The sequence below is a fragment of the Acinetobacter vivianii genome (assembly GCF_014635885.1).
GTDB classification, from domain to species: Bacteria; Pseudomonadota; Gammaproteobacteria; order Pseudomonadales; family Moraxellaceae; genus Acinetobacter; species Acinetobacter vivianii.
Genome location: NZ_BMDR01000012.1, coordinates 1 through 57,671, shown reverse-complemented (window position 1 = coordinate 57,671; position 57,671 = coordinate 1). Strand labels below are relative to the sequence as shown.

54 protein-coding genes, 4 tRNA genes, 1 pseudogene and 1 riboswitch are annotated in these 57,671 nt (G+C 43.0%); of the genes and pseudogenes, 39 read left to right on the top strand and 20 right to left on the bottom strand.

Annotated elements, in window-relative coordinates; translation table 11 throughout:
• Positions 1–641 precede the first annotated feature (641 nt).
• Complete coding sequence (locus tag IEV36_RS17575) at positions 642–1,412, top strand: TorF family putative porin (protein ID WP_004773937.1); 771 nt, start codon at positions 642–644, stop codon at positions 1,410–1,412.
• A gap of 105 nt (positions 1,413–1,517) precedes the next feature.
• Here IEV36_RS17575 and IEV36_RS17570 read toward each other — a convergent pair whose 3' ends face one another.
• From IEV36_RS17570 to IEV36_RS17560, 3 genes are all read right to left on the bottom strand, one after another.
• Positions 1,518–2,282, bottom strand: coding sequence for a sulfite exporter TauE/SafE family protein (locus IEV36_RS17570; RefSeq protein WP_005255606.1), 765 nt, complete (start codon positions 2,280–2,282; stop codon positions 1,518–1,520).
• A 351-nt stretch (positions 2,283–2,633) separates the two neighbouring features.
• Positions 2,634–4,121 (bottom strand): YifB family Mg chelatase-like AAA ATPase, encoded by a 1,488-nt coding sequence (locus IEV36_RS17565; RefSeq protein WP_005255604.1) that lies wholly within the window; start codon positions 4,119–4,121, stop codon positions 2,634–2,636.
• Positions 4,122–4,190: 69 nt separating this feature from the next.
• On the bottom strand, positions 4,191–4,418 hold the full coding sequence (locus IEV36_RS17560) for an accessory factor UbiK family protein (protein WP_004773944.1): 228 nt from the start codon (positions 4,416–4,418) through the stop codon (positions 4,191–4,193).
• Positions 4,419–4,693: 275 nt separating this feature from the next.
• Between IEV36_RS17560 and glnK the strand changes: the two genes are divergently transcribed.
• From glnK to IEV36_RS17525, 7 genes are all read left to right on the top strand, one after another.
• The gene (gene glnK, locus IEV36_RS17555) at positions 4,694–5,032 is read left to right on the top strand and encodes a P-II family nitrogen regulator (RefSeq protein ID WP_004656379.1); all 339 of its coding nucleotides are present in this window, start codon (positions 4,694–4,696) and stop codon (positions 5,030–5,032) included.
• A gap of 67 nt (positions 5,033–5,099) precedes the next feature.
• Positions 5,100–6,509 carry an ammonium transporter gene (locus IEV36_RS17550; protein WP_005255601.1) on the top strand — a complete coding sequence of 470 codons (1,410 nt, stop codon included), beginning with the start codon at positions 5,100–5,102 and terminating at the stop codon, positions 6,507–6,509.
• 124 nt (positions 6,510–6,633) lie between these two features.
• Complete coding sequence (gene nrdR / locus IEV36_RS17545; protein WP_004773947.1) at positions 6,634–7,098, top strand: transcriptional regulator NrdR; 465 nt, start codon at positions 6,634–6,636, stop codon at positions 7,096–7,098.
• 12 nt (positions 7,099–7,110) lie between these two features.
• Complete coding sequence (ribD, locus tag IEV36_RS17540) at positions 7,111–8,211, top strand: bifunctional diaminohydroxyphosphoribosylaminopyrimidine deaminase/5-amino-6-(5-phosphoribosylamino)uracil reductase RibD (RefSeq protein ID WP_005255599.1); 1,101 nt, start codon at positions 7,111–7,113, stop codon at positions 8,209–8,211.
• Entirely contained in the window at positions 8,208–9,500 is a 1,293-nt protein-coding gene (locus tag IEV36_RS17535; protein WP_004773949.1) for a DNA adenine methylase, read from the top strand. Before ribD ends, IEV36_RS17535 begins: the two co-directional genes overlap by 4 nt.
• Before the next feature lie 390 nt (positions 9,501–9,890).
• On the top strand, positions 9,891–10,730 hold the full coding sequence (locus tag IEV36_RS17530; RefSeq protein WP_004773950.1) for an MIP/aquaporin family protein: 840 nt from the start codon (positions 9,891–9,893) through the stop codon (positions 10,728–10,730).
• A 149-nt stretch (positions 10,731–10,879) separates the two neighbouring features.
• Positions 10,880–11,539 (top strand): riboflavin synthase, encoded by a 660-nt coding sequence (locus IEV36_RS17525; RefSeq protein ID WP_004773951.1) that lies wholly within the window; start codon positions 10,880–10,882, stop codon positions 11,537–11,539.
• A 42-nt stretch (positions 11,540–11,581) separates the two neighbouring features.
• On the opposite strand, the gene blhA is transcribed toward IEV36_RS17525, so the two are convergent.
• From blhA to IEV36_RS17510, 3 genes are read right to left on the bottom strand one after another with little or no spacing between them, the layout of a single operon-like run.
• Positions 11,582–12,208 carry a cell division protein BlhA gene (blhA, locus tag IEV36_RS17520; protein WP_005255597.1) on the bottom strand — a complete coding sequence of 209 codons (627 nt, stop codon included), beginning with the start codon at positions 12,206–12,208 and terminating at the stop codon, positions 11,582–11,584.
• A gap of 35 nt (positions 12,209–12,243) precedes the next feature.
• Positions 12,244–12,651, bottom strand: coding sequence for a DNA polymerase III subunit chi (locus tag IEV36_RS17515; RefSeq protein WP_004773953.1), 408 nt, complete (start codon positions 12,649–12,651; stop codon positions 12,244–12,246).
• Positions 12,644–14,092, bottom strand: coding sequence for a leucyl aminopeptidase (locus tag IEV36_RS17510; protein ID WP_005255595.1), 1,449 nt, complete (start codon positions 14,090–14,092; stop codon positions 12,644–12,646). Before IEV36_RS17510 ends, IEV36_RS17515 begins: the two co-directional genes overlap by 8 nt.
• 153 nt (positions 14,093–14,245) lie before the next feature.
• Between IEV36_RS17510 and lptF the strand changes: the two genes are divergently transcribed.
• The 4 genes from lptF (at position 14,246) to IEV36_RS17490 (ending at position 19,266) form a co-directional block, all read left to right on the top strand.
• Entirely contained in the window at positions 14,246–15,346 is a 1,101-nt protein-coding gene (gene lptF, locus IEV36_RS17505) for an LPS export ABC transporter permease LptF (RefSeq protein WP_004773955.1), read from the top strand.
• Positions 15,346–16,416 carry an LPS export ABC transporter permease LptG gene (gene lptG, locus IEV36_RS17500; RefSeq protein WP_005255592.1) on the top strand — a complete coding sequence of 357 codons (1,071 nt, stop codon included), beginning with the start codon at positions 15,346–15,348 and terminating at the stop codon, positions 16,414–16,416. Before lptF ends, lptG begins: the two co-directional genes overlap by 1 nt.
• A gap of 123 nt (positions 16,417–16,539) precedes the next feature.
• Positions 16,540–18,084, top strand: a complete 1,545-nt coding sequence (gene gpmI / locus IEV36_RS17495; RefSeq protein WP_005255590.1) for a 2,3-bisphosphoglycerate-independent phosphoglycerate mutase — start codon at positions 16,540–16,542, stop codon at positions 18,082–18,084.
• A gap of 9 nt (positions 18,085–18,093) precedes the next feature.
• Positions 18,094–19,266 (top strand): S41 family peptidase, encoded by a 1,173-nt coding sequence (locus IEV36_RS17490; RefSeq protein WP_005255578.1) that lies wholly within the window; start codon positions 18,094–18,096, stop codon positions 19,264–19,266.
• A 40-nt stretch (positions 19,267–19,306) separates the two neighbouring features.
• Here IEV36_RS17490 and IEV36_RS17485 read toward each other — a convergent pair whose 3' ends face one another.
• The 3 genes from IEV36_RS17485 to gacA are packed head-to-tail and all read right to left on the bottom strand — an operon-like array spanning position 19,307 to position 22,992.
• The gene (locus tag IEV36_RS17485; protein ID WP_004773959.1) at positions 19,307–20,743 is read right to left on the bottom strand and encodes a sigma-54-dependent transcriptional regulator; all 1,437 of its coding nucleotides are present in this window, start codon (positions 20,741–20,743) and stop codon (positions 19,307–19,309) included.
• A gap of 18 nt (positions 20,744–20,761) precedes the next feature.
• Entirely contained in the window at positions 20,762–22,330 is a 1,569-nt protein-coding gene (locus IEV36_RS17480; RefSeq protein ID WP_005255576.1) for a sensor histidine kinase, read from the bottom strand.
• Between the two features lie 26 nt (positions 22,331–22,356).
• On the bottom strand, positions 22,357–22,992 hold the full coding sequence (gene gacA, locus IEV36_RS17475) for a response regulator transcription factor GacA (protein ID WP_004773961.1): 636 nt from the start codon (positions 22,990–22,992) through the stop codon (positions 22,357–22,359).
• Between the two features lie 210 nt (positions 22,993–23,202).
• On the opposite strand from gacA, the gene pbpG reads away from it, so the two are divergent.
• Positions 23,203–24,264: a D-alanyl-D-alanine endopeptidase PBP7/8 gene (pbpG, locus tag IEV36_RS17470; protein ID WP_123773889.1), complete on the top strand. Its 1,062-nt coding sequence runs from the start codon at positions 23,203–23,205 to the stop codon at positions 24,262–24,264.
• 124 nt (positions 24,265–24,388) lie between these two features.
• On the opposite strand, the gene thrC is transcribed toward pbpG, so the two are convergent.
• The 4 genes from thrC to xerD all read right to left on the bottom strand — a co-directional run bounded on the left by thrC (position 24,389) and on the right by xerD (position 28,928).
• Positions 24,389–25,528, bottom strand: coding sequence for a threonine synthase (gene thrC / locus IEV36_RS17465; protein ID WP_004656353.1), 1,140 nt, complete (start codon positions 25,526–25,528; stop codon positions 24,389–24,391).
• Between the two features lie 107 nt (positions 25,529–25,635).
• On the bottom strand, positions 25,636–26,937 hold the full coding sequence (locus IEV36_RS17460) for a homoserine dehydrogenase (RefSeq protein WP_004773963.1): 1,302 nt from the start codon (positions 26,935–26,937) through the stop codon (positions 25,636–25,638).
• Positions 26,938–27,066: 129 nt separating this feature from the next.
• Positions 27,067–27,882 carry a DsbC family protein gene (locus tag IEV36_RS17455; RefSeq protein WP_005255569.1) on the bottom strand — a complete coding sequence of 272 codons (816 nt, stop codon included), beginning with the start codon at positions 27,880–27,882 and terminating at the stop codon, positions 27,067–27,069.
• 125 nt (positions 27,883–28,007) lie between these two features.
• Positions 28,008–28,928 carry a site-specific tyrosine recombinase XerD gene (xerD, locus tag IEV36_RS17450; RefSeq protein ID WP_005255566.1) on the bottom strand — a complete coding sequence of 307 codons (921 nt, stop codon included), beginning with the start codon at positions 28,926–28,928 and terminating at the stop codon, positions 28,008–28,010.
• Positions 28,929–29,077: 149 nt separating this feature from the next.
• Between xerD and IEV36_RS17445 the strand changes: the two genes are divergently transcribed.
• From IEV36_RS17445 to ftsW, 6 genes and pseudogenes are all read left to right on the top strand, one after another.
• Positions 29,078–29,338, top strand: a complete 261-nt coding sequence (locus IEV36_RS17445; RefSeq protein WP_004773968.1) for a FeoA family protein — start codon at positions 29,078–29,080, stop codon at positions 29,336–29,338.
• Positions 29,335–31,188, top strand: coding sequence for a ferrous iron transporter B (gene feoB, locus IEV36_RS17440; RefSeq protein WP_005255564.1), 1,854 nt, complete (start codon positions 29,335–29,337; stop codon positions 31,186–31,188). Before IEV36_RS17445 ends, feoB begins: the two co-directional genes overlap by 4 nt.
• Before the next feature lie 54 nt (positions 31,189–31,242).
• Complete coding sequence (locus tag IEV36_RS17435; protein WP_004773971.1) at positions 31,243–31,494, top strand: DUF6587 family protein; 252 nt, start codon at positions 31,243–31,245, stop codon at positions 31,492–31,494.
• Positions 31,495–31,545: 51 nt separating this feature from the next.
• Positions 31,546–31,836 (top strand): annotated as a pseudogene (locus IEV36_RS18865) (hypothetical protein).
• A 114-nt stretch (positions 31,837–31,950) separates the two neighbouring features.
• A complete protein-coding gene (gene murD, locus IEV36_RS17430; protein ID WP_005255560.1) occupies positions 31,951–33,303 on the top strand; it encodes a UDP-N-acetylmuramoyl-L-alanine--D-glutamate ligase in 1,353 nt (450 codons plus the stop codon).
• Positions 33,304–33,320: 17 nt separating this feature from the next.
• Positions 33,321–34,514: a putative lipid II flippase FtsW gene (ftsW, locus tag IEV36_RS17425; protein ID WP_004773975.1), complete on the top strand. Its 1,194-nt coding sequence runs from the start codon at positions 33,321–33,323 to the stop codon at positions 34,512–34,514.
• A gap of 50 nt (positions 34,515–34,564) precedes the next feature.
• Here ftsW and gluQRS read toward each other — a convergent pair whose 3' ends face one another.
• From gluQRS to thiC, 5 genes are all read right to left on the bottom strand, one after another.
• The gene (gene gluQRS, locus IEV36_RS17420; RefSeq protein ID WP_005255558.1) at positions 34,565–35,497 is read right to left on the bottom strand and encodes a tRNA glutamyl-Q(34) synthetase GluQRS; all 933 of its coding nucleotides are present in this window, start codon (positions 35,495–35,497) and stop codon (positions 34,565–34,567) included.
• Positions 35,498–35,500: 3 nt separating this feature from the next.
• A complete protein-coding gene (gene dksA / locus IEV36_RS17415) occupies positions 35,501–36,031 on the bottom strand; it encodes an RNA polymerase-binding protein DksA (protein WP_004773977.1) in 531 nt (176 codons plus the stop codon).
• A gap of 290 nt (positions 36,032–36,321) precedes the next feature.
• Positions 36,322–37,137 carry a 3',5'-cyclic-AMP phosphodiesterase gene (gene cpdA, locus IEV36_RS17410; protein WP_005255556.1) on the bottom strand — a complete coding sequence of 272 codons (816 nt, stop codon included), beginning with the start codon at positions 37,135–37,137 and terminating at the stop codon, positions 36,322–36,324.
• Between the two features lie 22 nt (positions 37,138–37,159).
• On the bottom strand, positions 37,160–37,771 hold the full coding sequence (locus tag IEV36_RS17405; RefSeq protein WP_004773979.1) for an NUDIX domain-containing protein: 612 nt from the start codon (positions 37,769–37,771) through the stop codon (positions 37,160–37,162).
• Between the two features lie 75 nt (positions 37,772–37,846).
• On the bottom strand, positions 37,847–39,742 hold the full coding sequence (gene thiC, locus IEV36_RS17400; RefSeq protein ID WP_005255554.1) for a phosphomethylpyrimidine synthase ThiC: 1,896 nt from the start codon (positions 39,740–39,742) through the stop codon (positions 37,847–37,849).
• A gap of 84 nt (positions 39,743–39,826) precedes the next feature.
• Positions 39,827–39,947: riboswitch (TPP riboswitch) on the bottom strand.
• A gap of 147 nt (positions 39,948–40,094) precedes the next feature.
• Between thiC and phoU the strand changes: the two genes are divergently transcribed.
• On the top strand, positions 40,095–40,817 hold the full coding sequence (gene phoU / locus IEV36_RS17395; protein ID WP_004773981.1) for a phosphate signaling complex protein PhoU: 723 nt from the start codon (positions 40,095–40,097) through the stop codon (positions 40,815–40,817).
• 295 nt (positions 40,818–41,112) lie between these two features.
• Here phoU and IEV36_RS17390 read toward each other — a convergent pair whose 3' ends face one another.
• Positions 41,113–41,385: an oxidative damage protection protein gene (locus IEV36_RS17390; protein ID WP_004773983.1), complete on the bottom strand. Its 273-nt coding sequence runs from the start codon at positions 41,383–41,385 to the stop codon at positions 41,113–41,115.
• Between the two features lie 49 nt (positions 41,386–41,434).
• The gene (argH, locus tag IEV36_RS17385) at positions 41,435–42,865 is read right to left on the bottom strand and encodes an argininosuccinate lyase (protein ID WP_032863770.1); all 1,431 of its coding nucleotides are present in this window, start codon (positions 42,863–42,865) and stop codon (positions 41,435–41,437) included.
• On the opposite strand from argH, the gene IEV36_RS17380 reads away from it, so the two are divergent.
• The 19 genes from IEV36_RS17380 to IEV36_RS17290 all read left to right on the top strand — a co-directional run.
• Positions 42,856–44,001, top strand: coding sequence for a sensor histidine kinase (locus IEV36_RS17380; protein WP_005255549.1), 1,146 nt, complete (start codon positions 42,856–42,858; stop codon positions 43,999–44,001). The two genes, argH and IEV36_RS17380, sit on opposite strands and share 10 nt — an antisense overlap.
• 59 nt (positions 44,002–44,060) lie before the next feature.
• Positions 44,061–44,801 carry a LytR/AlgR family response regulator transcription factor gene (locus IEV36_RS17375; RefSeq protein ID WP_004773988.1) on the top strand — a complete coding sequence of 247 codons (741 nt, stop codon included), beginning with the start codon at positions 44,061–44,063 and terminating at the stop codon, positions 44,799–44,801.
• A 110-nt stretch (positions 44,802–44,911) separates the two neighbouring features.
• Complete coding sequence (hemC, locus tag IEV36_RS17370) at positions 44,912–45,829, top strand: hydroxymethylbilane synthase (RefSeq protein ID WP_032863816.1); 918 nt, start codon at positions 44,912–44,914, stop codon at positions 45,827–45,829.
• The gene (locus IEV36_RS17365; RefSeq protein ID WP_005255545.1) at positions 45,830–46,603 is read left to right on the top strand and encodes a uroporphyrinogen-III synthase; all 774 of its coding nucleotides are present in this window, start codon (positions 45,830–45,832) and stop codon (positions 46,601–46,603) included.
• Entirely contained in the window at positions 46,600–47,427 is an 828-nt protein-coding gene (locus tag IEV36_RS17360; RefSeq protein ID WP_005255543.1) for a hypothetical protein, read from the top strand. The genes IEV36_RS17365 and IEV36_RS17360 overlap by 4 nt, the downstream gene beginning before the upstream one ends.
• A 6-nt stretch (positions 47,428–47,433) precedes the next feature.
• Positions 47,434–48,627 (top strand): hypothetical protein, encoded by a 1,194-nt coding sequence (locus tag IEV36_RS17355; RefSeq protein WP_005255540.1) that lies wholly within the window; start codon positions 47,434–47,436, stop codon positions 48,625–48,627.
• A gap of 8 nt (positions 48,628–48,635) precedes the next feature.
• Positions 48,636–49,076: an acyl-CoA thioesterase gene (locus tag IEV36_RS17350; RefSeq protein WP_005255539.1), complete on the top strand. Its 441-nt coding sequence runs from the start codon at positions 48,636–48,638 to the stop codon at positions 49,074–49,076.
• A gap of 391 nt (positions 49,077–49,467) precedes the next feature.
• Complete coding sequence (locus IEV36_RS17345) at positions 49,468–49,794, top strand: H-NS histone family protein (RefSeq protein WP_004773997.1); 327 nt, start codon at positions 49,468–49,470, stop codon at positions 49,792–49,794.
• A gap of 177 nt (positions 49,795–49,971) precedes the next feature.
• On the top strand, positions 49,972–50,715 hold the full coding sequence (gspN, locus tag IEV36_RS17340; RefSeq protein WP_005255537.1) for a type II secretion system protein N: 744 nt from the start codon (positions 49,972–49,974) through the stop codon (positions 50,713–50,715).
• A complete protein-coding gene (locus tag IEV36_RS17335; protein ID WP_005255535.1) occupies positions 50,715–51,554 on the top strand; it encodes a type II secretion system protein N in 840 nt (279 codons plus the stop codon). The genes gspN and IEV36_RS17335 overlap by 1 nt, the downstream gene beginning before the upstream one ends.
• Positions 51,555–51,594: 40 nt before the next feature.
• Complete coding sequence (gene gspD / locus IEV36_RS17330; RefSeq protein WP_004774003.1) at positions 51,595–53,853, top strand: type II secretion system secretin GspD; 2,259 nt, start codon at positions 51,595–51,597, stop codon at positions 53,851–53,853.
• A 62-nt stretch (positions 53,854–53,915) separates the two neighbouring features.
• On the top strand, positions 53,916–54,530 hold the full coding sequence (locus IEV36_RS17325) for an FHA domain-containing protein (RefSeq protein WP_005255534.1): 615 nt from the start codon (positions 53,916–53,918) through the stop codon (positions 54,528–54,530).
• Between the two features lie 70 nt (positions 54,531–54,600).
• Positions 54,601–55,266 carry a phosphoglycolate phosphatase gene (locus IEV36_RS17320; RefSeq protein ID WP_005255532.1) on the top strand — a complete coding sequence of 222 codons (666 nt, stop codon included), beginning with the start codon at positions 54,601–54,603 and terminating at the stop codon, positions 55,264–55,266.
• Between the two features lie 112 nt (positions 55,267–55,378).
• A complete protein-coding gene (gene trpE, locus IEV36_RS17315; RefSeq protein WP_005255530.1) occupies positions 55,379–56,872 on the top strand; it encodes an anthranilate synthase component I in 1,494 nt (497 codons plus the stop codon).
• 99 nt (positions 56,873–56,971) lie between these two features.
• Positions 56,972–57,047: transfer RNA gene (locus IEV36_RS17310), tRNA-Thr, on the top strand.
• Positions 57,048–57,100: 53 nt separating this feature from the next.
• Positions 57,101–57,184 (top strand) — tRNA-Tyr (locus IEV36_RS17305).
• A gap of 29 nt (positions 57,185–57,213) precedes the next feature.
• Positions 57,214–57,289 (top strand) — tRNA-Gly (locus IEV36_RS17300).
• Between the two features lie 11 nt (positions 57,290–57,300).
• Positions 57,301–57,375, top strand: a tRNA-Thr gene (locus tag IEV36_RS17295).
• Between the two features lie 164 nt (positions 57,376–57,539).
• Positions 57,540–57,671 (top strand): GTP-binding protein (locus IEV36_RS17290; RefSeq protein ID WP_227591698.1); only part of this gene is annotated, 132 nt, incomplete at its 3' end.

Genomic DNA, 57,671 nt, shown 5'->3' with positions numbered 1-57,671 from the left:
TAATTATTTTTAAATAAAATACTTATAAAATTTTATGATTTGTTTCTCGTTTAAAAAGTATACACCTTAAGATCAAGTGTTTGATTATTAGTCATAATGTTGTTTATTTTGGATGTAAAGTAAACAGGTTGTTTTTTGTTTTGTTCGAATAAAACTATGTGATTTATTGAGGTATTTTTTCTTTTATTTTAAATATTTATTTTTTCCTTGTGTGAAAAGTGTTCAATTGTTTGCTGCAAAAAGAACATCCCGATGAATGACGAAAGGGATTGTCCTAAAAAGAATGTTTTTTAAGCGCATTTTAAGTTTTTTTGCTGTGCACTTTTATGGAACATTTCTGTTTTCTGCTGAATTAAGCTTATTTTGAAAGCATTTTGCACTTTCTTTACCTCGATGAAATGCCTCTTTTTTGTGCAAAAAATAATCTTGAATAGGTTGGTGCGTCTAAATCGCTCAAAAAAATATAAGGATGCTAGATTGGCTTTAATTAAGAACCATTAAAAATTTGAGTAAGACGAATTTACTCATTAAGACCACGATGAAATATGGTTTAGCTGAAGTTGGCACAGCAATTGCTAATTACTTTGCGATGCAATTTAAAAATTTAAATCAGTCGAATATCCATCATGGGGGAGATCAAGATGATGAAATTTGCATGTAAAGCAATAGCGTTGAGTATTTGTGCAGTGACTTCAACTTTTGCGATGGCAGAAGAAACAAATACATTATCTCAATACGGCCTGAGTTTTTCAGGAACGGCTGCGTTAACGACTGATTATCGTTATCGTGGTATCACACAAACTCAATCTGATCCTGCGGTACAAGGTGGTTTTGCATTAACACATTCATCAGGTCTTTATGCTGGGGTATGGGGTTCAAACGTTAACTTTGGTGGGGCTGATCCTCATCTTGAGCTAGATCCTTATGTGGGCTATGCGACTGAGCTACCATTTGCAGGTAAGCCGACTTTAGATGTCGGTTTATGGTACTACGGTTATCCAAGTGCATCTGACCTGAACTGGTTAGAACTTTACGCAAAACTAGGCTTTAAAAATGTATTAGCATCAGGTGATAGCCTATTAGGTAGTTTGAACTACACCAATGACTTTGCTGGTACAGATGAGAATGGCTGGTATGTGAACGCAACCTATAACATTCCGTTTGCAGATACGGGCTTTGGTGGCGTAGCAAGTGTCGGTTACACTAAAGTGGATAACTATGACTTTAGTGATACAGGTGGCGAAGACGATAATTATGTCGACTGGAAAGTCGGTGTGACATATAGTGTAAAATCAGTATCTGGTTTAACGGCTGAACTTGCTGCTGTAGGAACCAATATTGATGCAGATTTCCAACCGTATAAACGTGGCACAGAAACAGGCGCAGTATTTACCTTGACCAAAGCATTCTAGGCTTGGTTGGATAAACAAAAAGCCAGCTCTATTGCTGGCTTTTTTATATTGAAAGATATTCGCTTGAGGGGCGTCGTTCAAATCTAATCATGTCTTGCGATGGATTCAGAATATAGATAATCCCATTCTGATAATAAGAAAGACTAAAAGGAACAGAAAAAATATGCGGATAAACTGACTACCATATCGTAGTGCCAGAAATACGCCGACTAGAGCACCCATGACATTACAGACGGCGATCATTAAGCCAATTTCCCACAGCACATGACCTGTCGGGATAAAGAATAAAAGTGCAGAGCTAAAAGTACCAATATTCACAATTTTCGCTGATGCAGATGCGTTGAGAAAATCAAAGCCAAACACTTTCACAAATAAGAATAGCAGAAAGCTTCCACTACCCGGCCCAAACACACCGTCATAGAATCCAATCAAACCGCCAAAAAAGATCCCCAGAACAATTTCTTTATGCCCACATTTGACATAAGTGCTATGTGCGCCTAAATCCTTCTTGAGAAAGGTATAAATCGCCATCACGATGAGCAAAAAGAAAACAAGATAGGTCATGAATTGCTTGGGAATATGCGCAACTGTCATGGCACCAATAAAGGCAAATATGAATGCTGAAAGCATGGTCGGGATGAGCAACTTCCAGACAAATTTAATTTTATTTACATATCTAAAAATAGAGGAAACGGTACCTGCCCACACGGCTAGTTTATTGGTACCTAAAACAGTGGTAATACTGTGCTGTGGCAAAGCATGTAATAGCGCAGGTATTTGAACTAAACCGCCACCACCTACTGCGGCATCAATCAGGCCACCACAGAACGCAAAAAATCCTAACATGATTAGTGCGGTGTCATAGGTCATAATCGCCAACCTTTGGGAAAGTTGATTTGGCTGGAAGAGCTAGGTCATTTGTTTGGAATATTTATCCAGCTTATTCATGATGAATTCAGCTTACGTCATTTATTTTTTGCCCATAAAAATGAGCATTCTTCTATTTTTGAAATCAAAAACTGTATAAACACAAATGAACGGTGTCTGTTTTCAACATAACTTGTTGCCTTATGAAACTCAATTGAATTGTGCCGACCTTTAAATTGCATGTTCGAGAAATAAAGTTAAGACATTATTTTTATATACTTTTTTTCAAATTTTGGTTAATAAAAGAATCCGTACTACGACGGATTCTTTTGTTGAAAAATCTCGATAAAAATTTTAGGTTTGGTTGCCGCGATAGGATAGTGCTTCGGTTAAATGACTACTTGAGATCAGATCACTTTCTGCTAAATCGGCAATCGTGCGTGCAACACGCAATACACGATGGTAGGCACGTGCAGACAAGTTGAGACGTTGCAGGGCCATCTCAATAATTTTTGTCGAACTGTCATCTAGCAGAACATGCTGTTCTAGTAACTTCGGTGATAAAGCCTGATTTAAGCACTGCTGTCTTTGGATCTGTTTTTCGTAGGCATTGATCACACGTTGCCGCACGCTGGCAGAATTCTCGGTTGGCGTACGATCTTGTAGTTCCTGAGCCTGTAACGGTGGCACATCAATATGTAAATCAATACGATCCAGCAATGGGCCAGAGATACGATTTTGGTAGCGTTGAATACTCTCAGGGGAACATTGGCAACGGCTGTCCTGATTAAAGGCATAACCACATGGGCAAGGGTTCATTGCGGCAATAAACTGGAAATTTGCAGGAAAGGTCATTTGTCGTGCAGCACGAGAAATCACAATTTCTTTGGATTCCAAAGGTTGACGTAACACTTCCAGTACCTTGCGATCAAATTCTGGCAATTCATCCAGAAACAGGACGCCTAAATGAGCCAAAGTGATTTCACCAGGCTTGGGCTGAGAGCCCCCACCAACTAACGCAATTGCTGAAGCTGTATGGTGTGGTGCTCTGAAGGGACGCTGGCCAAAACTGTGCGGTGCATTGGCCACCGAATAAATACTGGCGACTTCTAGATTTTCCTGCGCATTGAGCGGCGGTAAAATCGATGGCAGGCGAGAAGCCAATAAGGTTTTACCTGTGCCGGGTGGGCCTTTAAATAATAAAGAATGTCCGCCCGCAGCGGCAATTTCTAGCGCTCGGCGTGGACGTAATTGACCTTTAACATCGGCAAGATCAAATTGATAGGCAGATGCGGCTGAGTTTGGTCGTTGTGGTGCAGCTGCCAGCTGGGCATTGCCCGAAAAATGTGCACAAACTTCTTGTAAGTGCTGCGCTGCATAGACTTCAAAATTGGGAAGTTGGCTTGCTTCATCCAGATTTTCAGTGGGCAGTAGAAGGCAATGTTTGGCTTGTTGGCAGGCCATTGCGATGGTTAATGCCCCTGAAACAGGACGTAAGTGTCCATCAAGCGCCAGTTCCCCTATAAATTCAAAGCCTTCTGTACTGTGTTCTGGTAATTGTCCAGAAGCAATCAGAATCCCCAAGGCAATCGGTAAGTCCAGTCGAGAACCATCTTTGGGTAAATCGGCTGGTGCTAAATTGATGGTTAAGCGTTTGGTTGGAAACTGAAAACCGCTATTGATGATGGCAGAACGCACACGATCTTTACTTTCACGTACAGCGGCTTCAGCTAAGCCAACAATTGTTAAAGAAGGAAGGCCTGAACTAATGTGGACTTCAACTTCAATCTGAGGAGCATGTAACCCCAATAGCCCTCTCGTATATATCTTGGCAAAAGACATCTTGTTATTGTTCCATTGTGGTGCTTTATTTTTAATCATTCTGAGGTGCGAAATGCACCAAGTTAGTGCTTATTTTTTGTTCTGAATCACTTCTTCAAGTGTTTTCATTTGTTGCTGAAGTTCAGTCAAACGTTGGTTGGCTAACTCAAGCGCTGTTCTTTGGCGGTCAAGTTCTTGTTTTGAAACTAAATCCAGTTTTTCGATACTCTCGTTTAATAAAGCACGCAGATTTTTTTCTAAATCTTTTTTCGGCTGGTCAACTTGCTGCAAAATCGCTTGTAAAAGAGTTTCAATCATAAAGTACTCAATAAGTTATGTATATTTGCTGCTCAGTGTATCACTGCTTGTGTCAATCCTCTAGCACAGTTAAGGCCAGAACGAGGAGTGACTTATAAATCCAGTGAAACAGGAGCAAATGATACTTATTTTCGATGGACTATCTACATCTTCAAGGCTAAATAGGTTATAAAGAAAGCTTATGTCCGATATTTAAAAACCCCCAACCTTTAAATATTGGCATGAAAATTGAACATAAAACCTTACTGGTGAAAATAAGCCGAAGGAAAACAAACATGAAGCTTGTAACTGCAATTGTAAAACCATTCAAATTGGATGATGTGCGTGAAGCACTTTCTGAGATTGGTGTTCAAGGGATTACCGTAACTGAAGTCAAAGGTTTCGGACGTCAAAAAGGTCACACAGAATTGTACCGTGGTGCAGAGTATGTGGTTGATTTCTTACCAAAAGTAAAGATTGAAATTGCAATTAGCGATGAAATGGTTGATGCCGTCATTGAGTCTATTACTCGTGTCGCAAGCACAGGCAAAATTGGTGATGGCAAAATTTTTGTGACCAATTTAGAGCAAGTGATCCGTATCCGTACGGGCGAGACTGGGCCAGATGCTGTCTAAGTTGGCACAAACTTTGCTGAGCTATTAAATATAGCAATAGCTCGCGAAATCAGGTTGGGGGACACGAATGAAAAAAATGCTTATGGCGCTCAGTCTATCTGGCGCACTCTTAGGTGGTTCAGCGGTGGTTTGGGCAGAAGATGCTGCTTCAACGCCTGTTACTGAACACGCTGTAGCAGTTGACACTACAACTGCCTCAACAGAAATTGTTGCAGCAGAAGCGCCAGCTCCTGTGGAAGCAACACCAGCACCTGCTGCGGAAGCAAAGGTCGATACAGGTGATACAGCATGGGTTCTTGTTTCAACTGCGTTGGTGCTGTTGATGACGATTCCAGGCTTAGCTTTATTCTACGGTGGTATGGTTCGTAAGAAAAACGTACTGAGTACCATGATGTTCAGCCTTTCAGCGGCAATTCTTGTAAGTTTGATCTGGGTAACAGTGGGTTATTCTCTGGCGTTCTCTGGTTCAGGTGCTTATGTTGGTGATCTCGCGAAAGCCATGCTGAATGGCGTTGCCTTCGATGCCTTGACAGGCACCATTCCTGAAAGTCTATTCGTTATTTTCCAAATGACCTTTGCCATCATTACGGTTGCAATTATCAGTGGTTCAATCGCTGACCGTATGAAGTATTCTGCATTTATGGCCTTTATCGCAGTTTGGGTGATTCTGGTTTATGCGCCGATTACACACTGGGTTTGGGCAGCAGATGGCTGGTTATTTAAAGCAGGTGCGTTAGATTTCGCGGGTGGTACCGTTGTCCATATCAATGCGGGTGTTGCGGGTCTGGTTGCAGCGTATATGTTAGGCAAACGTACTGGTCTAGGCCGTGAGTCTATGGCGCCACATAACCTGACCTTAACCGTCATTGGTGCAAGCTTGATCTGGGTTGGCTGGTTTGGCTTCAATGGTGGTAGTGCTTTAGGTGCTGGTGCACGTGCAGGTATGGCGATTCTAGTAACACAAGTTGCTGCCGCAGCTGCTGCATTCTCTTGGCTCATTGTTGAACGTGTGATTCGTGGTAAAGCTTCCGTACTGGGTGGCGCATCAGGTGCTGTTGCTGGTTTGGTTGTGATTACACCTGCTGCTGGTTTCGTTGGTGTAGGTGGCGCATTGATTATGGGTCTTATCGGTGGTGTAGTGTGTTTCTGGGGAATTACAGCATTGAAACGCCTGCTTAAAGCGGATGATGCCTTGGATGCATTCGGTCTACATGCGGTGGGTGGTATTGTTGGTGCGATTCTTACAGGCATCTTCTATAGCGATGAAATCATCAAAGCAGCGAACGTTGCACTCGCCCCAACTTTTGCAGGCCAATTGTGGGTGCAAATCGAGGGTGTATTGGCAACCATGGCTTACAGTGCAATCGTGACCTTCATTATTCTTAAAGTGATTGATTTGGTGATTGGGATCCGTGTTAGCGCTGATGATGAGCGTATGGGTCTTGACTTGAGTCAACATGGCGAACGTATTGAATAATACAGACAAGATGTGATTTAAAAACAGCCTCATGGGGCTGTTTTTTTATGCCTATAGGGTGCTGGTTCTGCAATTGAAGAAACTTTGCTACACTTAGGCAAAGAGATTAAATAATCGCGCAACTATGCATTGTCCATTTTGTAACGCTGCTGATAGTAAAGTTATCGACTCCCGTTTGGCCGCCGAAGGGTGCCAGATTCGTCGTCGTCGTGAGTGTGTCATTTGTGGTGAGCGTTTTACAACATTTGAAAGTTATGATGTGGTGATGCCACGTGTTATCAAATCGGATGGTAAAAATGAGCCATTTGATGAAGCAAAATTACGTCGCTCATTGATGCATGCTTTACAGAAACGTCCTGTAACCCAAGAACAGATTGAAACCGTACTCAGCGATATCCAGTCGCATATTCGCCGTTTGGGTGAACGGGATGTGAAGTCCAGAACGATTGGTGAAATCGTTATGCAGGCGCTTTTTGCGCTCGATCATGTAGCATATGTACGATTTGCTTCTGTGTATCAGGATTTTCAGGATGTCGATGCTTTTCGTCATCAAATTGAACAAATGCAACAACGCGAAAATGACAACTAAATTAGAGAAATCATGTCTGAGTTAACCCAAGATCATTTATCCGAACAGCAGTACTGGATGCAACGTGCCATTGAACTGGCGCGACTTGGACAATATTCGACGAAACCAAATCCAAATGTGGGTTGTGTCATTGTCAAAGATGGACAACTGATCGGGGAAGGCTATCATCCCAAAGCAGGTCAGCCCCATGCAGAGGTATTTGCCCTGCGTCAGGCAGGTGACCATGCCAAAGATGCAACCGCTTATGTGACATTGGAACCGTGTGCCCATTATGGTCGAACACCGCCCTGCGCCGAAGCTTTGGTGAAAGCACAGGTCAAGAAAGTTGTGGTGGCATGCTCGGATCCCAATCCGTTAGTGGCTGGCAAGGGCGTTCAGATCTTGCAGAATGCCGGTATTGAAGTTGAAACGGGGATTTGTGTTGATGAGGCAAAAACGCTTAATTTTGGCTTTTTAAAAGCCATGTCGACCGGTTTGCCTTATGTCCGTTTAAAAGTGGCCTCGAGTCTTGATGGGCGTACTGCTATGGCCTCGGGTGAGTCCAAGTGGATTACAGGGACTGAAGCGCGTCAAGATGTACAGCATTGGCGTGCAATATCAGGCGCCGTGATCACAGGTATTCAAACGGTGCTGGCAGATGATTGCGAGTTAAATGTTCGTGTTTTGACTGATGTTGATGTTTCAACGGTGGTACAGCCGAAACGAATCGTGTTAGATCGCCAAGGGCAACTGCCATTGTCAGCCAAGATGTTACAAAATCCTGAAACAGTGATGGTGATGACACCATTTCGTCAAGAACTTGCCGATTTAGGCGTGATACAATTGACGCCGCAACCTTTAAATCAATTATTGCAGACCTTATCTCAACAGTATCAAATTTATGATGTATTGGTTGAGGCAGGTGCAACTTTATCCACCGCCTTTTTACAGCAAGGTTTGGTTGATGAAATGATTAGTTATGTTGCACCAACTTTACTTGGTCAATCTGCCCGCGCTATGTTCAATGCTGAATTTAGTAAAATGGCAGAACAACGACGATTCGAGTTGGTCGATGTAACCCAACTTGGGCAAGACATTCGCCTGAGATTGCTCCCTATCCAAGAGTTGATATGAATCCAGAACCATCGGTTTATCACAAACGTCGTCATGCGGCCCGTACGACTGACGAATATCTTTTTCATCAGTTAGTTCCTTATCTTGGGAATAAGCGTCGACTTCTACATTTGATTTTAGAAGCGCTTGAGATTACAGGAACGCTGAATAGCAAGAAAAAGAATCCACCGATTTTTGCGGATTTTTTTGCAGGCAGTGGGGTGGTTTCTCGTTTAGCCCGTCAAAATGGTTATCGTGTGATTGCCAATGACTGGGAGCCGTATAGTCATGCGCTGAATCATGCGATTTTGGCTTGTGTTGATGCACCTGCATTTAAAGAATTGGGTGGCTATCAAAAAGCCATTGATTATCTGAACCGTTTGCCTGAAGTCAAAGGCTGGGTCACACATAATCTATGTCCGCGCAATGATGATGTGTACGACCCTGCACGTGACCGCCTATTCTTCAAACGCCGTAACGGCATGCGTATTGATGCGATTCGTCAGCAGATTGCAACTTGGCAGGCACAGGGTGCAATTAATGATGTAGAAATGAGTGCTTTATTGGCACCATTACTATATTCAGCCAGTTTTGTTAGTAATACCAGTGGCGTTTTCAAAAGTTTCCATCAGGGCTGGGGCGGACGTACTCAAACGGCACTGGAACGGATCGAGTCATTGTTGTGGCTGACACCAAGCCGTTTCTGTGAGATCGGTGATCCTAAACGTCCTGCGGCAGAAATGTGGTGTGTCGATGCACAGCATCTTGCCAATCAGATGAGTGGTTTTGAAGTGGATGTGGCTTATCTGGATCCGCCGTATAACCAACATGCGTATAGCAGTAATTATCATGTGTTAAATGCGCTGACCTTATGGGATCAAGTCGATTTACCTTCACCTGATACCAAAGGTTTTAAAAGCGGTATTGATCGTGCTTGGCGTAAAGAACGTCCAAGTCCTTATAACTCTTCTAAATATGCCAAAGAGGCTTATGAAAAGTTATTGGAAACGATTAATGCGCGTTATATTTTGACTAGCTACTCGACCGACGGAAATATCGAGCCCAAAGACTTACTGACCGCCAATTTAAAGCGCGGTAAAGTCACTTTATTGACCCAAGACGTGCCGCGTTATCGGGTGAGTAAACAGCGTCAGTCTGAACGGGCACGTGTACTGGAATTTATTGTGATTACCGATACGCACGCCAAGTCTGGACCGCCGTTACGGCAGTTGTTAGGGCAGTTGTATCACTTCGCTGAACTGGGCGGGGTTGATACTACAGGGAATAGTACCCAACTGGCACTTTGGTAAAACAGAACACCACTTTTAAAAAGTGGTGTTTTTGTATTCAGTTTTTTTGTTAAATCGGATAATTAGATAAATAAAATCGATTTATGTAATAAGTGTCTGTTTTTATAGTAAATATCTTGCATTTTTTAGTCGTTTCTATGGCGTTGGTCAGTTTGGTTAAATCTGCTATTAAAAATAATGAAAATTAAAAAAGATAAATAAAAACAATTAATTGAATTCTATTTTTATACCCATTTTAGTTGTTTTTACGCACTGATTTTAGAGAAAAATCTTTTGATCAATCGTTTAAAAATTTACCAAATAATATTGACCAGTTTCAAAAATAAATATAGTTTGCCGAGCTTAATTTAGGGTCTTGCCTATTTGCAGCGATGACCAAGAGAGGTTGTTATGAGTCGCTCGGAACCCACCTTATTGGGGCAATGTGTAGCCGAATTTTTTGCTACCGCAATTTTTTTATCATTTGGTATTGGTGTGGTAGCTGCACTTAAGCTTGCAGGAGCAAGTTTAGGTCTGTGGGAAATCAGCATTGTATGGGGCTTGGCAGTTGCATTGGCTGTCTATTTGTCTGCTGGTATTTCTGGGGCACATCTCAATCCTGCCGTGACCATCGCTTTGGCTCTATTTGCTGGTTTTGATAAGCGTAAAGTCCCGTTCTATATCATTGCCCAAGTCGCAGGTGCTGCGACAGGTGCACTGCTGGTATATGGGCTATATAGCAATTTATTTGTAGATTATGAACAGACGCATCACATGGTACGTGGCAGTGTAGAAAGTCTGGAATTGGCGGGAATCTTCTCAACTTATCCGCATCATCTATTGTCGCTGGGTCAGGCTTTCATGGTCGAGATGTTTATTACCATGTTATTGCTGTGGCTGATTATGGCAATTGGTGATGACAGCAACGGTTTGCCGCGTGGTGCTTTGGCACCGATTCTGGTCGGTTTGCTGGTTGCCGTGATTGGTGCTTCTTTTGGCCCATTGACTGGCTTTGCCATGAATCCTGCACGTGATTTTGGCCCGAAAATCGTGGCTTATTTCTCAGGCTGGGGACCAGTTGCGTTTACAGGTGGCCGTGATATTCCTTATTTCATCGTACCCATCATTGCACCGATCGTAGGTGCATGCTTAGGTGTGCTGGGCTATAAATTATTCTTTAGCCATTTCCTGATCAAGAATCAGGTTGCAACCAAAGACACAGCAGAACAGCAAGTCTCTGAAATGCAATAAATGCATGATTCAATCATGTGTAGAAAGAGGGTGGTCAGATGACCGCCCTTTTTATTTGCTTTGGGGATGCCTTGTTATCTCGGGTTCTTTGCTTTAAGGTATCTGATTCACTGTGGCAGACACTGCAATAAAGATAGGTTGAAACTCCCATGTTTACAGGCATTATTGAAAGTTTAGGTAAGGTTGAGAGCCTACAAAGTGTAGGCGGTGATGTTCGTCTACGTATCCAGACTGACTTGGACATGTCTGATGTGCATTTGGGTGATTCGATTGCCACCAATGGGATTTGCCTGACTGTGATTGAGTGGGGCGAGAACTGGTATGCAGCAGATGTTTCCCGTGAAAGCTTGAACCGTACTACGCTCGGGCAATGGAAAGTCGGACAGGCGGTGAATGTTGAAAAAGCGATGTTGCCAACCACACGTTTTGGTGGACACATTGTTAGTGGTCACGTTGATGGGCTGGGTGAGATTACGCTGGTTCGCGAAGACGCACGCTCTTTATATTTTGAAGTGACTGCTCCGGTTGAGCTGGCAAAATATCTGGCTGAAAAAGGTTCTGTTACGGTCGATGGCATTAGCCTCACCATTAACCATTTACGTGGCAATATTCTGAGCCTGAATTTGATTCCGCATACCGCTGAACGTACCAATATTGGCACTTGGCAGGTGGGAAGCAAAGTGAATTTAGAAGTTGACGTATTGGCACGTTATATCGAGCGTTTATTGCTGGGTGATAAGGCGGCTGAGCAGAAAACTGAATCGAATATCAGCATGGCTTTTTTAGCTGAAAACGGTTTTTTAAAATAGAAGATAAAGTATAAAAAAGCCCAGTTTAAACTGGGCTTTTTATTATTTCTCGTCGGAGAACTCACTGTTCTTCAAAATATATTCAATTTCATCTTGTGCCAGTGCATGCAGCTTGGCACGGAATACTGTCACTGCTTGCTCAATCAGGCCTTCGGCTTCAAGTTCAAGTCGGACACGGACACTTTCCAGCTCAGACAGAATTTGCTGATCATCAATCGCGATGCGCTGACCGCGTGCATAATCAATACTTGGCTGTTCTGGATTGGTCTGGTAACGCTCGGTCTGTTGCGCAATTTCCTGATCGATATGACCACGTAACGCAAGTAAATTCTCGGTTTGTTGTTCAAACTGACGTGCTTCATCCGCCTGCAGTTGTGCGGCATAAGCTGCCTCAGCTGCACGTTTTTCTTCCAGCGCTTTTTCTAATGCCAGTTGTTTGCGAATACGTGCCTGTTCTAGCAATTCAGCTTTTAAATCTGCATAGGCTTGATCAATGCGCTGTTGAGAACGCTGTTGAGCGCTCTCCTCATTCTGTGTCCACGTTTGAATTGAGGTTTGTGGTAATAGCAGATCACAGATACGTGATAAATCTTCCTGATAGGTCTGACGAACTGCCTCAGGTGCATTTAACCAACGTTTTTTAAAATCCTGACCTACATTTAATGCCACAAGACACTCCTAAAGTGATGTTTTTTATTGCCAATTTATAATTTAAATGTACGAGGTTCTATGCCCAAACGTCGATACATTTTAAATTTTTCCCGCCCAATCTGTTTCGCAGTTTCATTATTTTCAATAATTTCGATAATGTGGCGAAAATCTTGAGTTTGTTCAAGTGCATGATTGTTAAAATTAAACACGATCCAATCATTGGATGGTGGTAAATCTTTTGAAATACACACTGGACTATGCGGCTGGTCAATCCCATGCGCAATGAAACTTTTTGGATCGAAGCTCCAGAGCAGCTCATCCAGTTCATTTTGCAAGTCTGGATCAGCACAGTACCACCAGATGTGGGGATGCTGATTCAGAATCTTGCGGCACAAACGGCAAGCACTTTCGACTTGCCGTTCCTGACTGTTTTCAAAGAGATAAAAACTAATTTTAGCCATTCGTTTGAACACGATTTGCCAAAAATTGCATCAATAACGGCACTGGACGACCCGTAGCACCTTTAGTGGCGCCAGATAACCACGCCGTACCTGCCACATCAAGATGCGCCCAACGGTAGTCGCGAGTGAAACGTTCGAGGAAGCAGGCCGCTGTGATTGCACCGCCGTATGGGCCACCAATATTGGCAATATCGGCAAAAGGTGAATCGAGTAATTCTTGATACTCTTCCATCACGGGCATGCGCCATACACGGTCAAGCGACTGTTCACCTGCCTGTTGCAAGTCTTGTGCAAGTTCGTCATCTGGCGTAAATAAACCACTGACCACTTTACCCAGTGCAACCACACATGCACCTGTAAGTGTTGCAATATCAATCACAAGGGCTGGGTTAAAGCGTTTGATATAGGTTAAGGTATCACACAGGACTAGACGACCTTCTGCATCAGTATTTAGAATTTCTACAGTTTGCCCGCTCATAGTCGTTACGATGTCACCGGGACGCGTCGCATGAGCAGATGGCATATTTTCTGCTGCGGCAATTGCACCCACCACATGAATTGGCAATTGTGCTTCACAGAGTGCCTGAATGGTTCCAAGAACTGAAGCTGCGCCGCACATATCAAATTTCATTTCATCCATGCCTAAGCCTGGTTTTAATGAAATACCGCCAGTATCAAAAGTCACACCTTTACCCACCAGCACCACAGGCGCTTGGTCAATTTGGGCGTTGTATTCAAGGGTAACAATACGACCCGGACGATCCGAGCCTTTACTTACGGCAAGGAAGGCATACATACCCAAATCAGCCATTTGCTGCTCATCCAGTACAGTGACTTTCAGTAAGTCTGGATATTGTTTAGCAAGCGCAAGTGCTTGATCTGCGAGATATTCAGGGAAACAAATATTTCCAGGACGGTTACCCAGATCACGCGCAAAGTTTTGACCCGACTGAACCGCATGAATCAGCTTTAACTGTGCTTCATCTAACGTGGTCTGGCTGGCAATCAGATGAATGGTTTCTAGCACGAATTCATTCTTTTTCGACTTAAACTCGTCATAGCCATAAGCCGCTTGCGTGAGGCTCAAGACAAATAGTGCGTGTAAATCAGCAGGCAGAGCTGAAAGATCGAGACTAATTTGTTTAAATTTATTTTGTGATGATTTGATAATGCTTTGTGCGAGTTTTGCTAATTTTGTCGCTTTTAGCTCGTCACTTTTTCCAAGCCCTAATAATTGTGTGTTGGCTTGAACGGAGACATTGGCAAGCAAGGCCAAGTTATCGTTAAAACCTGCTTTGTATTGGGTTGCGTTAAGGACGTCATCTAGATGGTTGATTTGATAAGTATTTAAGTTCTGTTGTAATTGTTCTGAATCAACCAAAATCCACAAAGATTCGCTAGACGCCTGAGCTGGGAATGCGTTTTGAAGTGTAAATTTCATTGTTTGTATAGAACCTAATGAGCAAAAAAGAAAGATAAGTCCATTAAACACTTTCAGATATGAGGTTGCAATCCGCAACAAGCGATAGGTTTTATATTTTTAACATTCGGGTAAACTAGCGTTACCTTCGATTGGTCTTTTGGAAGTATTACTTTGATTATTCGGCGTTATCTCGTCAAACAGGTGGTTTCGACATCTCTCGTCGTCATTGGTTTATTAACCATGATCATGATGGGTGGTCGTTTGATCAAGTATTTTGGCGTAGCAGCTCAAGGTCGTTTGGATGCTGGTATCTTATTTAGCATTATCGGCTATCGCTTACCTGAATTTTTAACGTTGATTCTGCCTTTGGGTTTCTTTATTGCATTAATGCTGGTATTCGGGCGTCTGTATGTCGACCATGAAATGGCAGTTTTAAATGGCAGTGGCGTCAGTCGGAATCAGTTGGCCCGTTTATTGTTGCCAATGACTGTGGTGTATTTGGTGGTACAGACTTGTTTAATGGTCTGGATGGGGCCGTGGGGCTTACGTGAGTTTGAAAAACTAACCAGTACCCAAGCGGTGCGGACCGGATTTGATCTGGTGCGTCCGAAAGAGTTTATTTCTTCGGGGCCTTATACCATTTATGCAGGCTCGCTTTCAGAAGACCGTAAGAACTTAAAAGATATTTTCTTCTATCAAAAAGGCAATCAGCCCGATAAACCTGATGTCATGATTCTGGCAAAAGAAGCAACACGAGTTGAAGTTGCCAATGATACTGCCAATGTAGTGGATCTCGTCCAAGGTCGTCGTTACGAGATTTATCCAAATCAACCACGTTACACGCAGGCAGAATTCCAGTCTTATCGCTTACGTTTAGAAAATGACAAAGACGTAAAATTTGAGAGTGGTGATGTTGAAGCATTATCCATGTCCAAGCTATGGGAAAAACGTGATGATCCTGTCGTGCGTAGTGAACTGGGCTGGCGTGTGTTTGGCCCATTTGTGATTATCGTGGCTTTAATGCTGGCGGTCGCATTGTCTGAGGTGAGTCCTCGTCAAGGTCGTTACTATCGTTTGATTCCCGCGATCTTTATCTTTGCCAGCTTGATCGTATTATTGATTGCGATTAAGACCCGAATCAGTAAGGAAGAGCTTGATATCTGGGCTTATCCAGTGGTTCTTCTTGTTTATGCCATTGCCGCAGCAGTTTTTGCGCGTAAACAAAAACTGGCACCAAAATTTAAGAGAAGTATTCAGCGAGTGGGGTTGTGATGTTAGCACGTCGAATAGTCGCCAAACATGTGACAAAAACCACGATCCTGGCCATGCTGGGAACTACGCTGGTGTTATCTTTCTTGCAGGTTCTGTTTACCTACTTAGGTGAATTAGGCGCGCTCAAGCCCGACTATAATGCGTGGCAAGCTTTCCTGTATGTGATGTGGGGTGCGCCGCATTATCTATATGAAATCCTTCCTGTTGCGGCCTTGATTGGTTCCGTACTGGGACTTGGGGCATTGGCCTCAAACAGTGAATTGATTGTGATGCGTTCTGTCGGGATTAGCTTATGGCGAATCGTCGGCTGGGTGATGCGTTCGGCACTGTTATTGATTGTATTGTCTTTTGTTCTCAGTGAATGGGTGATTCCTTATACCAACGAACAGGCACAAAGTATCAAGAAGCAACGTAGTGTAGCGGCGTTGGGTGAAGTCAAAGGCTACTGGACCCGTGAAGGGCAGCGTTTTATTTATATTGATTACGCCAACTCAAAAGGCCAGTTACGTAATATCCAGTCAATTGATTTTGATCAGGACTACCGTTTGCAGTCTTTTGTGAATGCTGAAAAGGGCCAGTTTGTTAAAGATGGTCAATGGACTTTAGAGCAATCACATCAGGTTGATTTATTGGCACAAGGTAATGCCATTAAAACCGATCATGATCAACAGGCATTGGGCTTGGCATTACAGCCGAAATATGTGCATATGGTGACTTTAGATCCTGAAGATTTATCACCAAGCCAGTTGATTAGTTTTATGCGCTATATGGATGAATATAGTCAGGTACCGAAAACCTATGAACTGGCGTTCTGGCAAAAAGTGACCTCGCCGTTTGCCTTGATTACACTGGTTTTAATTGCCTGCTCGTTCATTTTTGGACCACTACGTCAACAGTCGATGGGCTTCCGTCTAGTGATTGCCTTATTTACGGGACTTGGCTTCTTCTACTTACAAGATTTCCTCGGCTATGCAAGTTTGGTCTATGCACCATCTCCAGCATGGTTTGTGCTGATGCCTGTAGTTCTCATCTTTATGGTGGGAAGTTACCTACTCTATCGTGCAAGATAATGGATCTTTCATTCATGGGCTCTATCATCGGTATTGATGAAAGCCATGAGTGAGGTCATAGAGAAATACCTTAAACTTCGGTAAAATATACCGATCAAATGATCGACAAATAGAGAGTCCATTATGACGGATGCAAATGCTGGCAAAATTCCTCACGTTCTCGTAATCATGGATGGCGTAGGACATCGTGAAGCAGTTGATGACAATGCCTTTCTGGCAGCAAAAACACCCAACCTCACGGCAATGAAAGCAAAGCATCCGAATAGTTTAATTTCTGGCTCAGGTGAAGATGTGGGCCTGCCTGATGGTCAAATGGGCAACTCTGAAGTCGGGCATATGAATCTGGGTGCAGGTCGTGTGTTGTATCAGGACTTCACTCGTATTACCAAAGACATTCGTACGGGTGCTTTTTTTGAGCATGAAGTTCTGGTGGATGCGGTTGAAAAGGCTAAAGCAGCGAATGGCGCCGTGCACGTGATGGGCTTGTTATCAGAAGGCGGTGTTCACTCGCATGAAGATCACATTGTCGCAATGTGCGAACTGGCGTTAAAACGCGGTGCAAAAGTTTATTTACATGCTTTCCTTGATGGTCGTGATACACCGCCACGTAGTGCTCAACCTTCATTAGAAAAACTGGATGCCTTATTTGCACAATATCCAAATCAAGGTCGTATTGTGTCGATGATTGGCCGTTATTTCGCGATGGATCGTGACAATCGTTGGGATCGCGTTGAACAAGCGTATCGTTTAATGACGGAAGGCGAAGCCGTACGTGTCGCCAATTCAGCAGTTGAAGGTTTAGAGCAAGCCTATGCAGCCAATGAAAATGACGAGTTTGTGAAAGCAACACGTATTGGTGACATTGTCAAAGTTCAAGATGGCGATAGCATTGTTTTCATGAACTTCCGTGCCGATCGTGCTCGCGAAATCACCCGCGCTTTTGTGGAAAAAGATTTTGCTGGTTTTGAACGTAAAGTGGTGCTGAATTTATCTAAATTTGTCATGTTGACGCGTTATCAGGCCAGCATTGATGCACCCGTTGCGTATATGCCAGAAGGCCTTAAAAACTCGATTGGTGAATACTTATCTGATTTGGGCAAAACCCAATTGCGTATTGCTGAAACTGAGAAATATGCGCATGTGACTTTCTTCTTCAGCGGCGGTCGTGAAGATGAATATCCTGGTGAAAAGCGTATCTTGATTCCATCACCGAATGTTGCAACTTATGACTTAAAGCCTGAAATGAGCGCTTATGAAGTCACTGATGAGTTAGTCAATGCCATTAATTCAGGTGAGTTTGACCTGTTGGTGGTGAACTATGCCAACGGCGATATGGTCGGACATACAGGTGTGTTTGATGCAGCGGTAAAAGCGGTTGAAACAGTGGATACCTGTTTGGGTCGTGTTTATGATGCCGTGATGGCAAACAAAGGACACATGTTAATTACTGCGGATCATGGTAATGTAGAGCAAATGCAAGACTATGACAGTGGACAGGTTCATACCCAACACACCACTGAACTGGTGCCATTTATTTATGTTGGCCCAACTCAGGCAACGATTGCGGAAGGTGGTGTATTGGCTGATGTGGCACCAACATTACTGCATTTAATGCACATTCCTGTACCGCCAGAAATGCAGGGTAAGAACTTAATTACTTTAAAATAAGGTGAAGCAATGACCCAGCACAACAACATTTACCGAGCCTTATGTGCAAGTTTGTTGATGTGTTGGGGGCATAGTATTTATGCGGCACCGATTACGCATTCATCGGGATGGACGGAAGATGCGCCTCCGACGGCTGAAGTCCCGATTGAATCGATTCAACAATTTGTCCAGATCTACGGTATTGTTAAAGATAACTATGTCGATAAGAAGTCGGACGATGCATTATTTCAGCAGTCAATCAAAGGGTTGGTCAGTGGTTTAGACCGTTATTCCCGTTATCTCTCGGCAGAAGAATATCGTCAACTGATTCAATATACTGAAGGGGATTTGGCCTCTGTCGATTTTAATTTAAATTATGATGCGCATTCTAAATCTTGGCAGATTCAGGACCTAAAAGCAGGTTCTGACTCGAGTAAGCTAGGTTTACGTAATGGACAAGCCATTGTTAAGGTGGACAATCAGGAATTAAAAAATCTCAACAAAGATCAGGTGCAAGGCCTGCTGTATGGTTCAATTGGCAGTACCGTACAGATCCAGCCAGAGAATAATAACAGTACCACCATTCTAGTCAGAAACAAGAAAGTAGAAACCGATATTGAACCTGTTTTAATGCATAATCAGGTACTTGTACTTAAAATTAGAGTTTTCCAGCAAGACACCGCCAATGAAATTAAGCGTTTGATCGAAGAATATAGTTCAGCCAAGCTTAAGGCTGTTGTTCTCGATTTACGTAATAATCCTGGTGGTCTATTGTCTGCTGCAGTTGAGTCAGCGGATTTGTTCCTGAATCAGGGACTGATTGTGACTACGAAAAGCCGTTCGGAAGGCGATCAACAATTTCAGGCTTTACCTTCTTTTGAATTTCAAAACCTGAAACTCGGTATTTTAATTAATAAACGCTCAGCCTCAGCAGCCGAGGTTTTTACCGCAGCTTTGAAAGAACATAAGCGAGCTTGGGTTGTGGGTGAAAATAGTTATGGTAAAGGCGTGGTGCAGAAACTGTTTCCTTTACCGAGCGGCGCTGCCTTGCAAATGACGGTATCGCATTACTACACACCTAATGGCAACATGATTGAAGGGCAAGGGATTCAGCCGAATCAGATTTCACCTTTAGCAGCTGAAATGAAAGAAGATACTTATCTTGAACATGTCACTGATCTGGTGTTAAAAAGCCGATACTAAAAAATAAAGCTCCTTTTTTAAGGAGCTTTATTTTTAAAGATTATTCATCATCTTCGGTATCTAAACCAAACTTTTTCAGGCGATAGCGTAAAGAACGGAAGGTCATTCCCAACTTTTTCGCCGCTAAAGTGCGATTCCAATGCGTCAGATTCAGCGCATTTAGAAGAATTTCTTTTTCGATATTTTCTAAATAGCGTTCTAAACCTTCAGGTGGAAGCTTCTTCGAACTCATTGTTGGGCTAGCAGAATGTTGTGGAGTTTCCACTTCTTCTGGGGTCGTATTGGCAAATGAAGGTGCTGGATGTGCAATTGAGCTGCGTAATGGAGCCGTTTGCAAATGGGCCAGATCAATCGATTCATCATCGCTTAGTGTCATTGCACGTTCGATGATATTGCGCAGTTCACGCACATTTCCCGGGAAATATTGCTGCAATAAGAACTGCTCTGCACGAGAGGAAAGCGTTTTAACCGAGACTTCCCATTCCTGACTAATCTTTTGAATAAAATGATTGGCCAGTAGCAGAATATCCTGACCGCGCTCACGTAATGGCGGCAAGACCAGATCCATGACATGAATACGGAAGAACAGATCTTGTCGGAATCGGCCTTGTTGGACGAGCATTTCAAGATCTTGATGGCTGGCACTAATCACACGGAAATCGACATCAATTTCCTGATCTGAACCGACAGGGCGAATTTTCTTTTCCTGTACAGCACGTAGTAATTTGACCTGCATATTTAAAGGCAATTCAGCAATTTCATCTAGAAATAAACTACCGCCGTGCGCAGAAAGAATTAAGCCTTGCTTATCCTGTGTTGCACCAGTGAAGCTGCCTTTCTTGTGTCCAAATAACTCGCTTTCCATCAATTCAGTTGGAATCGCACCGCAGTTAATGGCAATAAAAGGCCCTTCGCTACGGTTACTTAAACGATGCACCAGATTGGCAACCACTTCTTTACCTGTGCCTGATTCACCTGTAATGAATACAGGCGCCTGTGAGCGCGCAATCTTCTTTAACGCAATACGAAGTTGCTGGATTGGTGCTGAACGTCCAATCAGAAGCTTATTTTCTAAAGCCGTTTCAGCAGCTTCCTGTTCAGGCTGTGGTCGATTCAAAGCTTTCTGGATCAACTGATCCAAATGCATTTGATTCACGGGTTTGCTGACAAAATCAAACGCACCTGCTTTGAGTGCTGCGATTGCAATGTCCATGTTGCCATAGGCCGTTAGAACGGCAATCGGCGTGTTGGGATAGTTTTGGGTCACATGTTTGACCAGATCTAAACCGTTACCATCTGGCAGGTTTAAATCTGTTAAGCATGCATCATACTGGAACTCAGTAAAGAATTTTTTTGCCTGTTCGACACGATAAGCGATATGTGTCTTGATGCCCATGCGCGCAAGCGTCATCTGCATTAAAAGACATAAGTCCTCTTCATCGTCTACGAGCAAGACGAGTGGTTGTTTTGTTGCCATTTCCCCGAAAAACCTAATCTAATCTATGAATTTTGAGCATTCCATCCTGAAACATGCTCCTTGTTGTCGCTCTATATAGGTGAGCTTTGCATGATTCGCCTCACAAAATGTGTGAGACAAGTACAATCCTAAACCAGTTCCTTTAATTTCGGTACTAAAAAATGGTTTGAATAACTGAGAAATATCCCGTTTTGAGACACCCATCCCAAAATCGATGACATCAATGCAGATTCGACCTTCTTTTTCATGCACATCCACTTCGATAAAAGGGGCATCTGTTGCGTTATGGCGTAACGCATTACGGATTAGATTAATCAGTACCTGACGTAATTGTTTTTCATCAAATACGATCACAGTCTGTTCTGCTAGTTTTAGCTGGATCATCTGTTTTGCGTCAGCCAGATCTTCATTCAATAAACTTTCAAAGAACGGGGTGAGCTGGATGGGTTGTGCTTCTGTTGGCCTATTGCGAGCCATCGCCAAAGTATCTTGGACAATGCTATCAATGCGTTTGGCTTGCTTGCTAATCATCCGTGACAGCATTTCTTGCTGATGTGCATCACTGTCTTTTAGGAGTTCATTGGCCTGTACAATTGCGGCCAATGGATTGCGAATTTCATGGGCAATACTGGCAGAAAGTTGTCCCAATGCCGCTAGCTTGAGCTGCTGTACCTGCTGGGTTAATTTTTGTGCGTCTTTTAAGATCAACAAGACCAGTGCCTGCTCGGGCACAATCAAATGTTTGACTCGAACATGAACAGTATACGGGCTTTGTTGCGATTCAAAACTAAACTCTTCGCCGTCCTTTAAATCACTAAACTTAATCAGTTCAAATAGATCTGGCTGCAACTTGATCAATGGTGTTTTTTCAAGAGAAACGGGTAGATAAATACCCAGTAATGTATTTGCTGCCGGATTGGTCAAGACAATATGATTACTTTCATCCAGTACCAAATAACCGTCTTCAATTTGCTCGAGAATATAACGATTAATATTTTGCAGTTGATGAATTTCAATCGATTGATGGAAAGTGAGCGTTTCTAAAATTTTAAAACGTTGGACTGCAATTCGGCCAATGGCATGCACAACAAAAAATAAAAAGGCCAGAAAGACACTGTTGCCGAGATGAGTTAAGTTGATTACATCAAAAAAATCACCTAAAAATCGCTGGTATACCACCATGATGACGGCAAACAGGGTAATGATCAGCGATAGCTGTGAATTTAATAAAATGGCTGAGGAGAAAATAATGATGACATACAGCAAGCTGAGTTGCAGGTTTGGTCCACCGGATGAAAATGTGATTAAACTCAAGCAGATGACATCAATCAGGAAGATAATAATCAGCTGTCTGGACACTTGTACAGGGACTAAGTGTAAGATAAAAAGCTGAATGATATTTAGTGTGATATACGCGATCAGGGTATAAAAATATAAAGCTGGATAAATGTAATTGGCGCTTAATTGCTCAGCGGTCAATAAATAAATCAGCAGCAGACTAACGGCAATAATCAGCCGATAGCCGCTATACCAAACGCCCAGTCGATAGACGGTCTGAGAGACCGATGATGCAATTTTCCCTAACATAGGCGTTGACTATTATTTTAAGAATTTTAAGGTTTAATCAGTCCATAGCGTATCGCAAGATGCGTCAGTTTGACATCACTATCAATCGCCAGTTTTTCAAAAATACGATAGCGATAAGTATTAACCGTCTTCACGCTGACAAATAACTTATCTGCGATTTCCTGTGCGCTGATACAGTTGACCACCATCATTGCCACCTGCATTTCACGTTCTGACAATGCATCAAAAGGGGATTGCTGAGTATCAGAAAGATAGGAGCTGGCCAGTTGCTCGGCAATATCTGCACTGAAATACTTGCCGCCTTGCATGACTTTATTAATCGCACGAACCATTTCGGAAATTGGCGCACCTTTGGTGATATAGCCTTTTGCACCTGCTTTGAGTAAAAGGGATGGGTAGGGCTCTTCCGCCAGACCGCTGACAGCAATGACCTTGGTTTCAGGTGCACTCTGCAATAAACGTCGCGTTGTCTCAACTCCACCAATGCCAGGCATATTCACGTCTAGCAATACCACTTGGGGATGTTTCTGGCGAACCAGCGCAATCGCTTCTTCTCCAGACTCAGCTTGTCCGATCACCTCAACATCGGGGTGGTCTTCCAGCATACGGCAAATCCCTGTGCGCACGAGTTCATGATCATCAACAACGAGAACAGTGATCAAGAAGACCTCCTTTTTTCAAAAACACTGGTTTTTTGTTACATAAAGCAAAATTAGCTTGCAATGAAACGACAAAATTAGCAATCCTATTCTTCGTTTCTAGCGAATAGTTGTACACAATTGTGTCTACAAAAGCTTTACCCGATTTGTTCAAATGTAAGGCATAATGGTGGTAAGCGCAAATGTGCAGCGTCCTGAGTTGAGTATTGTGTCGTGAAAAATTCTAAAAAATCTATCATGCATGTTCTAAGCATGTCTATCTTGTTGGCGTGGAGTTCAACAAGTTTTGCTGAACTGGTTGTGAATAACAATCCAGCTTCTTCGCGTGCGAGTGGTTCAGCAACATTAAACTGGTCTGCAAGTGATGCGAGCCAGTTAATGGAAGATGATGAACCCTTAGAGATTGGCCCTCAAGGTTCAACCTCTGTGACCACAACAGTGCGTAACAGTGGTTCAGCATCCATTACATCAAGTGCACCTCAGCAGTCGACACAGATTCGCGATACGTTTGGCTATAGCAGCCAGCCGTCAGTGAATGCACGTGCTGCTCTGGTCATGGATGCACAAACAGGTGAGGTGTTGTACAGCAAAAACAGTAACATGTCGGTTCCGATTGCTTCAATTACCAAATTGATGACGGCCGTAGTGACTGCTGATGCGCGCTTAAACATGTCAGAAGAAATTACCCTTGAGTCAATTGATTTTGCGGGTGCGGGTGGTAAAAACTCAAGCTCAACTTTACGTGCTGGCGATAAGATGAATCGCGCAGAAGCATTGTTATTTGCCTTGATGAAGTCTGAAAATCCAGCGGCAGCTGCATTGGCGCGTACTTATCCAGGTGGTCGTCCTGCATTTATTGCAGCGATGAATGCCAAAGCGAGGCAATTGGGCATGACTTCGACACGTTATGCTGAGTCAACAGGACTTGATCCACATAATGTCTCTTCTGCACGTGACTTAGGAATTTTAGTTAGTACTGCTTCACAATACGGTCTTATCCGTCAATTCTCAACCACACCAACCTATGACTTTAATCTAGGCTACCGTGTACTCAAGTCAAACAATACCAATGCTTTAGTCCGTAACGGCGGCTGGAACATTAACCTGTCAAAAACAGGTTATATCAATGAAGCTGGTCGTTGTGTCGTAATGCATACGACTGTGAATTCACGTCCAGCGGTTGTGGTGTTATTGGGTGCGCCAAGTTCGCAAGCACGTAATAGTGACGCAACCAATTTATTAAGCTGGTTAAGCACTTTGCCAAAACGTGTTTAATCCCGCTTGATGTAAAAACGCTTCATGATGAAGCGTTTTTTTATCGTTAAAAATTAGTGATCTTGAGTGAACGCATAAAAAAACCAGTTGCAGGCAACTGGTTTTTTTATTTCAGAATTTATTCTTACATATTTGAAAGAATCGAGTCTTTAACCTGATCCATTGTTGCATCAATTGACAACATCACTGCATCGGCACATTGCTTGATTGCAGTATCTGGATCTTTTAAGCCGTTACCTGTCACGGTACATACAATCACAGAACCTTCAGCAATTTTACCTGCCTTGATGTCACGGATTGCACCGCCAATTGAAGCGGCAGAAGCAGGTTCTACAAATACGCCTTCGTACATTGAAAGTAAGCGCTGTGCTTCCAAGATTTCGCTGTCTTGAAGCTCATCGAACCAGCCTTTAGAGTCACGTACTACTGCTTTAGCATGGTTCCAGCTCTGTGGATTACCGATACGGATTGCAGTTGCAACTGTTTCAGGATTTTCAACAGGTGCACCACGTAAGAATGGTGCAGCGCCAGAAGCTTGGTAACCAACCATGGTTGGTAGGCCTTCTGGTTTAGGACCTGTGAACTGATCTGTAGCCGCATCATAAATGACTTGTTCGAACTGATCCGCAGGTTGGTTTGCTACAGCTTCGGTATAACCCATCCAGTGTGCGGTGATGTTACCCGCGTTACCGACAGGCAAGCAGTGGTAATCAGGTGCACGACCCAATGCTTCTACGATTTCATAAGCAATGGTTTTTTGACCTTGCAAACGATACGGGTTGATCGAGTTTACAATCGTGACAGGTGCCTGATCAGCAACTTCTTTGACCAAACGCATACCATCGTCGAAGTTACCACGGATTTGCATGGTGATCGCGCCGTACATCATTGCCTGCGCCATTTTACCCATCGCAATTTTGCCTTCAGGGATCAAGACGAATGCTTTGATACCTGCACGAGCTGCATAGGCTGCCGCGGCTGCTGAAGTATTGCCTGTAGATGCACAGATAATCGCTTTAGAGCCTTCTTCAACTGCTTTGGTCACCGCCATGGTCATACCACGGTCTTTAAAAGAACCGGTTGGGTTCAGACCTTCGTATTTCACATAGATTTCGACGTTTTTGCCAATAATACGTGGAATGTTCTCTAGTTTAATCAGTGGAGTATTACCTTCACCTAAAGAAATTGCGCGTGTAGTTGCAGACACAGGTAAACGGTCACGATAACGATCTACAAGACCAGTATAACGATTGGCATTCGACATGATGGTGTTCCAATATAAGGTAGAGAAAAAATCCCGCTCAACAAGCTCCCTTTCAAAAGAGAGCAGTTCCATTCTTGAATGAAGAAGGGTGAGAGGATTTAAACTGATTAACTATCGAGCGATTCTAAACGAATTCTCACGATTTCGCCACGAATTGCAGGTAATGCTTGAATTTGTGCAAGCGCTTCGTCCATTTTAGATTCAACGATCGGATCTGTTAAAATCACGATTGGAATCAGGTCTTTTAAGCGTGATTGCTGCATGATGGCATCAATACTGATGCCTGCACGGCTAAGAATAGTAGTTACATCTGCCAATACACCTGTTTGGTCTTCAGCATTAAGGCGAATGTAATAACCCGTGGTCATTTCTTCGCGGCTGAGGATTGGCACATTGGTGAGTGCTTCAAAGGCAAGTTGAGGAATTGTTCCTGCGCCATCTTCGGTATACGAAATATCACGTACGATATCAATCACGTCAGCAACGACAGCAGAGGCGGTTGGGCCTGCACCTGCACCTGCGCCGTAGTATAGCGTTGGGCCAACGGCATTGGCTTGAACCAAGACGGCATTCTTAACGCCATTGACATTGGCAATCAATTCTTCCGCAGGAATCAGGGTTGGGTGTACACGTAGCTCAATGCCTTTGTCAGCGCGACGTGCAATACCTAAGTGCTTGATACGGAAACCAAGTTCTTCTGCATATTTTACATCTTGAGCTGTGATTTTGCTGATGCCTTCGGTATAGACCTTATTGAACTGTAAAGGAATACCAAATGCACATGAAGCCAAAATGGTGAGTTTGTGTGCAGCATCAATGCCTTCAACATCAAAGGTAGGATCAGCTTCAGCATAACCAAGTTCTTGCGCTTCTTTTAACACATCTTCAAAGGCACGACCTTTTTCACGCATTTCAGTCAGAATGAAGTTGCCTGTACCGTTAATGATGCCAGCAAGCCATTCGATATGGTTGGCTGCAAGACCTTCACGGATGACTTTAATGATAGGGATACCACCAGCAACTGCTGCTTCATAAGCAATCTGCACAGCGTTGTCTTCTGCTGCCTTAAATAGCTCATTACCATGTTCAGCAAGTAACGCTTTGTTAGCAGTCACAACCTGTTTGCCATGTTTAATGGCTTCCATGATGACTTCATAAGCAGGATGAATACCACCCATGACTTCGACCACTACATCAACATCAGGTTGACGTACGATCTCCATCAAGTCATCACTTTGTTTGATCCCTTCGAGTTGTAAATCTGGACGTGGACGGCGTGTGCCTACGTGTGTAATTTGAATTTCTCGACCGGTACGGCGTTTAATTTCCGCAGCATTTTCTTGTAGTAATTTAAGGGCTCCACCACCTACAGTACCAAGACCGAGTATCGCCAGACGAACTGGTTTCACGTCACACTCCATTATATTCAATCATTTTAATGAAGCTTGATCATAGCTAAAAAAATGCAGAGACACTAGGGCTAAGATCATCTTTAATCTGTCACCCGAGTCTTTGTGATTTTGAAAAGGATTTTTAGCTTATTTGTTTAAGCGTTGAACAATTTCTTCAGGTGTCATATAGCCACCTAAATATTCACCTTCAACGTTATAAATCGCTGGTGTGCCATTTACGCCCATGTTTAGACCCAATTGGTATTGATCACGAACTGGATTCTTACATTCTGCTGCATTTACAGCTACACCTTGAGTTGCTTGCTCAAATGCCGCCTTACGATCTTTGCTACACCAGATTGCCTGCATGGTTGGCATGAATTGTTCGCCACGTGGCCATGCGATATAACGCACTTCAATTCCTTTGGCATTAATTTCAGCCAAGTGTTCATGCAGTTTATGGCAATACGGACAGCTTGAATCGGTGAACACATAAATCACGTGCTTGGCTTTACCCCCTTGTGCCGGGTAAACGATCAAGTCTTCAGTTTTGAGTGAAGCTAAATGCTTTTTATTTTCGGTTGCTTGTAATGCATCGCTCACATTATGCAGTTGTTTGTCACCTAAACGCACCACATCACCTTGAATAATGTACTGGCCATCAGCAGTTGCATAGACTGAGCCCATCCCTTCCAGACTTACCCAGAACAGGTTAGGTACTTCAGTTTTTTTGACGGCAAGAATTTTGGCATTGATGTTGGCTGTCTTGAAATGTTTTTCTAATGTAGACACTAAACGCTGCTGTGCATTGCGTTCATTTAAGGTTGAAGCTTCACCTGTCGCAGGTGCACTTGCTGTGAGTGCATCTTGTTTTTGTGCTGAATTTTCTTTTGAGCAAGCACTGACTAATAATGTTGATGCTAATGTACAAGCAATTACAAGCTGAGACCGAGTAAACAACATATAGGACCTTTTTGTACGTATTTAAGGGCTTTAGCATAACAAAAAAAATGAATCACTTCGTTAAATCTTGCTGATGCTGTGTGAACGGAATCAAGTTTTAGCCTGATCCAAGACAGAAGGTCGTTTTAACCCCGTGGATGGTATTTACCATGTAACTCTTGCATACGGTGCTGCGCCACATGGGTATAAATTTGCGTGGTGGAAAGATCGCTATGACCCAGTAACATCTGTACCACACGTAAATCTGCCCCATGATTGAGTAAATGAGTTGCAAAGGCATGGCGTAAGGTGTGTGGTGATAACTCGGCTTGAATATTGGCCTGTAAGGCATAACGTTTAATTGCGTACCAGAAATTCTGACGACTCATGATGCCGCCGTGCTGAGTCAGAAATAAATAATCGGTACTGCTTTTATACAGTTGCGGGCGCGATTCCATCAAATATTTTTCAATCCAGTCACAGGCAAATTGACCCAGAGGAACCAGACGTTCTTTATTCCCTTTACCTGTAATCCGTAAGTAGCCTTGTTTTAAATTGATCAGTTCAAGTTTCAGGTTAAGTAATTCTGATACGCGTAATCCACAGGCATACAGCACTTCGAACATGGCACGATCGCGTAGACCGAGTGCAGTGTTGGTATCAGGAGCATTAATTAATGCTTCAACATCTTGCTCAGACAAATCTTTGGGTAAGGCCCGACCAATTTTAGGAGAATGATATGTCGCAACGGGATTATCGTCCCTGAGTTTTTGTTCTCGTAAAAATTTATAAAATTGTCTTAAGGCAGAAAGGCAGCGTGCAATGGAGCGGGGACTTTTACCAGCTTTGGTCAGGGCAATCAGTACATCTGCTATATCGTCACTGGACCATTCTGGTAAGGCTGTTTTTTGATGTAATTCACTACATTGGATCAGGTCAGATAAATAAGCATTACGGGTATGTGGGCTCACCGTTTGAGCAACTAAATAATCACGAAAGCCCTGTAAAAATCCGAGATGTTCTGGAATATTAACGGCTGTAGGAATTCGCGGTTTTTTATTTAACATAATGGAGTTACTGAACTTTCTTGTTTGCACTGTAAAAGAAAAATGAATTGTTGTCGATCTGTCAAAAGCGTAAATGCCATTGAGATTGTTTTTGGTAATTATTCTCATTTGCTTGTATACTATAATAAAGAGAGTAAAGGGTTAGAGCGGTGCGATTGTCAGCATTAAAAGTCAAGCAAGTAGCGGTGATCACGAAAGTGAATCGCTTGGTCGATGAGACAGAACAGCCAGATTTAGTTGCGGTTCGTTTAGAAAGTTTAGGCTTTGTGCCTGGTACACAAGTGCAAGTGATTACCAAAGGTATTTTTGGTGGTGATCCGATTCTAATCCAGCTCGGTTTTACGCGTTTTGCGTTACGAAAAGCGGAAGCTGATAAAATTGAAATTCAACTTGAAGGAGCACCTGCATGAGTGATGCGTTACGTGTTGCCCTTGTGGGAAATCCAAACTGCGGTAAGACATCTTTATTTAACCATTTAACTGGAACACGCCAAAAAGTTGCCAACTATGCGGGTGTGACAGTTGAACGTAAAGTTGGACATTTTCAGCTTCCTTCTGGAAAATCCGTGCGTGTGCTGGATTTGCCTGGGACCTATAGCTTACAAGCTACGAGTCCAGATGAAGAAATTACCCGTGATGTTTGTCAGGGCAAAATTGCTGAAGAAGGTCAGCAAGATGCTTTCTTGTGTGTGGTGGATGCGACGAACTTAAAACTACATTTGGGTCTCGTGCTTGAAGTGATTGAGTTGGGTCGTCCGATCCTCGTTGTGTTAAACATGATGGATGAAGCGCGTCGTCGTGGTATCCAGATCAATACACAAAAGCTTTCTGAGCGTTTAGGTGTTCCTGTTGTTGAAACCGTCGCGGTGCGTAACTCAGGTATCGAAAACCTGTTACATGCCTTGGATCAGGAAAAATATGCTGTTCCGAAGACTGAGCTAAGTGGTTTGACCGGTAATCACCATCAAAAAATTGAAGTTATTTTCAAAGATGTGGTGAACTTTGCTGATCAGGAAGACAAACGTACTGATTTCCTCGATAAAATTTTCTTACATCCTGTTCTCGGGTTACTTAGCCTTGCAATCATGATGTTTATCGTCTTCCAGGCAGTGTTTGCTTGGGCGGCACCGTTTATGGATGGAATTGAAGAGTTCTTTGCATGGTTCGGTGAAGCATTAGGCGAGCATATCTCTCAGCCTTTGCTACATAGTTTGGTGGTTGACGGGATTATTGCGGGTGCGGGTAGTGTGGTTGTGTTCTTGCCACAAATCTTGATTTTATTCTTCTTTATTTTGGTTTTAGAAGAATCTGGTTATTTACCTCGTGCAGCGTTTTTACTTGATAAATTGATGTTTAAAGCAGGCCTAAGTGGTCGTGCCTTTATTCCATTACTTTCAAGCTTTGCCTGTGCGGTACCCGGCATCATGGCCACCCGTAGTATCAGTGATCCACGTGATCGCTTTACCACGATTATGGTTGCACCATTGATGACCTGTTCTGCACGTTTGCCTGTCTATGCTTTATTGATTGCAGCTTTTATTCCAAGTCAAACGGTATGGGGCATTTTCAACCTGCAAGGCCTCGTATTATTCGGTTTGTACATGTCTGGTATTGTCAGTGCGCTCTGTGTGGCAATCGTGATGAAATTTTTGCAGAAAGATAAATCACAACATGCGCTTTTACTTGAATTGCCAAGCTACCGTATTCCGGATATTAGAAGTGTTGGGATTGGCTTGCTGGATCGCGGTAAGATATTTTTAAAACGTGTAGGTGGCATTATCTTTGCCCTATCGATTTTACTTTGGTTCTTATGTACTTTCCCGCAAGCGCCAGACGGGGCAACTTTACCTGACATCGATTATAGTTTTGCAGGGATGTTGGGTCATTTGCTCCAGCCAATCTTTGCACCTGTTGGTTTTAACTGGCAAATCGTGGTTGCGTTAATACCTGCAATGGCTGCGCGTGAAGTCGTAGTTGCGGCTTTGGGTACGGTTTATGCTTTATCAGGTGCGGATGATGATGCAATTGCACAAGGTCTTTCGCATTTAATCAGTGCTGATGGTTCTGGCTGGTCATTGGCAACAGGGTTGTCTTTATTGGTGTGGTTCATTTATGCCCCACATTGTTTAGCGACCTTGGCAACTGTACGCCGTGAAACGGGTTCATGGAAACATGTATCGATAATGACTGCCTACCTGTTTGGTCTGGCGTATTTAATGTCTTTCTTTACCTACCAGATTGCATCGCGCATCTGGGGTTAAGAAATCCTACTCAACCTCCCTTGAAAAAGGGAGGGAATCACTGGAGAGACGCTTATGTTTGAGTACTTGATTGTTGCTGTATTGGTGCTGTGGAGTGCTGTTGTGGTCTTTAAGAAGGTATTTCCTCAAACAGCGGGTTCAGCATTTTTAGCCTTATCCAATGCATGTCAGCGTTTGGGTTGGCAGCGTTTGGCGGTATGGTTAAAACCTAAAATGGTTGCTGGTTGTGGTGGAAGCTGTGGCTGTTCAACCGATGAGGCTGAAAGCAAAAAAACAGAATCCGTCCAAACTGTGAAATGGCGTTGATAAAACTCAAAATGCCCATCGTAAGATGGGTATTTTTTTGGAACAAGAAAAATGAATCAGACTCAGATTAATAAAAAACAATCATTAAGCTCTAAACATAAATTGATTTTATTGGGCTTTATCCTAGTGATGACCTTCCTTTATCTTTCGGCTTTGTCTAAAGGTCTGAATATTTATAAAGAAACCTTCTCTTGGCTTATTTCATGTTTAATCTTGATTTACCTATGGCTAAGACCCGAATTAATTGAACTTAAATTTAAGCAATAGGCATTTAAATCTATAGATTGGCTAGGTGCTGTGATCTTAACTTTATTGGGGATTAGTCTTTTTATACCGGTTTAAGCTTTTACGCACTGACACAAAAAAGATTGAATAAAACCAAAACTGAAAAAGCATTTAAAACAGTAAAGTGCTAACATTTTTGCCATTCTGTGATCTGCAAAAAATGGGGCAAAAATGTTAATACAGCGCGGTGGATTAAAAGTTGTAGCTGGCTTGGGAATTTCCGGTGTATCCGCGGTCAATTTTTTACATGAACAGGGCTACCAAGTTGCAGTAACAGACTCGCGCGCAACCCCGCCAGGACATGACCAGATTCCAGCAGGTGTGCGTACCAGTTTTGGTCAACTGGACACGGATCTTTTATTACAAGCAGAAGAAATTATTCTCAGTCCAGGGCTGGCACCTCAACTTCCAGAAATTCAACAAGCGATTGAAAAAGGCATTCCAGTCGTCGGTGATATTCAGTTATTGCGCCGTGCCACAGAAGTGCCGATTGTTGCGATTACAGGATCAAATGCGAAAAGTACAGTCACGACCTTAATTGGATTGATGGCAGAGGATGCAGGCAAAAAAGTTGCTGTAGGTGGCAATCTGGGCCGTCCCGCATTGGATTTATTAAAAGATCAACCTGAATTAATTATTTTAGAACTGTCGAGCTTCCAGCTTGAAACGACATCACACTTGAATGCTGAAGTTGCTGTGGTGTTGAATATGAGCGAAGATCATCTAGATCGTCATGGTGATATGCTAGGTTATCACAAGGCCAAACATCGCATTTTCCAAGGCGTGAAAAAAGTCGTTTATAACCGTGATGATAATCTGAGCCGTCCTCTAGTGCCTGATGTGACACCGATGCAGAGCTTTGGCTTGAATGCACCTGATTTGAATCAATACGGTGTGTTACGTGATGCAGATGGCAGCATGTGGCTGGCACGTGGCAGAGAGCGTTTGCTGAAAACTTCCGAGATGTACATTCAGGGCATGCATAACGTTGCCAATGCGTTGGCGTGTTTGGCGTTGGGTGAAGCCGTTGGTTTACCTATGGCATCGATGCTGGAGACGTTAAAGCATTTTAAAGGTCTTGAACATCGTTGTGAGTACGTTCAATCCATTGATGGTGTTCGTTATTATAATGATTCGAAAGGAACCAATGTCGGTGCAACACTGGCTGCGATTGATGGTCTGGGTGCTGCAATTGAAGTGAATAATGGCAAACTGGCTTTGATCCTTGGTGGTCAAGGTAAAGGTCAGGACTTCAAACCATTACGTGATGCGATTCAAAAATATGTGAAATCAGTGATTCTCATTGGTGAAGATGCTGCGGTGATTGAGCAGGCAATTCAAGGTACAACAGTGATCCAGCATGCAGCTAGCCTGAAGGACGCCGTTGCAATGGCACAAAAAGTGACTCAGGCGGAAGATGTGGTATTACTTTCACCTGCTTGTGCGAGCTTTGATATGTTTAAAAGCTACAATGATCGTGGACATCAATTCGTGGCATGTGTAAATGCCTTGAATGAAAAATAAGAACTAGGAACAGAACTATGGCTGACTTAGCCCAAAATACGGTACAGAAGATTTCGCAATTGCTGAATCGTTTACCTAAGCTACCCGCAGAAATGACGGCACGAAATATCCTGATTTTTTGTGTGATTTCGTTGCTATGTTTCGGTTCAATCATGGTTGCATCGGCGTCAATGCCATATGCGGAATATATCCATGAGAGTCCTTTTTACTTTTTGATTCGTCATGGTATTTCGATTGTGGTTGCTGCGGTGGTGGCATTTTTAACCTATCGGGTTTCATTGAATCTCTGGTTTAAAAATGCTTTCCCTTTATGGCTCATTACTATTGTTCTGCTCTTGGCAGTATTGGTAGTGGGGTCTGAAGTCAACGGTGCGCATCGCTGGATTAAAGTTGGTGGCTTTACCTTACAGCCAACCGAGATTGCCAAAATTGTCATGGCGATCTTCACTGCGGATTATGTGGTACGCCGTGCCAAGGAAGTCCGTACACACTGGAAAGGCTTGCTACGTTTAAGTGGTGTGATGGCTTTAACCGTGGGCTTTATCGTCGCTGAGCCTGATTTGGGGGCAACCGTTGTTATTGTCCTGATGATGGTGGGCGTGTTCTTCTTGGCAGGTGCACCAGCGACCCAGTTCCTGATCATGCTGGGTGCGATTTTTGCGGGTGTCAGTGCGCTGATTATCTTCGAGCCATTCCGTTTCCAGCGTCTGATCTCATTTACCAACCCTTGGGCAGATCCATTGGGTGTCGGTTATCAGCTCTCGAATGCCTTAATGGCCTTTGGTCGTGGTGAATGGTTTGGTACGGGTCTAGGGCACAGTGTCCAGAAGCTATCTTATTTACCTGAAGCGCATACGGACTTTATGTTGGCGGTATTAGGAGAAGAGTTCGGCTTCTTTGGTGTGTCCGTGGTGATGATCCTGTCATTTACCATGCTGGCGTGTTGTATTCGTATTGGTCATCGTGCCTTGCAGCACAATTATTTGCGTGCGGGCTATTTGGCCTACGGGATTAGCATCATTTTCCTGATGCAGATTCTGGTAAATGCGGGCATGAACATGGGGCTAATGCCAACCAAAGGCTTGACCTTACCCTTCATTAGTTATGGGGGGACATCATTGATGATGTGTGCTGCGATGATCAGTTTAATCCTGAAAATTGATGCATCGACACAAGAGCTGAACCCTGTGAAAGAAGAGTCGAATTTCTAGGATATTGAAACAAATAAAAAGCCCTGTCATGATGCAGGGCTTTTTATTGCTTATAAATAGGTACCAGTTAAATGAATACCTTGCGGAATCAAATTTACATCCCACTGCTGTACGGCCTGTTGTAGCATGATACGTGGCTGATCCAGTTCAACAGATGCTTGTCCCAAAGCTAAAATAGCCTGATGCAGAAGTTCGGGTGCTTGGCTGATATCAAGGGCTTGTGCCAGATTCTGTTTAGACAGCTTTTGGCCCTGATCATTCATGGCCAGAGGGAGATGCATATAACTTAGGGCGGGATAATTGAGTAAAGACCCTAGCCAGATTTGTCGAGCCGTATTGTCGAGTAGATCTGCACCACGCACCACATGGGTAATGCCTTGTAGATAATCATCGACCACCACCGCCAATTGATAGCTGATAATGCCATCACGACGCTTCAAGACAAAATCACCTAACTCATTTTGCAAGTTAGAACATTGTTGGCCTTGTAAACGGTCTTGAAAACAAATCAATTGATCTGCGACTTTTAGACGAATCGCCTGATTGGCAAAATCCAGATTCAGATTGCGACAGGTACCTGCATAGATGTGATTGGAGCCCAACATTTTCCGTGTGCATTGGCAAGCGTAAATGTCTTGTGATTGCTTGAGCTGTTCAAGCACTTGCTCATAAATATCTAAACGGTCTTTTTGGAAAATAATCTCCGCATCTGGTTCAAATTGAAATGCATCGATACAGGAGAGGATATGTGTTTCGCTATTGGGATAAATGCGGGGAATGTCGGTATCTTCAATACGGACTAGCCATTTGCCTTGATTGGCTTTGGCATCACAATAACTGGCAACTGCGGTGAGCAGTGAGCCAAAATGCAATGGGCCGGTTGGCGATGGCGCAAACCGACCCACGTAGCTACAACAATCTGGTTGCTGTTGGAAGCATTCTGGCGAAACAGCTGCTTGCTGTTCCGCAGTATGTTCAAGCATGGTTTAACCGTTGTTTTGCTTTTCTTTGATTTCAGCCAAAGTTTTGCAATCGATACAGAGAGTCGCAGTTGGGCGAGCTTCTAGACGACGTAAGCCAATTTCGATACCACAGGTTTCACAGAAACCATAGTCTTCGTTCTGAATGGCTTCAATAGACTGTTCAATTTTACGAATGAGTTTGCGTTCACGGTCACGTGTGCGTAGTTCAATCGCAAACTCTTCTTCTTGAGTTGCTCGGTCATTTACGTCAGGAAGTGCACTTGATTCGTCTTGCATGGTGTTCAAGGTACGATCAACTTCAGACATTAACTCTGCTTTCCATGCGTTCAAAATTTGGCGGAAATGCACAAGTTGTCCTTCAGACATATATTCTTCATTTTTCTTCGGCTGATACGGCGCAATACCAAATAAGCTCGCAGTTGTACCACCTTCTGAAGCTTTCGGTTTGGTTTTACGTACGCGCTTCGCCGATTTTTGATCGTCGATCACTTCTGTCTGTTCGTCCAAGACTTGATTTTGGTTGTCATTCGCCATATAGGGCATTCCTCATCTTACACGTACTATCTATACGCAAAAAATATGGTGATATGCAAGTGTTTTTATAGAAACCTAAGATGGTTTTTTCCATCAAGGGTCGACATCATATAGAGTTTTTGGACAAGATGGTAGTCATTCCCGTCCAGATTTTGTGTGAATTCGTCAATGTAATTTGTAATCAAAAGTTTTAGGAACTGCTGCTATTTCAGCCATGCATTGTGTTATAGGCTAAAACGACATAAACAAGGCATGAAATGCAGACAATGGCGATTCCCTTGTCAAGTTTCCTAATCATATCCCAGCACTTCAGAACTACTCATTCGCTGCGAAGTGGGAAGTCGATAGACCTGAGTTTCCAGTTCTCCATTGGCTTTCAGGCGGATTAAACGATAGCCTGGATGCTCCTCATCGAGTGCGAATTTCTCGCTTTTAGGTTTGAACTGAATACAGGTCGATGGGGTAGATAAAAATTCAATGCCTTGCCAGGTATTGATTGAATCCTGATGCACATGCCCACAGATGATCGCCTTTATATTGGAGAAGGGCTGAATGGTTTCCAGCAGGTCAGATGAATTCTTCAATTTGTGCTGATCAATCCATGCCGATTGCATTGCAAAAGGGTGATGGTGGCAGGCAATAATCACGTGACGATCATGCAATTGGTGGAGTAAGGTGGTTAAACGTTGTAACTGTACATCGCTGATTTTTCCATCAATACGCTGAGGCTGGGCACTATTCAATAAGATAATGCTCCATTGTCCTAACTCGACAACGGTCGGTTGGGTTTGATCTTCCTCATGAAATGGAAAATGCGTGACATCATCATGATTGCCTGGGGTATGAAAAAAAGGAATTCCCAGCGTTTGCATGTGTTGTACATAGCGTTTATACGTTAAAGGTGTTGGCGACTGGGCCAGATCACCTGTGTGTATGATCAGATCGATATGAGGATGTTGCTGGCGCATCAAGTCGATAACTGCATGAAAACTTTGCTCGGGTTGCATGCCGACAAATTCGAGGTGGGGATACTCTAATAAATGTGTATCGGTAATCTGTATCATCACAAAATCTTGCTGTGATAATGATGAGACCTTGAAAGTCACCGTCGTTAGCCCCTTCAGATTCTTATCTTTGTTGTATGTGTTGAGCCAGCCACTGTAATGCCATGATCACAGGTGCGTTTCTCAACCGCCCGTTATGAAATAATGCTTCTAATTGGGAATAATCAAACAGATGAAGTTGAATGTTTTCACCTTCATCTGGCATCCCAAAAATACCCCCATCTTCTGGAAGATGAACGTCTGCAACATATAAATGGAAAAATTCGGAGCAGGCACCAGCAGAAGGGTAGAAGCTAAATAAATGTTTTAATTCAGTGATCTCGCACCCAGACTCTTCTAAGCTTTCACGACGGATGCAGCTTTCTGGAGACTCATCTCCATCAAGTACACCTGCAATAACTTCGAGTTGCCAAGGTGAAACAGGATCATTGACGGCCCCTACACGGAACTGTTCAATCAATGCAAAGCGTTGTTGCTGGTCGCTATAAAGCAAAACGCCAGCTGCTTCAGGACGATGAACCAATTCACGTTGAATCAAGGACGAGTAATCTTTTCGGTGAAATAACCGATGTTTTAAGCTCACTTTCTCAACTTGAATGAACCCTCGAAACAATGGTGTTCGAGATTCTATCGTAACGTCGGTGGCTGAATAGCTGGCGTGGTCAAGAATATTCATCTTCAATCAGGATGAGATTGTACATATCTCATCCTAACCGAGAATGATTCGCAGGCAAATCTTTTTTTAGTCGATTTACACTTTGTGGTACAATTTTTGACCATGTTCCTGATAAGCGGTTTTCATGGCATTGAGACCTGCTTCAACTTCTGTTTCCGCATCATTTGACTGCTTGGCATTGTGTTGATTTTGCGCATAATCTCGCACATTTTGGGTGATTTTCATCGAACAGAATTTTGGACCACACATTGAGCAGAAGTGGGCTGATTTATGCGCTTCTTTTGGAAGTGTTTCATCATGCATACTGCGCGCGGTATCAGGGTCCAGACTTAAATTGAACTGATCATCCCAACGGAATTCAAAACGCGCTTTTGATAATGCATTATCACGAACTTGAGCACCTGGATGACCTTTGGCCAGATCCGCCGCATGGGCTGCAATCTTATAGGTAATGATGCCGTCTTTAACGTCTTTTTTGTTCGGTAAGCCCAAGTGTTCTTTTGGCGTCACATAGCACAGCATTGCGGTTCCATACCAGCCAATCATCGCTGCACCAATCGCAGAGGTAATATGGTCATAGCCTGGCGCGATATCTGTTGTGAGTGGCCCAAGCGTATAGAATGGCGCTTCTTTACAGACCTCAAGCTGTAGATCCATATTTTCTTTAATCATGTGCATTGGCACGTGACCAGGCCCTTCAATCATCACTTGTACATCATGTTCCCAAGCACGATGGGTCAGTTCACCCAAAGTTTTAAGTTCGCTAAATTGAGCTTCATCATTGGCATCCTGCACGCAACCTGGACGTAGACCATCGCCTAAGCTAAATGAAACGTCATAGGCTTTCATGATTTCGCAAATTTCGTCGAAATGCGTATATAAGAAGTTTTCTTCATGGTGCGCCAAGCACCATTGCGCCATGATTGAACCACCACGAGACACGATACCTGTCAGGCGATTCGCTGTCATTGGTACGTAGCGCAATAATACACCTGCATGAATGGTGAAATAGTCCACGCCTTGCTCAGCTTGTTCAATCAGGGTGTCTTTAAAGATTTCCCAAGTTAAATCTTCAGCCACACCATCGACTTTTTCCAGTGCCTGATAGATGGGTACAGTACCGATAGGCACAGGTGAATTGCGGATAATCCATTCACGGGTTTCATGGATGTTCTTACCTGTCGATAAGTCCATGATCGTGTCGGCACCCCAACGGGTTGCCCATGTCATTTTCGCCACTTCTTCATCAATGGATGAGCCGAGGGCCGAGTTACCAATATTGGCATTAATTTTCACCAAAAAGTTACGACCAATAATCATCGGTTCGCATTCTGGGTGATTAATATTGGCTGGGATAATGGCACGACCCGCTGCGACTTCCTGACGTACAAACTCGGGCGTAATCTCTTTTAAATTTTGCGCACCAAAGTTTTGTCCAGCATGCTGACGTATATCGACGCCTTCACGTTGACGCTGGTTTTCACGAATGGCGATATATTCCATTTCAGGGGTAATTATGCCTTGCTTGGCATAGTGCATTTGCGTGACATTTTTCCCTGCTTGGGCACGACGTGGGTTTTGAATATGGGCGAAGCGGATGTCGGCAGTACGAATATCTTTTAAACGGGCCTGACCGAATGCTGAGCTGAGGCCTGAAAGAATGTCACTATCTTGACGTTCATCAATCCACGCTTGGCGAACCAGTGGCAAACCTTTATTCAAATCGATTTTTACATTGGGATCGGTATACACGCCAGAGGTGTCATAGACCATCACTGGTGGGTTGTGTTCACCGCCTAAACCTGTCGGTGTTTCTGTTAAGCTGATTTCACGGAAAGGCACTTGGATGTCTGGGCGAGAGCCTTCGACATACACTTTTCTTGAAGCAGGTAGGATACGGGTTAAATCTTTAGCGTCTTGCTCATGTTGAGCAGAAATATCAGCAGGGGAAAGATTCGTTAACTGGTTCATGGCATGATCCTTATGTATGGCATTAACGAATCAAGCACGACCAAAAACAATGGCGGATTTATCTCTATGATAAATAAAGGCTAAGTTTTTGCTGGGCTTGATTCCTACGCAGGTGTTAACCTGATCAGGTTCAACGGTACTTGCCTTTAAATTCTGTGATTAAGACAATCTCAGCAGTTTGTTAACTGCGCTCCGTCAAGCGACGCGTTTAGCGTAACAGATTTTAAAATTTTTGTTGTATCAATTCACACCAATTTACAATGCGTAAATCCATGCTATTGTCATAAAACTTTCATCATTTCTATGTTCTAATCACCAATCAATTTTTCCATGTGTCTAGTGGAGGCATACTGTGAGCCCAAGCAATCCTGTGTTAAGTCATCATATTTCTTCACAATTTAATGAAGACTTGCAAGATGTGCATACCAAGTTTATGACCATGGGCGGATTGGTGGAGCAACAAGTTGCTAACTCAATTCATGCTTTATTGGATACAGATGCGAATTTAGCCATTGATGTGCAATTCAAAGACAATGCCGTTAACCAGTTTGAACGTGATATTGATGAAGGTTTAACCCTGATTCTTGCTCGCCGTCATCCCGCTGCGATCGACTTGCGTATGGTGATTGCCATGAGTAAGGCCAATACCGATTTAGAGCGTATTGGTGATGAAGCTGCAAAGATTGCCCGTATTGCACAAAACTTGTGTGAAGAAGGTGAGTCACCACGTGGTTATATGGAAACACGTCATATTGGTAATCAGGTGCGTGTCATGATTCATGATGCTCTGGATGCATTTGCTCGTTTAGATGTGGAGCAGGCCTTGAAAGTAGTGATGGCTGATGTCGACATTGACCGTGAATATCAATCTGCGACACGTACTTTAATGACCTATATGATTGAAGATCCGCGTCATATTTCACGTGTAATTAATGTGATGTGGGTATTGCGTTCATTAGAGCGTATTGGCGATCACGCGCGTAATATTTCAGAACAGGTAATTTACATGGCAAAAGGTATGGATGTGCGTCATACCAGCATTGAAGAAATCGAACAGAAAGTACATCAGAAATAAGTGTAAAAATGAAATAACTTTAAACCGCTCGATCATGAGCGGTTTTTTAATTTTCAGGTTGTATAAATAAAAAAATCCCAGACTTCGGGGGAAAAGTCTGGGAGAGAAATATCATGCGTTACGTGAGATATCAACGTATCTCTTTGTCCTTCTGAATACAACTATAAGCGGAGGCGTCTGAGGTGTCATGTAGACAACTGTGTATACTCTGTAAGGCTTTATTACTTATGTAAATGTCACGTAAAAAGAGAGCTGAAAACAGCTCTCTTTTTATCGCAGGATAAGGCAAAATGACTTACTTTTGCTCAGTCCAACCCTCTGCTTTTTCTACACTTTCATCGTTGTTGAAGAACTTTTCACGCTGTTCTTCAAGAAACTTCTTTGCATCAGGTTCAAACACATTCAAACGCTTTTCATTAATAAGCGTGGTTTGGTGTTTTAACCATTCCTGCCATGCCTGCTTTGAAACAGTTTCAAAGAATTCCTGACCTTTCGCACCTGGAAACGGTGCGAAGTCCAAGCCTTCAAGCTCTTGTTTATATTTGCGGCAAAATACTTGTCTAGTCATTATGGCATCCAGTGAAAGCCCCTCTTTGTAAAAGAGGGATATAGGGAGATTAATATAACTGTTCTAGGCGAGTGTGCGCACGCGCAATCGCAGCTTCAACCTGTTTTGGTGAAGTTCCACCAATATGGTCACGAGCATTCACAGAAGCTTCTAAAGTCAATGCTTTATCAAATACATCTGCGGTGATCAAATCAGAGAATTGTTGTAACTGTTCAAGCGTCAATTCGGATAAATCTTTTTCTTCTGCAACACCTAAAGCCACTGCTTTACCGACGATTTCATGTGCATCGCGAAATGCTACGCCTTTTTTCACAAGGTAGTCAGCAAGATCGGTTGCGGTAGAGAAGCCACGAAGTGCTGCTTCACGCATAATTTCGATATTTGGAACAAGCGCTGGAACCATGTCTGCGAAAGCCATGAGTGAACCGCGCACGGTATCAATCGCATCAAATAATGGCTCTTTATCTTCTTGGTTGTCTTTGTTATATGCCAATGGCTGACCTTTCATCAGAGTCAATAAGCTGATCAAGTCACCAAATACACGACCTGATTTGCCACGGACCAATTCAGGTACATCTGGGTTCTTCTTCTGCGGCATGATTGAGGAGCCTGTGCAGAAGCGATCAGGAATATTCACAAACTTGAATTGTGCAGAAGTCCATAAAATCAGCTCTTCTGACATACGTGACAAATGCATCATGATTAACGATGCCGCAGCATTAAATTCAATGGCAAAATCACGATCAGAAACCGCATCTAAAGAGTTTTCTGAAACAGCTTCGAAACCAAGTAATTCAGCAGTATAAGCACGGTCAATTGGATAGGTCGTACCTGCCAAGGCAGCAGAACCTAATGGCATACGATTGACACGCTTACGGCAGTCTTGCAGACGCTCTGTGTCACGTACCAGCATTTCAAACCATGCCAGTAAGTGATGGCCAAATGTCACTGGTTGAGCAGTTTGTAGATGTGTAAAGCCAGGCATGATGGTATGGGTATTTTGACTTGCCAGACTGAGGAGGCCTTTTTGTAAACGAAGTAATAAGCCTAAGATGTCATCGATTTCATCACGCAAATATAAACGGATGTCAGTTGCGACCTGATCATTGCGACTACGGCCTGTATGGAGTTTTTTACCGGTAATGCCGATACGTTGAGTCAAACGAGACTCAATGTTCATGTGAACATCTTCTAAATCAATACGCCATTCAAAGTTACCTGCTTCAATTTCAGCTTTAATTGTGCTTAAACCTTGGATAATGTCGTCACGTTCAGCTTCAGTCAGTACACCTACTTTTGCAAGCATGGTGGCATGCGCAATTGAACCTGCGATATCTTGTTTATAAAAACGTTGGTCAAATTGCACAGATGCGGTAAATTCTGCAACAAAAGCATCAGTTGCTTCAGAGAAGCGACCGCCCCACATTCCAGAGGTTTGATTCGGGCTGGCTGAAGAAGAGGATTGAGAAGATGTGGTCATGGCGGCTCAGTAAAATAAAAAAGAGTATAGCAAATCCAAACACAGTTGCCGAAACTCGACGTAAGAAGTTATCGCAAACTCGTCAGGGGGGAAATCCATCAGGCTCCTATTTTTTTACGAAAATTGGGCAATGGCAACACTTATTAGAATTAATTGTAGCAAGTAATGTGCTGGCGATGGTGCTGGCTTTGGCTGAAGCTCGGTCATGGCAGGCTTTGGAGGGCATTCGTGTCCTGCAATATATGTTTTTTATTAACTGGGTAATTTTGTCTTTTTCGGCGCTGGTGGATTATTTTCAGGATTTTTTTGCCAAATTTAGTCAAAAGGTTGCTCTGGTTTTGGGCTTTATCCTGCTGCAAATGATTGTCCTGTTGACCACCTGTGTTGTGAATGTTCTGCAATATTGGGCTACACGTTCTGGGCCATTTTCCGAAGAGATTCTATTTCATGGAACCAGCTTGCACTTAGGTTATGGGGTATTGCTGGGCGCTTTCTGCATGCGCTATTTATACATGCGTGAACAATGGATGAATCAGCAATACAGTGAATTGAATGCTCGTATTCAGGCCATGCAGGCACGCATTCATCCACATTTCTTATTTAATAGTCTGAATAGTGTGGTGAGTCTGATCGCGATTGATCCTGACAAAGCGGAAAATATGCTGATTAATTTGTCCAGATTATTCCGTGCCAGTTTTCAGGAGCTGAAGCTGGTGAGTCTGGCGGAAGAAATTGACTTATGCCAGCACTATTTAAGTATTGAAAAGATGCGTTTGGGTGAGCGTTTAAATGTAGAATGGAACATACAGGCAACACCAACTGAATTAAAACGGGTCACCATCCCGTTATTAACGTTGCAACCTTTGCTGGAGAATAGTATTTTTCATGGGGTAGAAAAAGTTTTGCAGCCCTCAACCATCAGCGTATTGGTTGAAATATTGCAAAATCAAGTCACTATAGTCATTACTAACCCTTATTCTCACGATACAATAAAATCGAGAAAAGGAAATGGTATAGCGATTGAAAATGTGAAGCAGCGCCTGAAAGCTTATTATGGGCAAACGGTGAAGTTTCAGATTTACGGGGGAGCGTCGTTATATACGACGGTGGTAAATTACCACGATCAAGTAAAATAATAAGTCGAGTTAACCATAAAAATGATGGATATGAAGTTAACGATGACAAGGAGAAAAGGATGAGAGTTCTGATTGCTGATGATGAACCCCTTGCTGTAGAGCGTTTGTCACGTTTAGTGACTCAAATGGGGCATGAAGTCATTGCGACAGCGCATCATGGACAGGATGTGTTAAATCATATTGAAAATGACTCACCAGATGTTGTTTTACTGGATATTCAAATGCCCGGGATGAATGGTCTGGAATGTGCTGAACAGCTCAGCCAGCTCAATCCTCGTCCGGCCATTATTTTCTGTACAGCATACGATCAACATGCATTGGAAGCATTTAAATTTCAAGCACAAGGATATTTACTTAAACCTGTTGCACAACAAGATCTACAGCAGGTGTTCAATCATTTAACTCAACTTACACAAGCACAGATGACTGGCTTACAACAACAAGATGATATGTACGATACTAAAACCCAACGCCAACAAATTGCTGCGAAGACTTATCGCGGGGTAGAGCTGATTCCATTAGAAAATGTATATTATTTTTTAGCGGATCAAAAATATGTCACGGTTCGCCATAAAAATGGCAGCGTACTGATTGATGAAACACTCAAGGATCTGGAGTTGGAGTTCGCAGACCGCTTTATCCGTATTCACCGTAATGCACTGGTGTCTTTAGACTATCTTGAAGGTCTGGAACTGGTTGCAGCAGGACAATATCAGGTTCGGTTACGTGAGCTGGATGAGCGTTTATCGGTGAGCCGCCGTCATTTGCCAAGTTTAAGAGAGTGTATGCATCAATTGTAAATGCGACTTTTCAGCTGAATGAATGATCACTTTATGATTTTTTACTTGCAATTTCGGGTGATCAAGTTAAGTTGGGAGCAATTGCTTTGATCAATACTTCACTTGAATTTATGAAAACCTTAAAAATTGCGACCCGACAAAGCCCGCTTGCACTTTGGCAGGCCGAGCATATCCGTTCTCGTTTAAATGCGCTTTATCCAGATTTAACGGTTGAGCTGGTCAAGTTTGTGACGCAGGGTGACAAAATTCTTGATACACCACTGGCAAAAATTGGTGGTAAAGGGTTGTTTGTTAAAGAACTGGAAGCTGCATTGCTTGATGGTCGCGCAGATTTAGCCGTCCATTCCATGAAAGATGTACCGATGCATTTGCCTGAAGGCCTAACCTTAGCGGTAATTTGTGAGCGTGAAGATCCGCTGGATGCATTCGTTTCGAATCAATACCAGCATTTTGATGAGTTACCGCAAGGTGCAAAAGTCGGTACTTCGAGCCTACGTCGTAAATGCCAGATTTTACAGCAACGTCCCGATCTGGAAATTATTGATCTACGTGGCAATGTCGGTACCCGTTTATCCAAACTGGATGATGGTTTGTATGATGCAATCATCTTGGCGAGTGCGGGTCTGAAACGTTTAGGTTTGTCAGAACGTATTCGTCATTGTCTGGCACCTGTACTTAGTCTGCCAGCAGTTGGACAAGGTGCGCTGGGATTGGAATGCCGTGCAAATGATGACGCATTGTTAAAACTGATCCAGCCCTTACAACATGAAGAAACCTCGATTTGTGTTCGTGCAGAACGTGCTTTCAATGCTTATCTTGAAGGTGGCTGTCAGGTTCCTATCGCAGGCTATGCCACTTTAGCCAATGATCAGCTTCAGATTGAAGGGCGCGTGGGGAGTGTCGACGGACATACTTTATTAAAAGAACAACTGGTTGGCGCGCCAGCCGAGGCTGAGCAACTGGGTGAGCAACTGGCACAACGCTTATTGGCGCAAGGTGCGGGTGAGTTGCTAAAAGCGTTGTATTAAATGCTGTTTATCAATACACGTCCTGAAGACCGTGCGGGTGCTTTAACACAGGCATTGTCCGAGGCGGGTTATCAGGTTGTGGGTTTACCTTTACTTGAACTGGTTGAGGAGCCTTTTTCGGAAGGCTTGCAGCAGCTCTATCAGCAGCTTGATCAGGTTCAGGCAATTGTGGTGGTCAGTCCAACCGCTGTTAAAGTGGGAATGCAATATTTGCAGCAAGCAGGTGTCACACTTGAGCAGTTGCAACATGTTCGATGGATCGCAGTGGGTCAAACCACTGCACAGGCGCTTGCACGATTTAATATTCAAAGTGATGTGCCTCAGGTCGAAAACTCGGAAGGCATGCTGGATTTACCTATTTTAAAACAGCAGAAAAATTTAAAGAAAATTGCGTTCTGGAGGGGGCTAGGCGGACGACAATTCATGATGCAGCAATTGCAGCAGCAGGGGATTGAAGTACTCAATTTTGTCCTTTATCGCCGTCAATGTCCCCAACAAAGTTTTGTGCTATTTCCTGAGATTCTAAACCAGATAAATCCTCAACAGCCTGTTACGGTATTGATCAGTAGCGAAGCAAGCTGGAATTACTGGCAGCAGATGTGTGAACAACAGTCGCCCCGAGCATGGATTTATTTAGTACTGGGGGAAAGGCTGGCACAACTATTAGAAAAAACCAGAACACAGACAAACAAAGCATTTAACATTATTCAGCTTGAAAATTTATCTGCATCAGAGATCATTCAACGCATGAGAGACTGGCAAGGACATGTATGAGAAAAATTGGTTATTTAATATTAGGGCTGAGTTTATTGTGGTTGGCTAAACTCAGTTACGATGTTGCACAATATTCTCAAACGGTTCCCCAGCTTCAACAGCAGCTTACCCAGACTGAACAGCGTTATGCATTATTGAATGATCAATTTGTCGCGGTCCAACGTCAGTTGCAGAATAATCGTGTGGTTGAGCCTACCGATAATAGTTCAATTCCGATGACGGTTGAGGGCATCTCACCGATTATCCTGATTAAGCAGCAAATGCTACTGGTGCAGTTTGCGTTGGATCAGCAGCAGTTTATTTATGCGTTGGAACAACTGAATCAGGCACAGCAACACGTGGTGCAATATGCGGTTTCACCCGCGTTACAAGATAGCCTGATCAAATCGATAGAGCAGGATAAACAGGCGATCCAGCAATTTGTTTTAAATCAAACCCAGCAACAGCAGCAACTTGATCAATTATTGCAGCAACTAGATCAAAAGATTGCGCAAGATCTTCAAAATCCGAAAGTATCCATTGAGAAAGGTGAAAGTGCGACATGGTGGCACTGGTTTAAACTGGAAAAAGTTCAACGCTCATCGCCTGATTTAATGAGCCGCAATATTACTTTGAAAGAAGCACAGTTACGTTTATTGCTGGCATCTCAAGCATTACATGAAGGTCAATTTACTGAATATCAGAAATCGGTTCAGGAAGTGATCCAGTTACTTGCCGAGTTACCTGATCAAAATAGCCAGAAAATGAAACTGCGCTTAGAGAAAATCTTAAACCAGCAAGCAGTGCCAACACCGAAATTAACAAGCTTAGGTTTGTTGGGATAATCTGTCATGAAGCAATTAATGTTGATTTATTTTCTCTCGGCTTTGGTGCTTTTCGCATTATTTTCTGTGTTGAGTTATGGCTATGGAAATGGCTATGTTTATATCTACTGGCGAGAATGGCAGTTCCAGAGTAGTGTTTGGGGGCTGATTGCACTATTTATTGCAATTAGTCTGTTCTCACAATTGTGCTGGTTAGTCGCTAAACGGTATTTCACCCGTGAGCAAAGAAAAAAAGAAACGATTCTGCACTTTAAGGAATTACATCCTTATGAGCAGCTCGGCATTGTCTGGTTGTTAGACGCTTCAAAAGATCAGCAGGTTTTTATTGAGCGGGTATTTACCCAGTCTGGTTTGCTCAGCAATATTATTGATGCACAATTTGATTATCAAAATGGCGATTATGCAGCTGCTTTGCAAAGTCTGGATAAATCCGCACCGATGGCTTTTGAATTGGCTGAATTGCAACGCATTGATATTTTCCTTGAGCAAAAAGAAACCGAGAAAGCGCTGACACATTTAGAATTTTTGGCGCAGCATCAGCTTTCTCCATGGCTGGTTGAAATAGAAACGGCGTATCAACAACGTATTACTGCATTGTGGGGCAAATTGGCGCTACAAGAACCGTGGTTATTTTTGCAAACTACCCAGTATGGTTTGTTGGATGCAGAACATCGTGATTTATGGTTGCAGCAATTATTAATTCATTTTGATCAGGCATCCGTGGATGATCTTACTGCATTACAACAGCGTTATTTGGTGTTGCAGGACGAGATTGAAACGCGTCCCTATAGCAGTAAAGTGCTTTGGTTGAAATTGTTGGCGCGCATGCCTGAGATGAGCGTGCAACATGAAGATCTAGCGCTGCATCTACTACAAGATCAGTTCGATCCAGAAGTGTTTTATTTGTGGTTTCAGCAGCAATTGCTCAAGCAGATTCCAGATTATGCCTATGTTGAACAACGTATTATTCAACTGGAACAGCGTTATACCAGCGTTCCAATGCTGGCCTTTGCAAAGTGGCATATTTATACCGCAACACAGCGTCAGGCAGAGGCAGAGCAGTTATTAACTTTATATCCTGATAATATATTAATGAGTTATTTAAGGATTAAGTCGACACTGGGTGATAATCAGGACTTAATCAAGCAGTTAAATTTAATATTTGAAAATGATGTAAATTTTCTTAATTTCAAGATATGAGTGTAAATATGAAAGAACTGTCTGTCTATCCTGTTATTCATCGGCAGGCTGTGGCTTGGGGCGATATGGATGCTTTTGGGCATGTCAATAATGTGCAGTATTATCGTTATATGGAAAGCGCCCGTATTGCCTATTTAATGGCATTAAATATCTTCGATCAGGAGATATTGACAGTAGTTGCTTCAAGTCAATGTAAATATTTAAAACCCGTATTTTATCCCGATGTGTTACATATTGGTGCGCGTATTGAAGAGCTGAGAAATAGTGCTTTTCGTATGCATTATGTATTATGGAGTGAAAGCCAGAATCAGATTATTGCCACAGGTGAGGCAGTGATGGTTTGTGTAGATAAAGTAACATCAGGCAAACTCAATATCCCCGATTCGATTAGACAGAAGATTATTCAGCTAGAAGAAAATGTAGAACATCAATTAATAACAAACAAATAATTATAAAGACAATTATGTCTATTTTATTTGAATATATAAGAAATTTCATAATGTGGTGTTTTTGAGAGTATCGCAGAACAGCTACTTCAAAAGCACCATCCTATAAATGAGCAAATCAGAAATTTTTTAGTGAAATTTAAGAATACGTTAATATAATTGTTGTTTGGTGTGGCCCTTTATTTAATTTAATAAAATCTATTTTTTATATCAAAACTCTACTTTTTTTGTTTTATTGTAAATAAAAAGCCATTTTATTGTTGATATGCGATTAAGTGGGCTATTCTTATATTGATTATTTAATCGCTTATAAATTAATATTGAATAGAATTCTAAATTCATTTTTTTATTTTGAGTGATATATTTTTTTTCTTATTAAGTTGGAGTGGTTCGAATGAAACCAGATATTAGCGAATTATCGGTAGAAGATTTAAAGCGTTTACAAGCAGAAGCAGAAGCTTTGATTGCAAGCAAAAAAGATCAAGCAATTGAAGATGCTTATAATCAAATTGTTGCAATTGCTGAAGGCATTGGCTTTAGCGTTGAAGAGTTGTTGGAAGTGGGCGAGCAAAAGCGTAAGAAAACAACACGTAAAGCTGTAGAGCCACGCTACCGCAACAAGAGCAATACTGAAGAAACTTGGACTGGCCGTGGTAAACAACCACGTTGGTTAGTTGCTGAGTTAGAAAAAGGTGCAAAACTTGAAGATTTCTTGATCTAAGCAAGTTTTAAAGTCATCGTTTTGTCATACGATGACTTTATCCTAATTCAAAAGCCAGGCTTAAAAAGCTTGGTTTTTTTATATGAGAGAATTGGCGATGTTGAAAAAGTATGCATAATGTCATTCAGGGGCGAGTGTCTCGAAAAGGATGATATTTTGCATGTTGGTAAGGGTTGAATGAAGAAAAAAACCAAGCAATGGAGATGGTGGCTTTTCGCCATTTTTGCATTTTTAATTTTTATTATTTTACAAATTCCAGCGACATGGTTAATTGCAAAATTCTCAAAAGATAATCAAATATTACATAATGTCAGCGGCAATATCTGGCAGGGGCAGGCAGATTGGCAACGTGGCCAGCTGCGAGGTTCAGTTCATTGGAAAACCCGCCCTTTAGATTTGTTATTGTTACGTCTGGGCGCAAATCTTGATATCCATAGCGGTAATACGCAATTCAGTGGGGTATTCGGTTATGGTTTAGGTCAAAAAATCATGATCAAGGATCTTCAAGGCGCTATTTCTCCTGAAACATTAAAGTATTTTGCCAATTGGCAATGGCCTGAAAATTCTATTCAATTGAAAGACGTACAATTTAATTATCAAAAAGAAAAAGGGTTTAGTGCTGAGCAAGGTCAATTGAACTGGGGTGGCGGGGCATTGAGCTATACCTTTGGTCAGCGTCAAGACCGTATGAATATGCCGTCATTGGTGGCTGAGATAAAAGATGAGAACGGCCAACTCCAGATTGATATTCGTGATCAGCGTAGCCAGAAAATGGGAAATCTCAGCCTAGATGCCAACTTGATGTTAGATGTGCAATTGACGCAACGGATGCTGTTGAATATTCCATCTTATCAAGGTAAAGCTGGACTAGATACCTATGTAATTAGTTCGCGTCAGCCGTTGTTGCAGGGTGGTTTCTGATGAAAGCAATTACTCAAAAAATGCAACAATTGCGTTGGCAGAAGCTTGATAAGTTAAGTGGTCTGATTCTGGCTTTACTGATTTTATGGTTGTGCTGGAAGTTAGCTTCATTGTTCTGGTGGGTGGTTGCACCGCCACAACCGATGCAGTTTGATCGGGTGGAACTGGGTTCGCAGCAGGCCCAGGTTCCTAACATCAGCTCATTTGCTTTATTTAATGAGCCAGCGGCAGCTTCGGCAGATGACAATGTCAATCTGGAGTTGCAAGGTGTATTGCTTGGTCACCCAAATCACTTGTCTTCTGCGGTCATTAAAATGAATGATACAGCTGAACGCTATCGAGTAGGTGAAACGGTGGGCTCAACCTCGTATCAACTCTCCGAAGTGTATTGGGATCATGTGATTTTGCGACAAGGTAATGGCGCAACACGAGAAGTCAAATTCAAAGGATTGGACAATGGTTTATATCAACCGGCAGCACCTGTTTTAAATAATGGATCGAGTGTCCCGCCAGCAGCAGCGCCTGCGCCTACCCAGAACTCACCTCAATCTGCACTTGGACAGGCAATCCAGCAAATGCAGGATAACCGAGAGCAATATCTGAAAAATATGGGCGTAAGCAATGGCGGGGATGGCTATGAAATATCGGACAAGACGCCGTCGAATTTAAAAAATACCTTAGGTTTACGTTCGGGTGATCGTATTTTATCGATCAATGGACAAACCGTCGGGCAAGGACTCAACGAAGTGCAATTATTAGAGCAAGTACGTCGTGAAGGGCATGCCAAAATAGAAATAAAACGTGGTGATCAGGTGATGACCATACAACAAAGTTTTTAGTGATCACACGTCACACATCAGTTAGGAATAAGTGCAGGTTATGGCTTTCTTGAATCATCAACGTCCACTTTGGGCATTACTTGCCGCAGCACCTTTGGTGGCGACAATCAGTACCCATGCGCAAGCACAAACATGGAAGATCAATCTACGTGATGCGGACTTAACAGCATTTATTAATGAAGTTGCTGATATTACAGGTAAGAACTTTGCTGTTGATCCGCGTGTACGTGGCAATGTGACGGTTATTTCCAACAAGCCGCTGAATAAGGATGAGGTTTACGACCTGTTCTTGGGTGTGCTCAACGTCAATGGTGTGGTAGCACTTCCTTCGGGAAATACGATCAAACTGGTACCAGACAGCAATGCCAAGAACTCGGGCATTCCGTACGATGCGCGTAATCGTGCAGGTGGTGACCAGATCGTAACGCGTGTGATCTGGCTACAAAATACCAATCCTAATGATCTTATTCCTGCATTACGTCCATTAATGCCGCAGTTTGCACATCTTGCTGCCGTGGCTGGAACCAATGCCTTAATTGTTTCTGATCGTGCTACCAATATTTACCAGCTTGAAAATATTGTCCGTAATCTGGATGGAACTGGACAAAATGATATTGAAGCAATCAGTTTGCAGTCGAGCCAAGCCGAAGAAATTATTGGTTTGCTAGAGACGATGAGTGCGACAGGCGCATCAAAGGACTTTATAGGATCGCGTGTTCGTGTGGTTGCAGATAATCGTACCAATCGTATTTTGATTAAGGGTGATCCAGACTCACGTAAGCGTTTACGTCAAATGATTGAAATGCTGGATGTGCCTTCAGCAGCTCGCTTGGGTGGTTTAAAAGTTTTCCGCCTGAAATATGCAAGTGCTAAAAATCTGGCTGAAATTTTACAAGGTCTGGTCACAGGGCAATCGGTTTCTTCTTCATCTTCGTCGTCATCAAATAGCAACAGTAGTTCAAATTCGATCAATAACCTGATTTCAAATAATCAGAATTCAGGCTCATCATCGGGATCATCTTCTGTTTCGACGCCTTCGATTAATTTAAATAGTAATTCTAGCAATAGTCAAAATGCTGGCATTACCAGTTTTAATCAGGGTGGCGTTAGTATTATTGCGGACCCTGCGCAAAATGCTTTGGTGGTGAAGGCTGAACCACAATTGATGCGTGAAATTGATGCTGCGGTTCAGCAACTGGATACGCGCCGTCAGCAAGTCATGATTGAAGCAGCGATTATTGAAGTGGTTGGAACTGATGCTGATCAGTTGGGCGTGCAATGGGCACTGGGTGACTTGAATAGTGGCGTAGGATTAATTAACTTTTCCAATTTGGGTTCTGGACTATCAAAAATCGCGGCGGGTTATTTAACCGGTGGTGCAGCGGGTGCGGCAGGTGCTTTAGGTGATGGTGCATCGATTGGTATCGGGAAGTATAAAGAGGGCAGCAATGGCTCTCGTCAGTTATACGGCGCATTGATTCAGGCATTAAAAGAAAATACCAAGTCTAACCTTCTTTCAACCCCTTCTATCGTGACCATGGATAATGAAGAAGCCTATATTGTGGTTGGTCAGAACGTTCCTTTTGTAACAGGTTCGGTCACCACAAATAGTACAGGCGTTAATCCTTATACGACGGTTGAGCGTAAAGATGTCGGGGTGACCTTAAAAGTCATTCCGCATATCGGTGAGGGTGGTTCTGTCCGTTTGGAAGTCGAGCAAGAAGTCTCTAACGTTCAGAACAGCAAAGGTCAGGCGGCCGATTTGGTCACCAGTAAGCGTGCAATTAAAACTTCGGTATTGGCAGATCATGGACAAACCGTTGTGTTGGGAGGCTTAGTCTCAGACAACACAACTTTGGGACGTCAAGGCTTACCTATATTAAGTGATATTCCGTACTTGGGCCGACTGTTCCGTTCGGATAATCGCAGTAATGAAAAGCGTAACCTGCTTGTCTTTATCCATCCGACTATTGTTGGGGATTCTGATGATGTTCGACGTATCTCACAACAACGCTACAATCAGCTTTATAGCTTGCAGTTAGCAATGGACAAGAATGGTAATTTTGCCAAATTACCTGAAAATGTTGCAGATATTTATAGCCAGCAGCCTGCGGCAAATTCACCTTATCAAAAAGTGCCGACTGCGACGCAAGCTCAAAAAACAGTTGTGGTGACGACACCTGTTGCGGTGGAACAACCGCAAGTGCAGCAGAAAACCGTGCAACTCCCTGTGAAAGAAACCGAACGTAGTAAAAACACGGTAACGACAACCACGATTCGTCCTGCGTCTTCACAGTAGCTGCACAGAAACGCTTATGTCACAATGTTACGATTGCGGGAAACTATAAAGGATATGCATCTATGACTTGGAAATTACAAGCCATTACAGGTGAATTTACGGGGCAGGAACTGAATATTGAGCGTGATATGTTGGTTGGCCGACATCAGGATGCCGATATTTTGTTGCAATCAGCCGATATTTCACGTCGTCATGCCGCGCTGTTGCTCAAAGATCAACAGCTTTGGGTGCAAGATTTAAACTCGTCCAATGGCACATTTATTAATGATGCACGCATTGAACAGGAAACTGAATTGCATGATGGCGATATTCTGCAATTTGCCAGCTTTGTGTTCTCGGTGCTTGCTCCAGCAGTGGAAACGGAATTACCTGAAATTGAAGCAGAGCCTGTGACTGCAAATACGCATGATCAAGGTATGCCGAGTATTGCGGAACGTGCGGTCGAAACACCAATCACACGTGATGGGATGCCACAACAGGTCGCGATTCCAAAACCAGCACCAATTCCTGAAGGTGTGCAGGTACAGGCTGTGCCTGAACCACAACCTGTTGCGCTTGAAGAGCCTGTTTCACGTGTGGCTGAAGAGAAAGAGCAACAGAAGAATGCTTCAGTTGGACTCATTTCAATTATTGTATTGATCATTTTAGCTGTGATTGCCTGGCTGTTCTTTAAATAATCGGGCGAAGCTTCTACAATCAAGGCATGCCCACGTTGGTATGCCTTTTTTATTTTTAGGGTGAAATGTCATGTCTATTGCACAGTTGCAACGTCGTCATCTGGTGTTGTTTGATCTGGATGGAACGCTGGTGGATTCGGCTGCTGACTTATATCGTGCCATGAATCTGAGTCTGACAAAACTGGGTCTACCTCTGGTGACTGAAGCTCAGGTTCGAGTCTGGGTGGGTAAGGGCGCAGCAAAATTATGTGAAGCTGTCCTGACACATTTATTTGGACGGGTCGATGATCAACAACAAGAGCAGCTGTTAAACACCTTTATGCAGGTGTATGCGCAAGAGCTATGTGTTGATACACGAGTCTATGAGGGTGTTCTACCATTTCTGGATTATTGTCAGGCCAATAATATTGCAATGGCCTGTGTTACCAATAAGCCAGAACATCTGGCGCGAGGGATTCTGGATGTTTTAGCGCTTGCACCTTATTTTAAAATGGTGGTTGGCGGAGATAGTCTGGCTGAGCGTAAACCACATCCGTTACCGCTTTTGCATTGTGTGCAACAAGAAGGAATCTCTACAGCTGAAACCCTGATGATTGGGGATTCAAGCAATGATGTAGAAGCTGCAAGACGTGCAGGTATTGATTGTATTGTAGTCAGCTATGGCTATAATCATGGGGAAAGCATTTATGACTGCCAGCCACAGCAAGTGGTTGATCGTCTGGCAGAGCTAGTTTAAGAAAATCAGATAGGGAAAGAGGTGTGAGGATGATGATGGTTTTTCGATGGCGGGATTAAAGCAGCATTAAAACAGGGAAACGCAGATAAATCGAAACCATAAGAGATAACTCATGACAACATCAATCCAGTTTGAACAATTAAAAGCAGCGGGCTACAACACCATTCCAGTTTATCGTCAACGCTTGGCTGATACTGAAACCCCGTTATCTGTTTTTGCACGTTTTAAGGAGCAGAAACAAGCCTATCTATTTGAATCGGTAGAGGGTGGCGAGAACTGGGCACGCTATTCCATGATTGGGCTAGGTGAGTCTACCGTTTTTTCATGCAATGCGGGTGTGTTAACCATTCAGCAGGCAGATGGTACGGTGACTCAGCAAGATTGTGCAGATCCGTTTCAATATATTCGTGATTTTCAAAGTCAATTTAAAGTCCCAAGCAAAGCTGAGTTACCTGATCTACCAAGTTTTACCGGTGGTCTGGTGGGGTACTTGGGTTATGACGCCGTTCGTTATATTGAGCCAAAACTGAAGAATGTACCTACTGCTGATCCAGTGACCTTACCTGATCTATGGTTGATGCTGTCTCAAACAGTCATTGTTTTTGATAATTTGAAAGATACTTTGTTCTTGATCCATCATGCTGATGTGAATGAGCCAGATGCCTATAACAAAGCACAAGCTAAGCTGGATCAGCTAGAACAATTACTGGCAACACCAGTAAGTTTGCAAGCAAAACCACATACCGCACCACATTTTGAATCGATTACTGGCAAGGAAAAGTTTCTGGAAACCGTGGATAAGGTGAAGGAATACATCCGTGCTGGGGATGTAATGCAGGTGGTGCCTGGTCAGCGTATGGTGTCTGACTTTGATGGTGAAGCTTTACAGGTTTACCGTGCATTGCGCCATTTGAATCCATCGCCTTATTTATTTCTGGTACAAGGTCAGACGCTGACAGATCAAAAGCCTTTTCATATTGTTGGTTCATCACCAGAGATTTTATCTCGTCTTGAAAATGGGATTGCAACAGTACGTCCTTTGGCGGGGACACGACCACGCGGTAAAACCAAAGAAGAAGATCTGGCATTAGAACAAGATTTATTGGCAGATGAAAAAGAGATTGCTGAGCATCTGATGTTGATTGATCTTGGGCGTAATGATGTGGGGCGTGTATCCAAGATTGGTAAAGTGCAAGTGACAGACCGTATGGTGATCGAGCGTTATTCGCATGTTATGCATATTGTGTCCAATGTGCAGGGTGAGGTGCGTGATGATATTGATGCCTTAGATGTGTTTAAAGCCACTTTCCCAGCAGGAACCCTTTCAGGTGCACCAAAAATACGTGCCATGGAAATTATTGACGAAGTTGAGCCAGTAAAACGTGGTGTATTTGGTGGTGCTGTTGGTTATTTAGGCTGGCATGGGGAAATGGACATGTCGATTGCTATCCGAACCTGTGTTATTCGCGATAAAAAGGTATATGTGCAGGCTGGAGCAGGGCTTGTTGCAGACTCAAATCCTGAATCTGAGTGGAATGAAACCCAAATAAAAGCTCGCGCAGTGATCAAAGCGGTTGAATTATCGTCAAACGGATTGATTTTATGAGTTTTTAACGGTTTTTTTTAAAAAAGCACTTGCATCGATTCTAAGTTTTGCTAAACTGCACACCGTTCCGATACGAAACGTACGAAACACTAAGAAAGAGCCGGCATAGCTCAGTTGGTAGAGCAACTGACTTGTAATCAGTAGGTCCACAGTTCGAATCCGTGTGCCGGCACCATCTTAAAAGTGTGATAGTATAAAGTAAAGAACAGCACTGTGTAAGTGTGATATGGTGAGATTCCCGAGCGGTCAAAGGGGGCAGACTGTAACTCTGCTACGAAAGTTTCGAAGGTTCGAATCCTTCTCTCACCACCATCTAACTTCGATAGAAGTAGTACCAACATGCGGGAGTAACTCAGTTGGTAGAGTGGCAGCCTTCCAAGCTGCATGTCGCGAGTTCGATCCTCGTCTCCCGCTCCATCGAAGATGTCGCTCTTATAGCTCAGTGGTAGAGCACTCCCTTGGTAAGGGAGAGGTCTCGAGTTCAAATCTCGATAAGAGCTCCAGATATACAGTTTAGTGGTTTATCCACAAGATTTTAAAGAAGCAGGCTATTATAGTCTGCTTTTCAAGTATTAGGTGTCTAGTTTTTTAGGCGATTGTCGATAAAGAAGGTTTTTCAGGGTTGTTTTTCTCTAAACTGGTGTCGACGTAAACGAGGAAAATCAAAATGGCTAAGGCTAAGTTTGAACGTAACAAACCACACGTAAACGTGGGTACAATTGGTCACGTTGACCATGGTAAAACAACTTTAACTGCTGCGATTGCAACGATCTGTGCAAAAACTTACGGCGGTGAAGCT

What these genes read in the sequence shown, in the direction of transcription:
- IEV36_RS17575 (WP_004773937.1), top strand. Translation starts at nt 642, where the DNA reads ATGATGAAATTTGCATGTAAAGCAATAGCGTTGAGTATTTGTGCAGTG.
- IEV36_RS17570 (WP_005255606.1), bottom strand. Translation starts at nt 2,282, where the DNA reads ATGACCTATGACACCGCACTAATCATGTTAGGATTTTTTGCGTTCTGT.
- IEV36_RS17565 (WP_005255604.1), bottom strand. Translation starts at nt 4,121, where the DNA reads ATGTCTTTTGCCAAGATATATACGAGAGGGCTATTGGGGTTACATGCT.
- IEV36_RS17560 (WP_004773944.1), bottom strand. Translation starts at nt 4,418, where the DNA reads ATGATTGAAACTCTTTTACAAGCGATTTTGCAGCAAGTTGACCAGCCG.
- glnK (WP_004656379.1), top strand. Translation starts at nt 4,694, where the DNA reads ATGAAGCTTGTAACTGCAATTGTAAAACCATTCAAATTGGATGATGTG.
- IEV36_RS17550 (WP_005255601.1), top strand. Translation starts at nt 5,100, where the DNA reads ATGAAAAAAATGCTTATGGCGCTCAGTCTATCTGGCGCACTCTTAGGT.
- nrdR (WP_004773947.1), top strand. Translation starts at nt 6,634, where the DNA reads ATGCATTGTCCATTTTGTAACGCTGCTGATAGTAAAGTTATCGACTCC.
- ribD (WP_005255599.1), top strand. Translation starts at nt 7,111, where the DNA reads ATGTCTGAGTTAACCCAAGATCATTTATCCGAACAGCAGTACTGGATG.
- IEV36_RS17535 (WP_004773949.1), top strand. Translation starts at nt 8,208, where the DNA reads ATGAATCCAGAACCATCGGTTTATCACAAACGTCGTCATGCGGCCCGT.
- IEV36_RS17530 (WP_004773950.1), top strand. Translation starts at nt 9,891, where the DNA reads ATGAGTCGCTCGGAACCCACCTTATTGGGGCAATGTGTAGCCGAATTT.
- IEV36_RS17525 (WP_004773951.1), top strand. Translation starts at nt 10,880, where the DNA reads ATGTTTACAGGCATTATTGAAAGTTTAGGTAAGGTTGAGAGCCTACAA.
- IEV36_RS17515 (WP_004773953.1), bottom strand. Translation starts at nt 12,651, where the DNA reads ATGGCTAAAATTAGTTTTTATCTCTTTGAAAACAGTCAGGAACGGCAA.
- IEV36_RS17510 (WP_005255595.1), bottom strand. Translation starts at nt 14,092, where the DNA reads ATGAAATTTACACTTCAAAACGCATTCCCAGCTCAGGCGTCTAGCGAA.
- lptG (WP_005255592.1), top strand. Translation starts at nt 15,346, where the DNA reads ATGTTAGCACGTCGAATAGTCGCCAAACATGTGACAAAAACCACGATC.
- gpmI (WP_005255590.1), top strand. Translation starts at nt 16,540, where the DNA reads ATGACGGATGCAAATGCTGGCAAAATTCCTCACGTTCTCGTAATCATG.
- IEV36_RS17490 (WP_005255578.1), top strand. Translation starts at nt 18,094, where the DNA reads ATGACCCAGCACAACAACATTTACCGAGCCTTATGTGCAAGTTTGTTG.
- IEV36_RS17485 (WP_004773959.1), bottom strand. Translation starts at nt 20,743, where the DNA reads ATGGCAACAAAACAACCACTCGTCTTGCTCGTAGACGATGAAGAGGAC.
- IEV36_RS17480 (WP_005255576.1), bottom strand. Translation starts at nt 22,330, where the DNA reads ATGTTAGGGAAAATTGCATCATCGGTCTCTCAGACCGTCTATCGACTG.
- thrC (WP_004656353.1), bottom strand. Translation starts at nt 25,528, where the DNA reads ATGTCGAATGCCAATCGTTATACTGGTCTTGTAGATCGTTATCGTGAC.
- IEV36_RS17455 (WP_005255569.1), bottom strand. Translation starts at nt 27,882, where the DNA reads ATGTTGTTTACTCGGTCTCAGCTTGTAATTGCTTGTACATTAGCATCA.
- xerD (WP_005255566.1), bottom strand. Translation starts at nt 28,928, where the DNA reads ATGTTAAATAAAAAACCGCGAATTCCTACAGCCGTTAATATTCCAGAA.
- feoB (WP_005255564.1), top strand. Translation starts at nt 29,335, where the DNA reads ATGAGTGATGCGTTACGTGTTGCCCTTGTGGGAAATCCAAACTGCGGT.
- IEV36_RS17435 (WP_004773971.1), top strand. Translation starts at nt 31,243, where the DNA reads ATGTTTGAGTACTTGATTGTTGCTGTATTGGTGCTGTGGAGTGCTGTT.
- murD (WP_005255560.1), top strand. Translation starts at nt 31,951, where the DNA reads ATGTTAATACAGCGCGGTGGATTAAAAGTTGTAGCTGGCTTGGGAATT.
- ftsW (WP_004773975.1), top strand. Translation starts at nt 33,321, where the DNA reads ATGGCTGACTTAGCCCAAAATACGGTACAGAAGATTTCGCAATTGCTG.
- gluQRS (WP_005255558.1), bottom strand. Translation starts at nt 35,497, where the DNA reads ATGCTTGAACATACTGCGGAACAGCAAGCAGCTGTTTCGCCAGAATGC.
- dksA (WP_004773977.1), bottom strand. Translation starts at nt 36,031, where the DNA reads ATGGCGAATGACAACCAAAATCAAGTCTTGGACGAACAGACAGAAGTG.
- IEV36_RS17405 (WP_004773979.1), bottom strand. Translation starts at nt 37,771, where the DNA reads ATGAATATTCTTGACCACGCCAGCTATTCAGCCACCGACGTTACGATA.
- thiC (WP_005255554.1), bottom strand. Translation starts at nt 39,742, where the DNA reads ATGAACCAGTTAACGAATCTTTCCCCTGCTGATATTTCTGCTCAACAT.
- IEV36_RS17390 (WP_004773983.1), bottom strand. Translation starts at nt 41,385, where the DNA reads ATGACTAGACAAGTATTTTGCCGCAAATATAAACAAGAGCTTGAAGGC.
- IEV36_RS17380 (WP_005255549.1), top strand. Translation starts at nt 42,856, where the DNA reads ATGTGGTCATGGCGGCTCAGTAAAATAAAAAAGAGTATAGCAAATCCA.
- argH (WP_032863770.1), bottom strand. Translation starts at nt 42,865, where the DNA reads ATGACCACATCTTCTCAATCCTCTTCTTCAGCCAGCCCGAATCAAACC.
- IEV36_RS17375 (WP_004773988.1), top strand. Translation starts at nt 44,061, where the DNA reads ATGAGAGTTCTGATTGCTGATGATGAACCCCTTGCTGTAGAGCGTTTG.
- hemC (WP_032863816.1), top strand. Translation starts at nt 44,912, where the DNA reads ATGAAAACCTTAAAAATTGCGACCCGACAAAGCCCGCTTGCACTTTGG.
- IEV36_RS17365 (WP_005255545.1), top strand. Translation starts at nt 45,830, where the DNA reads ATGCTGTTTATCAATACACGTCCTGAAGACCGTGCGGGTGCTTTAACA.
- IEV36_RS17360 (WP_005255543.1), top strand. Translation starts at nt 46,600, where the DNA reads ATGAGAAAAATTGGTTATTTAATATTAGGGCTGAGTTTATTGTGGTTG.
- IEV36_RS17355 (WP_005255540.1), top strand. Translation starts at nt 47,434, where the DNA reads ATGAAGCAATTAATGTTGATTTATTTTCTCTCGGCTTTGGTGCTTTTC.
- IEV36_RS17350 (WP_005255539.1), top strand. Translation starts at nt 48,636, where the DNA reads ATGAAAGAACTGTCTGTCTATCCTGTTATTCATCGGCAGGCTGTGGCT.
- IEV36_RS17345 (WP_004773997.1), top strand. Translation starts at nt 49,468, where the DNA reads ATGAAACCAGATATTAGCGAATTATCGGTAGAAGATTTAAAGCGTTTA.
- gspN (WP_005255537.1), top strand. Translation starts at nt 49,972, where the DNA reads ATGAAGAAAAAAACCAAGCAATGGAGATGGTGGCTTTTCGCCATTTTT.
- IEV36_RS17335 (WP_005255535.1), top strand. Translation starts at nt 50,715, where the DNA reads ATGAAAGCAATTACTCAAAAAATGCAACAATTGCGTTGGCAGAAGCTT.
- gspD (WP_004774003.1), top strand. Translation starts at nt 51,595, where the DNA reads ATGGCTTTCTTGAATCATCAACGTCCACTTTGGGCATTACTTGCCGCA.
- IEV36_RS17325 (WP_005255534.1), top strand. Translation starts at nt 53,916, where the DNA reads ATGACTTGGAAATTACAAGCCATTACAGGTGAATTTACGGGGCAGGAA.
- IEV36_RS17320 (WP_005255532.1), top strand. Translation starts at nt 54,601, where the DNA reads ATGTCTATTGCACAGTTGCAACGTCGTCATCTGGTGTTGTTTGATCTG.
- trpE (WP_005255530.1), top strand. Translation starts at nt 55,379, where the DNA reads ATGACAACATCAATCCAGTTTGAACAATTAAAAGCAGCGGGCTACAAC.